Source organism: Soonwooa purpurea, from assembly GCF_053891095.1.
Map to the genome: position 1 here is coordinate 346,028 of NZ_JBSSMA010000001.1, position 57,671 is coordinate 403,698.

General features: G+C 35.0%; 42 protein-coding genes and 2 tRNA genes (2 of these 44 running past the window's edge). 18 read left to right on the plus strand and 26 right to left on the minus strand.

Annotated features, from left to right (window positions below):
- Both ACVFVN_RS01525 and ACVFVN_RS01530 read right to left on the minus strand, forming a co-directional pair.
- Positions 1-191, minus strand: the beginning of a protein-coding gene (locus tag ACVFVN_RS01525; RefSeq protein WP_456233880.1) for a calcium:proton antiporter. It extends 907 nt beyond the left edge of the window; the window shows 191 of its 1,098 coding nt (coding positions 1-191); the start codon lies at positions 189-191; its stop codon lies beyond the left edge, outside the window.
- 75 nt (positions 192-266) lie between these two features.
- Positions 267-1,778: an acyl-CoA dehydrogenase family protein gene (locus tag ACVFVN_RS01530; protein ID WP_456233881.1), complete on the minus strand. Its 1,512-nt coding sequence runs from the start codon at positions 1,776-1,778 to the stop codon at positions 267-269.
- 437 nt (positions 1,779-2,215) lie between these two features.
- Between ACVFVN_RS01530 and ACVFVN_RS01535 the strand changes: the two genes are divergently transcribed.
- Positions 2,216-3,424: a T9SS type A sorting domain-containing protein gene (locus ACVFVN_RS01535; RefSeq protein WP_456233882.1), complete on the plus strand. Its 1,209-nt coding sequence runs from the start codon at positions 2,216-2,218 to the stop codon at positions 3,422-3,424.
- A 414-nt stretch (positions 3,425-3,838) separates the two neighbouring features.
- Here ACVFVN_RS01535 and ACVFVN_RS01540 read toward each other — a convergent pair whose 3' ends face one another.
- From ACVFVN_RS01540 to ACVFVN_RS01590, 11 genes are all read right to left on the minus strand, one after another.
- Positions 3,839-4,006 carry a hypothetical protein gene (locus ACVFVN_RS01540; RefSeq protein WP_456233883.1) on the minus strand — a complete coding sequence of 56 codons (168 nt, stop codon included), beginning with the start codon at positions 4,004-4,006 and terminating at the stop codon, positions 3,839-3,841.
- A gap of 696 nt (positions 4,007-4,702) precedes the next feature.
- Positions 4,703-5,401, minus strand: coding sequence for an IS982 family transposase (locus ACVFVN_RS01545; RefSeq protein ID WP_456233884.1), 699 nt, complete (start codon positions 5,399-5,401; stop codon positions 4,703-4,705).
- Positions 5,402-5,654: 253 nt separating this feature from the next.
- Positions 5,655-6,326: a hypothetical protein gene (locus tag ACVFVN_RS01550; protein ID WP_456233885.1), complete on the minus strand. Its 672-nt coding sequence runs from the start codon at positions 6,324-6,326 to the stop codon at positions 5,655-5,657.
- 69 nt (positions 6,327-6,395) lie between these two features.
- The gene (locus ACVFVN_RS01555) at positions 6,396-10,937 is read right to left on the minus strand and encodes a beta strand repeat-containing protein (protein ID WP_456233886.1); all 4,542 of its coding nucleotides are present in this window, start codon (positions 10,935-10,937) and stop codon (positions 6,396-6,398) included.
- Positions 10,938-11,019: 82 nt separating this feature from the next.
- Positions 11,020-11,661, minus strand: coding sequence for a hypothetical protein (locus ACVFVN_RS01560; RefSeq protein ID WP_456233887.1), 642 nt, complete (start codon positions 11,659-11,661; stop codon positions 11,020-11,022).
- 326 nt (positions 11,662-11,987) lie between these two features.
- Positions 11,988-13,418, minus strand: coding sequence for a helix-turn-helix transcriptional regulator (locus ACVFVN_RS01565; protein ID WP_456233888.1), 1,431 nt, complete (start codon positions 13,416-13,418; stop codon positions 11,988-11,990).
- Between the two features lie 29 nt (positions 13,419-13,447).
- Entirely contained in the window at positions 13,448-14,863 is a 1,416-nt protein-coding gene (locus ACVFVN_RS01570; RefSeq protein WP_456233889.1) for a helix-turn-helix transcriptional regulator, read from the minus strand.
- A gap of 576 nt (positions 14,864-15,439) precedes the next feature.
- Positions 15,440-15,512, minus strand: a tRNA-Phe gene (locus tag ACVFVN_RS01575).
- 44 nt (positions 15,513-15,556) lie between these two features.
- Positions 15,557-15,629: transfer RNA gene (locus tag ACVFVN_RS01580), tRNA-Phe, on the minus strand.
- A gap of 97 nt (positions 15,630-15,726) precedes the next feature.
- A complete protein-coding gene (locus ACVFVN_RS01585) occupies positions 15,727-17,577 on the minus strand; it encodes a lysophospholipid acyltransferase family protein (RefSeq protein ID WP_456233890.1) in 1,851 nt (616 codons plus the stop codon).
- 1 nt (position 17,578) lies between these two features.
- Positions 17,579-18,817, minus strand: a complete 1,239-nt coding sequence (locus tag ACVFVN_RS01590) for an aspartate kinase (RefSeq protein ID WP_456233891.1) — start codon at positions 18,815-18,817, stop codon at positions 17,579-17,581.
- Positions 18,818-19,173: 356 nt separating this feature from the next.
- Here ACVFVN_RS01590 and fbp point away from each other — a divergent pair, with 356 nt between their 5' ends.
- Together fbp and ACVFVN_RS01600 are read left to right on the plus strand one after the other, a co-directional pair.
- Positions 19,174-20,193, plus strand: a complete 1,020-nt coding sequence (gene fbp, locus ACVFVN_RS01595; protein WP_165133208.1) for a class 1 fructose-bisphosphatase — start codon at positions 19,174-19,176, stop codon at positions 20,191-20,193.
- A 4-nt stretch (positions 20,194-20,197) separates the two neighbouring features.
- Positions 20,198-21,205, plus strand: coding sequence for an o-succinylbenzoate synthase (locus tag ACVFVN_RS01600; RefSeq protein WP_456233892.1), 1,008 nt, complete (start codon positions 20,198-20,200; stop codon positions 21,203-21,205).
- Here ACVFVN_RS01600 and ACVFVN_RS01605 read toward each other — a convergent pair.
- Positions 21,202-21,666: a DUF6702 family protein gene (locus ACVFVN_RS01605; RefSeq protein WP_456233893.1), complete on the minus strand. Its 465-nt coding sequence runs from the start codon at positions 21,664-21,666 to the stop codon at positions 21,202-21,204. The genes ACVFVN_RS01600 and ACVFVN_RS01605 overlap by 4 nt on opposite strands.
- A 139-nt stretch (positions 21,667-21,805) precedes the next feature.
- Here ACVFVN_RS01605 and ACVFVN_RS01610 point away from each other — a divergent pair, with 139 nt between their 5' ends.
- From ACVFVN_RS01610 to ACVFVN_RS01650, 9 genes are all read left to right on the plus strand, one after another.
- Complete coding sequence (locus ACVFVN_RS01610) at positions 21,806-22,384, plus strand: HupE/UreJ family protein (RefSeq protein ID WP_456233894.1); 579 nt, start codon at positions 21,806-21,808, stop codon at positions 22,382-22,384.
- A gap of 65 nt (positions 22,385-22,449) precedes the next feature.
- Positions 22,450-24,828, plus strand: a complete 2,379-nt coding sequence (locus ACVFVN_RS01615; RefSeq protein WP_456233895.1) for a M1 family metallopeptidase — start codon at positions 22,450-22,452, stop codon at positions 24,826-24,828.
- 297 nt (positions 24,829-25,125) lie between these two features.
- Positions 25,126-25,404 carry a co-chaperone GroES gene (locus tag ACVFVN_RS01620; RefSeq protein WP_165133220.1) on the plus strand — a complete coding sequence of 93 codons (279 nt, stop codon included), beginning with the start codon at positions 25,126-25,128 and terminating at the stop codon, positions 25,402-25,404.
- 47 nt (positions 25,405-25,451) lie between these two features.
- Complete coding sequence (locus ACVFVN_RS01625; RefSeq protein WP_456233896.1) at positions 25,452-25,784, plus strand: four helix bundle protein; 333 nt, start codon at positions 25,452-25,454, stop codon at positions 25,782-25,784.
- A gap of 69 nt (positions 25,785-25,853) precedes the next feature.
- Positions 25,854-27,479: a chaperonin GroEL gene (gene groL, locus ACVFVN_RS01630; RefSeq protein WP_456233897.1), complete on the plus strand. Its 1,626-nt coding sequence runs from the start codon at positions 25,854-25,856 to the stop codon at positions 27,477-27,479.
- A gap of 254 nt (positions 27,480-27,733) precedes the next feature.
- Complete coding sequence (locus ACVFVN_RS01635; protein ID WP_165133229.1) at positions 27,734-28,366, plus strand: response regulator; 633 nt, start codon at positions 27,734-27,736, stop codon at positions 28,364-28,366.
- A 14-nt stretch (positions 28,367-28,380) separates the two neighbouring features.
- Positions 28,381-28,992, plus strand: coding sequence for a hypothetical protein (locus tag ACVFVN_RS01640; RefSeq protein ID WP_456233898.1), 612 nt, complete (start codon positions 28,381-28,383; stop codon positions 28,990-28,992).
- 581 nt (positions 28,993-29,573) lie between these two features.
- Positions 29,574-30,377, plus strand: coding sequence for a sensor histidine kinase (locus tag ACVFVN_RS01645; RefSeq protein WP_456233899.1), 804 nt, complete (start codon positions 29,574-29,576; stop codon positions 30,375-30,377).
- A 204-nt stretch (positions 30,378-30,581) separates the two neighbouring features.
- Positions 30,582-32,021, plus strand: a complete 1,440-nt coding sequence (locus ACVFVN_RS01650) for a M20/M25/M40 family metallo-hydrolase (protein WP_456233900.1) — start codon at positions 30,582-30,584, stop codon at positions 32,019-32,021.
- Between the two features lie 17 nt (positions 32,022-32,038).
- Here ACVFVN_RS01650 and ACVFVN_RS01655 read toward each other — a convergent pair whose 3' ends face one another.
- From ACVFVN_RS01655 to ACVFVN_RS01670, 4 genes are all read right to left on the minus strand, one after another.
- On the minus strand, positions 32,039-32,371 hold the full coding sequence (locus ACVFVN_RS01655; RefSeq protein ID WP_165133241.1) for a 2Fe-2S iron-sulfur cluster-binding protein: 333 nt from the start codon (positions 32,369-32,371) through the stop codon (positions 32,039-32,041).
- Positions 32,372-32,636: 265 nt separating this feature from the next.
- A complete protein-coding gene (locus ACVFVN_RS01660) occupies positions 32,637-33,689 on the minus strand; it encodes an NAD(P)/FAD-dependent oxidoreductase (RefSeq protein WP_456233901.1) in 1,053 nt (350 codons plus the stop codon).
- Positions 33,690-33,781: 92 nt separating this feature from the next.
- A complete protein-coding gene (locus ACVFVN_RS01665) occupies positions 33,782-34,987 on the minus strand; it encodes an RsmB/NOP family class I SAM-dependent RNA methyltransferase (RefSeq protein ID WP_165133247.1) in 1,206 nt (401 codons plus the stop codon).
- Positions 34,988-35,049: 62 nt separating this feature from the next.
- Positions 35,050-35,889 (minus strand): HNH endonuclease, encoded by an 840-nt coding sequence (locus tag ACVFVN_RS01670; protein WP_456233902.1) that lies wholly within the window; start codon positions 35,887-35,889, stop codon positions 35,050-35,052.
- A 314-nt stretch (positions 35,890-36,203) separates the two neighbouring features.
- Here ACVFVN_RS01670 and ACVFVN_RS01675 point away from each other — a divergent pair, with 314 nt between their 5' ends.
- The 4 genes from ACVFVN_RS01675 to ACVFVN_RS01690 are packed head-to-tail and all read left to right on the plus strand — an operon-like array spanning position 36,204 to position 42,448.
- Positions 36,204-36,800 (plus strand): TetR/AcrR family transcriptional regulator, encoded by a 597-nt coding sequence (locus tag ACVFVN_RS01675; protein WP_165133251.1) that lies wholly within the window; start codon positions 36,204-36,206, stop codon positions 36,798-36,800.
- Positions 36,801-36,823: 23 nt separating this feature from the next.
- Entirely contained in the window at positions 36,824-38,170 is a 1,347-nt protein-coding gene (locus ACVFVN_RS01680; protein WP_165133253.1) for a TolC family protein, read from the plus strand.
- A gap of 19 nt (positions 38,171-38,189) precedes the next feature.
- The gene (locus ACVFVN_RS01685) at positions 38,190-39,251 is read left to right on the plus strand and encodes an efflux RND transporter periplasmic adaptor subunit (protein ID WP_456233903.1); all 1,062 of its coding nucleotides are present in this window, start codon (positions 38,190-38,192) and stop codon (positions 39,249-39,251) included.
- A gap of 8 nt (positions 39,252-39,259) precedes the next feature.
- The gene (locus ACVFVN_RS01690; RefSeq protein ID WP_456233904.1) at positions 39,260-42,448 is read left to right on the plus strand and encodes an efflux RND transporter permease subunit; all 3,189 of its coding nucleotides are present in this window, start codon (positions 39,260-39,262) and stop codon (positions 42,446-42,448) included.
- Positions 42,449-43,088: 640 nt separating this feature from the next.
- On the opposite strand, the gene ACVFVN_RS01695 is transcribed toward ACVFVN_RS01690, so the two are convergent.
- The 3 genes from ACVFVN_RS01695 to dnaE form a co-directional block, all read right to left on the minus strand.
- On the minus strand, positions 43,089-44,666 hold the full coding sequence (locus ACVFVN_RS01695; RefSeq protein WP_456233905.1) for a T9SS type A sorting domain-containing protein: 1,578 nt from the start codon (positions 44,664-44,666) through the stop codon (positions 43,089-43,091).
- Between the two features lie 226 nt (positions 44,667-44,892).
- Entirely contained in the window at positions 44,893-46,386 is a 1,494-nt protein-coding gene (locus tag ACVFVN_RS01700) for a GEVED domain-containing protein (RefSeq protein WP_456233906.1), read from the minus strand.
- A 457-nt stretch (positions 46,387-46,843) separates the two neighbouring features.
- Positions 46,844-51,490, minus strand: a complete 4,647-nt coding sequence (dnaE, locus tag ACVFVN_RS01705) for a DNA polymerase III subunit alpha (protein WP_456233907.1) — start codon at positions 51,488-51,490, stop codon at positions 46,844-46,846.
- A gap of 207 nt (positions 51,491-51,697) precedes the next feature.
- On the opposite strand from dnaE, the gene ACVFVN_RS01710 reads away from it, so the two are divergent.
- On the plus strand, positions 51,698-52,384 hold the full coding sequence (locus ACVFVN_RS01710) for a hypothetical protein (RefSeq protein WP_456233908.1): 687 nt from the start codon (positions 51,698-51,700) through the stop codon (positions 52,382-52,384).
- A 37-nt stretch (positions 52,385-52,421) separates the two neighbouring features.
- Here the strand turns inward: ACVFVN_RS01710 and ACVFVN_RS01715 are convergent, their stop codons facing one another.
- The 4 genes from ACVFVN_RS01715 to ACVFVN_RS01730 form a co-directional block, all read right to left on the minus strand.
- Complete coding sequence (locus ACVFVN_RS01715) at positions 52,422-53,447, minus strand: L,D-transpeptidase (RefSeq protein ID WP_456233909.1); 1,026 nt, start codon at positions 53,445-53,447, stop codon at positions 52,422-52,424.
- A gap of 64 nt (positions 53,448-53,511) precedes the next feature.
- Positions 53,512-54,465, minus strand: a complete 954-nt coding sequence (locus ACVFVN_RS01720; protein ID WP_456233910.1) for a YpdA family putative bacillithiol disulfide reductase — start codon at positions 54,463-54,465, stop codon at positions 53,512-53,514.
- A 32-nt stretch (positions 54,466-54,497) separates the two neighbouring features.
- Entirely contained in the window at positions 54,498-54,812 is a 315-nt protein-coding gene (locus ACVFVN_RS01725; protein WP_165133273.1) for a chaperone modulator CbpM, read from the minus strand.
- A 2-nt stretch (positions 54,813-54,814) separates the two neighbouring features.
- Positions 54,815-55,729 (minus strand): DnaJ C-terminal domain-containing protein, encoded by a 915-nt coding sequence (locus ACVFVN_RS01730; RefSeq protein WP_456233911.1) that lies wholly within the window; start codon positions 55,727-55,729, stop codon positions 54,815-54,817.
- 187 nt (positions 55,730-55,916) lie between these two features.
- Between ACVFVN_RS01730 and ACVFVN_RS01735 the strand changes: the two genes are divergently transcribed.
- Positions 55,917-57,161: a dicarboxylate/amino acid:cation symporter gene (locus ACVFVN_RS01735; RefSeq protein ID WP_456233912.1), complete on the plus strand. Its 1,245-nt coding sequence runs from the start codon at positions 55,917-55,919 to the stop codon at positions 57,159-57,161.
- A 66-nt stretch (positions 57,162-57,227) separates the two neighbouring features.
- On the opposite strand, the gene ACVFVN_RS01740 is transcribed toward ACVFVN_RS01735, so the two are convergent.
- Positions 57,228-57,671, minus strand: the 3' portion of a protein-coding gene (locus tag ACVFVN_RS01740; RefSeq protein ID WP_456233913.1) for a GNAT family N-acetyltransferase. Its footprint extends 84 nt past the window's final position; the window shows 444 of its 528 coding nt (coding positions 85-528); the start codon falls outside the window, past its right edge; it ends in the stop codon at positions 57,228-57,230.

A 57,671-nucleotide genomic window follows, 5' to 3' on the forward strand; every position in this document is an offset into this window, starting at 1 on the left:
CCGAAAGGTTCGCCAACCCTATAAGCAATTACTTCAGAATGATGGACTGCTGCTAAAACGCTTCCTACGAGAAACAGAGAAAGTAGTATAGAATAAATTGTTCCAGAAAAATAATGATTACCCCAATAAGCCAGCCCACTCAATACTGGAATCAGAATAGTCCATACCAAAAGATATATTTTTTTCTTCATAAAAAATGACATGATATAATTTGCTACTTTAATAATTAAAGAAACATGGGACAAAATCAGATAGAAAAATCAAGTTTAAGAAAAGTCCATCCAATCACTTTTCGGACAGATATCTTCAATTGAATTGATATTTTTATGATGGTGCATCGAAGCCAATAACGAAACAATCTCCTGTTTCACCATTATTACAGATGTATCCGTAAGTTCCTGATTGAATCCAGAATTGTTGAGTTCCACCAAATCGTTCACGGTAATAATTCTTGCAATAATTTTCCCTAAATCAATCATTTTTCTTTGCGAGATTGGTGCATCAATAGAAAAATTTAATTCGTCGGAAAACAATTTTGCTGCATCTTTAGTACTATCATTCTGAGAAAGATACGCCGATAAATTCAGAATTTTCTTCTTTTTCATATCTTTCAGAATTCCTTCAGAAATCTGGGTGTAGAGCATTTCGTTGGAACCTTCAAAAATCTGAAAAGGACGACTGTCCATAATCCCACGACCCCCAATGTGAGAAATACGATAGCCTTTTGCTCCAGAAAGCTGAACTAATATTTGAGCAGATTCCTGCATCATATCCGTTACCAAAGCTTTTATACTGTTAGCGTGGATTCCGCTGGAAGAAACATCATGTTCGATTCCACTTACTTTGCAACTTTTAGCACACATTGCCGAAGAAAGTGCGAAGAAAGACTGCAATTTCGCCAATTGATATTGAATTTGATCCAATGAAAAAAGAGGTAAATTACCTACAATCCTTTCTTTACAGTGTTTTGTAGCTTCATCCAGCATTCTTTTCATAAACCCTATTCCCATTCCCGGAAACTGAAATCGACTTCTATGCAAAATATCAAGCATCATTTTTAATCCTGTTGTTTCAGGGATCAATTTATTCCAAGCAGGCACTTTGATGTCAATTTTATTTAGCCCGTAAGGAATCATATAAAGCCCGGCATTGTCATAATATTCTTCAACTGTAATATTTTGGTCCTTTTTATGTGTGTTAGCAATGAAAAAATCAACATCACGGGAAAGGTTGCCTTCATTGCTTTTACTCCTGGAGGTAATGAGCCAATAATCCGCCATTCCTGTAAGTCCCTGCCAATGTTTTTTTCCTTGTATATGATAGTAATTTTCCTGCAAAATATTTTGGGTACGCATATTCAGTGCATCACTCCCAAAATCAGGTTCTGTAATCATGAGTCCGCCCATGGCACCATATTCTAAAAACTGTCTGAAAATATCTCCTTTTACGAGTTCGTTTCCATATTTTGCTAAGGGTTCCAGAAAAAGTGCTATGTTAATACCAAAAGTAAGTGACAACGGAAGTGATTCATAGGAAGCTGCTGATAAAACGCCCAAACATTCTTTCACTTTAGTACCTCTACCGCCAAATTCTTTAGGAATCGTTACAGATAAAGGTTTAAGATTCATGATTTCTTTCCAGACGTTGGCAGGCAAACCCCTGGAAAGGCTTAATTGATTAATATCTTCTCTTTGAAATATTTGTGAAAGTGAAGTTTTGAATTGTTGTAAAAAATCAGGGTAACATATACCAGATACATCAAGCGCAGATCCGTTCATAATAATTTTGAATGTGCCGCACGCCATCTGTACAACAATAGATAAAGTGAAGCGAATGGCAACAAAACTTTAGAAAAATAAAATCAGCAGCTCCACATAGTGATTTACCAAAATTAGCGTTAATTTGTGAGAACAGTACTATTATTTTAAAAAAGACTAAACAATTTTAAAAGTATTCCATATTTAATAATATTCCTTTTAGCAATGCTGGTGCGTTCAGAAATATTCCTAAAACAATTTCGTTATCATTATTATTTTTTCATCAATAATCAAAAATTAGAGATTATAAGCCGATTGTATTACAAAATCAAGAATTTCATTTTCAAACTTTTTATTTTTTAAAATCATAGCGCACAAAGGGTTTATATATATGTATTTTTAAAAAAAACAATCAAAATGGTTTTTTTATTACATTTATTTAAAATAAACTTTATAATATGAAAACAATTTTATCTGCTATTTTATTATGGATTTGCTATTGCAATAGCCCTGCACAATGGGTTGAGCTTAACATTGGTAATTTGAATACATATTCCTTTTCCGATGTTTATGCCATAACACCAGATACTGTAGTTGTAGTAGGCTCCAACGGGGCTATATTGAAAACTACTGATGGTGGTACAACCTGGCAAAAGAAAGATTCTGGCACAACCCAATTACTAAAAAAAGTTCGTTTTTCCAATGCTAATATTGGTTATACCTCGGGGAATTTAGGCGCACTTTTAAAAACAACTGATGGAGGAGAAACTTGGAATGCTCTAAATACAGGAATTGGTGATCAAGCTGAAGGCATATCTTGTTTAGGAGATAATTTTGTTGCCATTGCTGTTCCTTTTTCAGACCAGATATTAAAAAGTATAGATGGAGGCAACACGTGGCAGAGTTATCCCATGGATGACTTTTATAGTGGAAATATTCAATTTTTTACAGAAAAAATTGCATATTCTACTAAAAGTAGTGGAACCTTGTCTAAAACAATAGATGGCGGATTGATATGGAATAATTTAGACGGATATGGTGAGTTTAATTTTATTAATGAACAGTTAGGCTTTGTTTACCATGATGGTCTCAAAAAAACCATTAATGGAGGAAATAGTTTTGAAAGGTTGGGATATGGTAATGCTGGAGTATTATCACAACTTTTTGCTATTAATGAAAATACGGTTTGGGGAGTTCTTGGCATATTATTAAATGGAGATGGTACTACCCAGGGTACAGTGAAAATGACCTACACTCCAGAAGAAGGCTATAAGGAAGTTTTTGATTATGATGGTCCAACTATAAATGTATCGTCTTTGTATTTCAGTAATGAAAAATTAGGTTATGCAGTAGGTTATAAAAATGGAAAAGGTGCTATATGGAAGAATACAACAGGTAATATTTTATCCACTAATAATGCAAAAAATATAGAACTAAAAATCTACCCCAATCCTGCATCCAATGAAATTAATATTGATTTGGGAACTTTGAAAGTTGAAGAAGCTACTGTTTCTATTGTGGATTTAGCAGGGAAGCCTGTTTATTCTCAATCCCATAAAATAAGTAAATCTCTCAAGATTAATACTTCTCATTTTACAAAAGGCAATTATCTCGTGACGGTAGCGCAAGCAGGTAAAAGAATTTCTCAAAAGCTAATCATCCAATAAACACTTAATTTCCACAAAAAAAAAGTTATTCTATATATATACTATCATCTACTTTTCTATTGTCCAATTCATCACATAGAATAAACCTATTCTGTAGGTCGTGTGTTGATAAATTAATAGTATTTGCAAGACATCATCTTTATATTTAATTATATGCTTGTTTTTATCTTAGAATGCTCAGGATGCCAGATTGGCCGGTTACTATTGTGCCATTGTCTATTTTAAAATGGTGATTACTTATTAATACGGCCATGCTAAAAGTGTACTGGATTTTTGCCACATGATCCACAAATCCCAAGCATCAAAATATCTTTGCTCTACTGCCTTGCCTTCTTCATCACTTATCGTCAAGACACTTCCTAAAGTAATCCTTTTGCAAAAATTTATAAGAAGCCGAAGTTTTCTGATAATTCTTTAATTAAATAACATTACTTTCATAAGGTGTATCACCAATATAAAGGATATGTTTTCTTGTCTTATTCGGTTGTTGCCGATGACTTCTTCGTAGCCAGCCTCTTCAGCATAGCATTTGGTAAACTTGCCTTCAGCCTTTTCATAAAAACTATCAGCATAGGTCGCCATTTGGCGCACATCGCTAAGGCCATAATCCCCCTTTTTCTTTTGGCAAGATTACATCATTCGCACGGATGCGCATCCGTAGGTTATCCTCTGCGCACAGGACAAGGCACGGGTGCGCATCGGTCGTATTACGGATGCGCACCCATTAACCCAGCTTTATATTTGCAGTATTTATAAGGCTTTACAGGGATGAATTATTTATACAAATTTTTGAAAAGATCAACCTTATAATATTTCTTTTACTTTTCTTTAATCAATTCCAAGGTAATTACAGAACTCTTAAACCTTTAGGAACCGATGTTCTATTTTATTCAAGGCAAGCATTATTCTACGAATGAGGTTACGACCGTAGCACTCTCTTTTCTATGTAATTTTTACGATATCTTTCAGGTAAATGCAGAGTCTCAGCATTCTCTTTTTCATACTCTATCCATGCTTTTGGTTGGGAGTAACTATACTTATTATGTAGTAATCAATCCAATATAAAATATTTTTTTTCTCCAAAGTAGTAAAGGATTCTATTTTGTTGTAATTGGTCTTGTTTCTGTAATTCAGCAACAGATGACATCCGTGATCCAGCACCAGGTATGATAATTTATATTAATAAGGCAGATGTAAAAAGACTAGCTGTATATAACTGTAAGTCATGGATTTACTGGGAGTAAGTTATAAAATCAATCTTAATAACCCGTTGTGCATTTAGCACAAATTAATTTTTATTTTGTTTAAACTTCTTTTGAAAACGAAAAAATTTAGATACTGAATCATTGTAAAGGAAGCAATTTTAGATGCGATTCTTGTTGCTAAACCTTGGAAGCTTTTTGCTAAATTAATATAAATTAAAAATTGTCCGTTTAATTGAGAAATTGCGGTTTCAATTCTTTTTCTAATTCGTGATTTTGTTCTTGAAAATGCCACAAAATCATGTTGGTTTTTCCTCATTGGAACAGAGAGTCTAATGTTTGAATAATTGAATAAATCTACCTGAATTTTTTTACTAATATAGCCTCTATCATCTATTAACAGACAGTTTTCAAAGTCATGTTTTATATCATTCAGATAATTTACATCGTGAACATTTGCAGGTGAAAAATCATAAGAATGAAATATTCCGTTTTTGTCGCAAACCGCATGAAGTTTATACCCAAAATACCGTGTTTTTTGTGTAGCACAATAGCCAAAAGCAGGTTTAATTTCTTCTGTAGAGCAAATTCCAGAACGATTAGCTCTACTTATTCTACAGATTTCAATTGGCGTGGAGTCTACAATGAAAACATCCGTTCTAATATGGCCACAAATATTTGTCAATTCTTTTAAAATAATTTTGTAGTTTTGAACGAGATTGTTCATGCATTTAAACGATTGGTAATCAAATAAATATACGGTTTTTCTAACCAAATGAGCAATCTTTTCTTATTTAGTCACTAAATGCACAACAGGTTGTTAATAATTAAGATACATCTCTTTTATTTCTTTTCTAGTACACTTTATAAAATTACAGATGCGGGATATTTCTATCCCGCATCTGTCAATCCTTATTCAATCATATGCCCTATATGAATGTTTATCAAATTCATTAATTGCAATTTTAAAATAGTTATGGGAAACCTATAGCTGCAACCCAAGAATCATTAATATGCAAAATTTTCTTTTAAGGCTTCCAAAAGCTCCAGACAGTACCATTATAAACAGCAAGTTGTTTCTTCACTGTATCATAAGCCATCATTCCTGGTGTAGGATTTTTGATATTAAGATGTGGACTTGCTACTTTGGGTAATACTATCGCTTTGTTGGTATCGGTAAGAACCAGAATGCCAGCTGTTGTATCTGTTGCACCATTAGCCCCAATTGCCGCTTTTGCATCAGAACTCTCTTTTACATTATCCTGCAATGAACTGTTGATTGATACAAAATCTGCAGGACTGTTTACGGTAATAGAAGTATTAGAAGTATTAGTATAGGTTAACGGAAAACTAGAAGCGGTAAGGCTAAACCAAGCGCCGTCTTTACGGTATTTGACTTGCTTATCCGACAAGTCAAAAATAATTGTTCCATTTGCTATCGTGCCTTGCATTCCTCGATAACCAGCGCCCGTTGTTGCATTATATGCTATAGGTTGGTTATTAACTGTAGAAGTCCAAGGTAAGACCAAGCCTTTTTTGTTATCGGCCTTATCATAAAATTCTAATGCAATACTAGGGTTGGTAATTGTATTAGCGGGTTGGATTTTGCTCAGTTCAGATTTACCTATTGCCACTTGAGCAACCGCTGAAAATGATAAACCTAATAAGCCTATTGCGAGTATATTTTTTATATTTTTCATGTAGATTGTTATTTAATCCTTCAAGGTTTTGAAGCCCTTGAAGGATGGTTAAATAATTTTAAAAATGTATTAATCTGGACAAGCTGGTGTTATCATACAATGCCAAGCCATAGCTGCATCGCCTTCTTTCAATGTATAAATCTTGAGACATTTAGCCTCTGTATCATACACGATCATACCTTCTATCGGGTTGGTAATATTTGCTAAACCAGCCGTAGTAGCCACTCTGTTCACGACAAAGCCTTTTTCTTTGGATTCTAAAACTGTCCAAGCGCTCTCTCTAAGCATTGGCCAGTTGCCGTTGTTAGCTCCTGCTCTACCCAAAGCTGTAATACCTTGCTGTGAAGGATAGGTGTTCTCTGCATCCATAATACCGGGTTTGTAGCACTGATTTTTCACAATAATTGCCGTCGTGGGACTAAAGCAAATTGCTAACCCATCATAATAAGCCACATAATAAGTTGAACCTGATACAACTGCAGTATTATTTGTCAATTTATTAGCATCTGTAGCAGGAGTTCCTGAGTGAATAGTAATGACAGTACCTGTTGGTTGATTACTAGCAGATAATAACGAAATTAAATTTCCTATTGTAGAAACATTTGCATTAATAGTAGTGTTTGCTAATATAGGAGCATCTGTACCTGATTGGCAAACCATACAACCCCAGTATACATTGTTAGGGAACTGAAGCCCAATGTCTCTTCCATCTGTATTAAACTGTAACAATGAACCAACATTACTTGGAGGTGTATTTGCGTTGGTATTCAAGTAAAATAATCTTCTATTATTACTTACATAACCGATTTTGTATAATCTGCCATCGGGAGCTATTTTCAACCCATTCATACCAGCTGATGTGGCTTCAAGAGATGTTGTAAGCCCAGATTGAATATCATAATATTTTAGAATTCCAGTATTATTAGTGGCATTATATTCGTTATAATATATATACCTACCATTTGGCGATATAGCAGCGCTATAACCAGTTGTGGAATTTTGATCTACAGTATTAACTGCCGAGTTAACAGTAACTTTTACCTCCCAAGTACCTAATGCACCTGTGGATGGATTAAAATTAGCCAACCCCACTTTATTATGTCGTGCAATCAATAACTTCCCTGCTATTCTTGGGTCCCAAGATATAAATGAATTTACAGCAATTGCAGATGAACTTGCTCCTGCAAGGTTGCTAACATCGGTCGATGAGACAGCAGTAGAATTAAAACCACTTGCTTTGGAATAAAGGTATGATTTTACTTTCTGGTCAACTGTGTTTACCAAAATCCAATAATCTGTACCATTAGTATGAGGAATTACTTCTAATGATTCATAAATTGTATTGAAAGGCAAAACACTAGTAACTCCAGAAATAACGTTCGTATCAAGATTGTATTTAGCACTCAGTAATCCTCCAGGTGAATTTGCCGCGCTATTACCAAAAATAATAAAATCTCTTCCCAACACCCCTTGTGGATCAGGGATTACAGCAGCAGCTTCTTCAGTAGTATTAGTACCTCCCACTGCTGGCCCAGTCGCTTGTGCTCCAGTTGCGCCTTTGTAAACCACATTACCATCTGTAACAAAAAGTAATTCTCCAGTTACAGGGTGCGTTACGGTTGTATTACCCTCAAATCCATTAAAAGTCCCCTGTCCTAAAAAGCCAGATGCTGGATTATTGAGAACCGCTGACCCTGTTTGAAAGTCTATTCTTACTTTATTAGTACCAGAAGGCAACCACCAAGTCTGTTGGGCTGCATAAGGGTCTGGCGGACAAACAAAAGCAATACAATCATTAAGCATAGTATTCTGCGCATTACCAACTCCTTGTCCTGCAACCCCAGCAATTATCGGAACACCATTAGCATCCACTGTATTTCCTAAGTTTTGGTTAGGTGTTTGGCTGGCAATTATTCCTGTGGCTGTATGTAGATCAGCATTGGTAAAGTTAGCGCCACCTTCGATAGCATCGGGACAGCCATCACCATCAGAGTCGAGATCTAATCGGTTGGGAATTCCATCCCCATCGGTATCGCATTCAACACTACCAAGTAATTTGAAATCGTCATGGAAAATAGGAGTTGTATTATTCCCTGAAACATTATAAAAATAAACTCTAAATTTATATGTTATACCCGCTTCTAAATAAAGTACTCCATTGTTAACAGCAACTTCAAAATCTTGTTTGATAGTAGGGTTAAAGAGTTTATCGCCATGTACCAGAACATTTGTGGCAAAATTATCTTTAGACATTCTTACTGAATAATGATAATTGGTTGTAGAAACTCCAGTATTTTGATAATATCCTATGTTTTTTATTCCAATATTTTCAATTGTATGGATTGTATATTCCACATATTCATTATTGACTATTGCACTAGATTCGTTTAAAGCATCTATTCCTGATATTATCTGATAATTATCAACGGCATGTATAGTTCTGGTTAATCCCGCACCAACTGTACTAGGTTGTCCAGTTAGCACTTCTGGATCTGGGTCTGCATTGTAATTTCCAGTATTAAACCAAGTTACTATATTGTAAACAGGTTCTGAACATTCATTAGAGTCTAAAATACCGTCATTGTCATTATCCAGATCCTTCCAATCTGGCACACCATCACCATCAGAATCTATACAATCATTTTTGGAAAAATCTTGAGATTGTCCAATTGTTTGCCCAGTTCCTGCAATAGTTGGCACCCCGAGTGTAGTGGTAGTCATTCCTACTGTATTACCTAGGTTTTGGTTTGGTGTTTGAGTTGCAATTGTACCTGTGGCAGTATGTAGATCGGCATTGGTAAAATTAGCACCACCTTCTATTGCATCAACGCAACCATCACCATCAGAATCTAAATCTAAATAGTTAGGAATCCCATCTCCGTCAGTATCACAGATCATAGCTTTAATTGATATATCATCCAATGCCCAATCATCATTGGCAGAGGTCATTTCAAAAGAAAGCGTTGCTGAAGTAGGTCCTGTGTACGGTATATAAATAGTGAAATTTTGCCAATTAAAACCGTTTACTCCATTAGTACCATAAGTCACAAAATTACTTGTAGCACCATTTGCCATTGTAATAGTAATATTAGAATTATCTCGAAGTGTACTATTGTTTAGTGTGGCATAAATAACACCATTTAGTTTTATATTTAGCGAAGCTGTACTCCCAGCTGCTTGAGTTCCGTCTTGTGCTCCTAGGTTAAGATTTAGAGCAACAACGCTGCCTTTTACTTTGTCCAGATTGTTCAAAGTTTGTGTTAAGGCATAGTTATTACTACCATTGTTTTGGTTATTTATATAGTTGTTTATATAGGTCCATCCTGTTCCCAAAGTCCATCCATTAGCATTTCCGGTAAATGTCCCGTTGGTTACCAATTCCGTTGTGGGGCATTCTACCGTATCCAAAATACCATCGTTGTCCGAGTCTAGGTCTTGCCAATCTGGCACGCCATCTCCATCTGAATCTTTTCCGGCAATTGTAACAGGAATAACACAAGATGTTGAAGAACCGTTTAGTGAAAATGTAACATTTCTAGTACCAATGTTTCCTGAACCAGTATAGTTAATTGGCACATCAATATATGTAGAACTAGCCGCCACAATTAAAGTAGCTACTGATGTTGTAAAATCTGCTCCAGATACATTAATATTATAAGTACCTGGTGTAATGACATTACTAATAGGTATTCTCATCGTTTTTGTAGAAGATGTCCCTTGGATAAAACTCCCTCCTTGTAAAGTTGCTCCTGCACAATTAAAATTAAAAGGAACATAATACGGGACCGATGCAAGATCAAGATTACCACCACCTATAGTTGATCCTGCCACTGTTGTTGTTGCAATATGTGAAGATACACCATCATTAATATTGACTTTATAAAAATTAATATTAGTATTTGTCTCAGTACCTGAAACCAAATATATAAATCCATTTAAATAGGCAGCACCTCTTGCATTTCCAATACTAGTAGCGTTACTTGCATTGGCTGTAGCATTGACAGTACCTACGGGACCCGAAATTTTTGAAACTTGAGTTGCTACTGTGGGTGTAGCTAAATTTATTTTGTATAAATATCTTTCACTACCATTTGTAATGATACAATAAAAATTATTTTGATAATCAAAGAAGACATCCGTCGCAAAAGTTGTCCCATTAGTCCAAGTAGTATCCCCAGTAATGGCACCAAGGTCTGCACTGGTAGGGTATGCTCTATACATTCGTTTTCCATCCATACCATATACAAAACCATAATAATTCCCTGGTACATTATTAGTTGTTAAACCTCCTAATGCTCCAAGTAAATTAAGACCTGTACCTGTGTTCTGGCCATTTTTATATAAAGTACTTGCAGATGCTGTATTAGCATGCATAAAAACCAAAGGATTAGGAGTTACCGTGTCATAACCTAAAGCTAAGCTACTTACCGCTGTTCCATTATTAGCATTAAAATAAGATGGTGTTGTTATCGCTGTTACAGCACCATTAGTGGTATTAACCTCGTACACACGGCCCGTACTTCCAGACGAAAGATACAATTTACTCGCATCTTGCGAGAAAATTACTACCACGAAAAACAGCACAAGAAAAGCTGATAAATATTTTTTCATATTTCTCATTTAATAAATTTTTTAAAATTATAATAGGCCAAGAAAAAGAATAATCTCAGCAAAATTGTTTCTAAAAATTAAATTAAATGGATGTAGGCGGTCTGGTAAAGTATTGTCCTCCAAAATAATGTAAGGACAGCAGAGGATTTTTGTAATTCTTATTGAATTCTTTTAGTACCAATATTTTACCAATATTAATACTAAAAATTTTGTATGTCGCGAGATTAAAAGAATGGCTGCTACTAAACATCTCCGACTTCCTTGCTAGAATATTTTTAAATACTTCAGAGGAAGTAGGTGCTGTAAGTTGTAGATGAAGAGCTTTAGGCGTTTGTGGCAGGTTCTTTTTAACTAGTCTTTTAGCAACTAAGACTTTACTTTTAGTTTTCTGTGGATGCTGTTTATTTTTTTCTAAATAAACAATCTTTACATTTGAGAGGTTCTCAGCACCATAAATAATTGTACTATTAGAAACAGAAATTACAACTTTCTCAATATTAGACTTTCGATTTTCACTATGTTTTTGTTTAACTACATTTTTGTTAATAATAGTTATAGTTCTATCTTTTTTGTTTGTTATTCTAGAAGATAGATTATTAGTTTCTTCAAATCTTACTTGTCCATTAACAATAGAAATATTTAAAAAAAACAAGACAATAGCAAAAACTGTCTTATTCAAAACAATTTCTGATATCGGTTTAAAACTTGTAATTTTAAAATACATGAATAGAGCTATTGCGATTAATTTTATAACATATTGCAGTTCGCAAAATTAACCTTTCGATACTCTTTCTAACCTACATAAGCGTTTCAAATATACACGAGGTTATAAAAAAAAGCACTCAAAATCTACTCATTTGCCACAATTCAACTACTCAAAAGGCAAGACCCTCATATATCCTCCTAATATTTCGATTTTTATCGCCTCTAATTAAAACCACAAATACACGACTAAAAAATCCCACAAAAAAAGTAAATATTTAGATTTCTTTTTACATATCCTTAGTTTCCAATTCAGCTTGTTAATTGTTTTCTGAAATTTATACGGTTCTAAATATTTGCCATCCAATCATAAATACTTTCATTAGATGAAATATTTAATTTTTTTCGTAATCTATATTTTTTAGAATCTATTGCCCTTATCGACATTTTTTTAAAAACAGAAATCTGGTGGTTATTCAAATTACTCTTGATTAAAGCACAAAACTCAATATCGGACAATGTTAGGTTAGGATTAATATTTAATAAGGAATCTCTAAAATCAGGATGCAGCTCTAGAAAAAAGGATAAAAAAGCGACGTTGGATTCTGCTGTCAAATTCAAAAGCTGTTCTTTGCTTATTTTTATTTCTTCTTTAGATTCTAATGGATATTGTTGTTGACTATTAATTTCAACAAACTTTTTATTTTTCTTTAAAAAAAACATTTTGACAAGAAAAAAAGTTAACAGTATAAAAAGTCCAGCTAAAAAAACATACTTCCGCATCTTCCAATCATATACTTTTTTTTCGCTATTATATGATTTCTGTTTATCTTGATAAACAATATTGGCCACCGCGGTTGTGTTCTTTTTCTTAATAGAATCTGTCAGTTTCGTATATTTATTAAGATAATAAACTTGCTTATCAATTTCATTTTTATCTTCATATATACGTGCTATTTCGGGGTATAGCAATTCCAGCAGTTCTGGGTTTTTATATTGTTGTGCATACTTTTCAGCCTTTTTAAAATGATAAAGACTACGATCTAGATAATCTTTTGATTTTTTTTGATAATCGAAGATATACTCCGCTTTTCTCTTATGATAATGTATCAAATCAAAAAGATTATCTATTTTATCAATATATTTCTCTTGAACTTTCAGATAATAATCAATTTGTTTTGGATTTTTAGCATGAAAATAATAATGCGCTAAATATCCTGCTGAAGACACAATTATAATAGGCTTGGAGGCTTCCGTGTCAGGGAGAAGCAATGCTGTCTTTAATCTTTGATTTGAAAAATATTGTAAAGAGTCTTTATTATTTTGATATAAGTTGATATACCTTGCATAATAATAGGTTTCCATAAACCTTCTTTTTCCAATATCTTCGATTTTGGGTATTAGTTTAAAGTTTTCATCCAATTTTTTTTTTGCCTTTGTATGAAGCTGAAGATGGCTAAGCATTGACACTTCCATCGCATTCGCTTTTGTCAAATAAAAATAATCTTGAATGTCATTGGAAAGCTTTTTGGTTTCGTCCAGATATTGTTCTACATCATCATAATTTCTACTATTAATTTTAAAAGCTATCTTTCGTAACAAAGCTTCTATTTGTCCTTTTTTATAATTGATTTTTTTTGATTGATAATACAACTCTGTACTGACAGCTTCGATTTTGTCGACATTTTGAGCATTTGTTGTCGCAATTGTATTTTGAATGCTATCTATCTGTTTTTCTGACCATTGTTTTTGTGAATAAAAAACAATGCTGTAAAACACAAAAAAACCACATAAATTTTCCTCATAAATTATAGTTTAGAAATCCAAACATATATATTTTCGTTTTGATTTATCTCAAGTGCTTTTCGAATGCGATATTTTCTCCCCTCAACAGATCTTATGGAAACATTTTTAATAACCGCTATTTGCTTAGTTGTAAAATTAAGCTTCATCAAAGCACAGACTTCCAGATCCATAGGTTTTAAAAGTGGATTTACTTTCAGTAGTTTATCTTCAAAACAGGGAAATACATTTTTAAAATTGGCATAGAATAATGGATTATTATCATGTGCTAAACTTGTTAATTCTGTAATAGATATTGGCGTGACTATATCTAAAAGCTTTTTTTCGATTTCAATATGTATTGGTTTTGGTTTTCTAAAGGTTTTTCTTCGTTTAATCACAAAAATCAGCACAATCAATAAAATAACAACCATTAAAAAAACACTTTTACTTTGCAAAAAATTTTGGCTTTCGTGACTTTGAAATTGGCTAATTCTGTCAATTTGGGCATGGGTAAGATATATTAAACTATCACTTATCGTATTTCCATTTTTTAGATAATAGATGTGCTTTTTCAAATCATCTTTAGCCTTGTAATACACAGCTAAATCATTGTAAACCTTTATTTTTAAAATATCATAATTAATTTCTGATGCCAGAGAATCTACTTTTTTATATAATTCTAAAGATAGCGTTTCATTATTTTGTAGAAAAGCAATTTTTGCTTGGAGAAAAAGGTAATCCGCAGTTTGATATACACTTTTAATATTTTTTGAAATACTCATTAAATGCCTCTCTGCAGCTTCTGATTGCTTTTCAGACAAGTGAAATTCAGCTATATGCAAAATTCCATCTGTCTTATAAAAAGCTTTATTCTGCGAAGTTTCGTTAATCTCAGAAGCTGTTGCAATAGCTTTGTTTAAATAATAAAAAACCGAATCTTTCTTATGCTGAAATTGGTAATATTTGGCTAAATAAATACAATTATTATAATCTAATATTTTCCGTTGTTCTTTATCTTTTAAAAACTTACTAAACTCAATACTTTTGTTTATATTTTTTTTCGCTTCTTCGTGAAAACCTGAATAGATCAATGCGCCTGCGATATAATTTTTTAAATGTGCTAACGATTGATAATCATTTATTTTATAAGCTATTCTTTTAGCATCTTCAGCTTTTACAATTATTTGATAAAATTTTTTCTGCAAAACAAAGGAATTACTCAATAATAAGACAGCATCTATTTGGGCTTTTTCGTGACTTACTTCCTTAGCTAAATAATATAGATCCGTTAGCTCTGCATCTCTATTTGTAAAACTATTTCTTGAATATTCTTTTTTATACAAAGCAATGCCCTGATCAATTTGTTTGACCATGTCATAATCTGTAGAAAATAGATTGGCATAAATTAAAATAAAATTTAAGAAAATAAATTTCTTCATAAATTGGCAAATTTTATGACTACAAAGCTATTATTTTTATTTATTTAATTTAAATATTACATTATTAAATTAAATCTGCTAATATATATAGTTTTTTAACAAAAAAACATCATTAATAATACTTTAAAATTATTTATTAATAAAGTAAACACAACAGTCTTCTGATTCTGTTTGAGGGTATGCTGTCAAACACAAAGCGATTGGGATAAGCAGACCAACTTGGTAATTGTATTGTAAACTATTGCAACTTAACAGAATTTGAAAATCATACAAAAAAGTAAAAAAGAAAATTTCTGTAAGAGCTGATTTCCCAGATCAGGTTTGGCAGATGGATGTGAGTGTATACAAAACTTCAAATGGCATAAAATATTACATTTACAGTATTGTTGATAATTTTTCAAGAAAATATTGGCATTCGATTTTTCTACTGAACTTTCTGAAAAAACACGAATTGAAAGTTTAAAATCAGCTGTTGATTTTTTGCATCAGCAACAAAATATAGAATTAAGTGAGACTAAATAATTTCAAAAAAATAATCAAAAAAAAAAAAAAACCACTCAAAAAGAGTGGTTTTCGTGGTTTCTCCAGGAATCGAACCAGGGACACATGGATTTTCAATCCATTGCTCTACCAACTGAGCTAAGAAACCTTTTGGTTTAAAAAACAAGCCTCAATAAGAGGCTTTGAAATTTGTGGTTTCTCCAGGAATCGAACCAGGGACACATGGATTTTCAATCCATTGCTCTACCAACTGAGCTAAGAAACCGCCTTTCCAACAATAATATTTATTGTTTTTAGTGGTGCAAAAGTAGGAAGAATTAATATACAATACAAGACATTCTTTACTTTTTCTTAAAATATTTTTAAACTGATTGATTTTCAGACGAATTATTTTCTTGTTCTTTTCTTATCTGCTCACTCATTTCTTCTAATACTGGCCGAATAGTATCTTCGGGAAGGTCACTTATTCTGAGATACATCAATCCATCAATCGCATCATTGAAATTAGGATCAACATTGAAGGCAATAACTTTTGCGTTTTGTTTAATATACTTCTTAATTAAAACCGGCAGACGAAGTTCTGGTTCTAGGTCGTCAATAATTTTGTCTAATTTATTAACATCAGAATCCATATCGCTAAAGAACAAAGCTTTGTCACGTTCTTTCAGGATAACTTTATAATCATTTTTCGGATGAACGTATTGCGCGACAGCAGAATCATAATAATGCGAACGCATGAACTCAATCATCAAGGATTTTGAAAATTCTGAAAATTTGTTGCTAATACTAACGCCACCCATCAAAAATTTGTGTTCTGGATTTCTCAAACAAACATGGATAATGCCTCGCCAAAGCAAAAATAAAGGAAATGGCTTTTGCTGATATTCTGTCGAAATATAAGCGCGTCCCATCTCGATAACCTTTCGGAAGAATGGCTGCAACTCTTGGTCATACTCAAATAACGAACTGGTGTAGAAACCATCTATTCCGTACTTTTTCATCACCTCAACTCCCAAAGCCATACGATAAGCGCCGACTAATTTTTGGTTGGCATTATCCCATAAAAACAAGTGATGGTAATGTTTATCATACTCATCCAAGTCAAATGGCAGATTGGTCCCCTCACCTATTTTGCGGAAAGTCAACTCGCGTTGACGACCAATTTCGCGCATAATGTTAGGAATCTCCTCATATTTTGTAAAAAACATATCGTAATCGCTGTAAGAGAACAAATGTTTTTTATCGTCTTTTTTCAACAATTCGATTTCTGCCAAAATATCTTCTTTTGGCGTTTCTTCAATAATATTCTGAACGATATTTTGCTGCTTGCTCAAAGGTAACTTCAACGACAGATTCGGGATCATCAAAGTCTCTGCTATGCTTTTTCTTTTTTCATAATAAGATTTTAGCATGTAGACTTTTTTCTTCAGATAATCACCAAGTTCTTCAATATTTTCCTGCTCATCCATTTGTTTTACAGAAATAGCTTTACCGATTCTGATCCTTATTGGGTTATCTCGTTTTTTCATCATTTCGGAAGGCAACATCAACGTTTGCAGATCTGGATGAAGCTTCGCAAGATTGTAAAAAATTCGACTATTACGGGCATGGAAATACATGGGTACAACGGGTACTTTTGCTTTTTTGATAAGCTTTAGCGCTGGCGATTCCCAAACTTTGTCCATCACCTCATTATATTCATTATTCTTGTTAGAAACTTCGCCAGCCGGAAAGATTCCGATACAGCCACCGTCCTGCAAATGCTTCAAGGTTTCGCGCATACCAGAACTGCTGTTGTAGGCTTCTTTGCGACCTTCGAATGGATTAACAGAAACAACATAAGGCGCCATAGGCTTTATCTTCTCAAGAAGAAAATTTCCCATCACTTTAAAATCTGGACGAATTGCCGAAAGGATTTTGCACATCAAAACGCCATCTATCGCACCCAAAGGATGATTGGAAACCAAAATAAATGGTCCTGTTTTAGGAATTTTCGCCAAGTCTTCTTCGAAAACGACATATTTCAAATCCAATTCTTTAACAAATCCAGAAAAGAAATCTTGACCTTCTTTGTCTTTCAGTTTATCATACAGCTTATTAACCTCGTTGATTTTGGTCAAACGAAGTACAGACGAAGCAATAGGATTTTTTAAAAAACCAAATTTGTTAAGACCTGCGACTTTTATTAAATCTTCTTTCGATATTAAACTCATGTTATTGGATTACCATTTGTAAAGTATTCTTGGACAATTGTTCCAATAGCACTTTTTGATCTTTATAAAATTTTTCTACCTCTTCAATATTAACATTACGCACCGTGAAAAGCGATACGTTTTGTATTAATTGGGTTTGGAAATTAGCATGTAAGTCTTGGACAAACTCAGCAATATGCCCGAATTTATCTTCCAAACACAATTCTAGCGAGATGGCAGAATTTTGCATCAAGGATACTTTGATATTATATTTTAAAAGTAGCGAAAAAATTTCTTTCATGTGATCTTCTGCAATAAAAGAAAAATCTCTTGTATCTACCATTAAATAATTTTGATTTTTTTTCAGAATATACGATTCCAGATACTGGTTGTCATCAGCATTGCCAATTTTGGTTCCTGGCATCGAAGGATCCAAGAAAGATTTTACAAAAAAAGGAATATCTTTCTGCTTCAGCGGTTGCAAGGTTTTTGGGTGAATTACCGATGCGCCGTAATAAGCCATCTCAATCGCTTCTTCGTAAGAAATGCTGCTTAATAATTCAACATCATCAAAAATTCTTGGATCGCCCGTCATCACACCAGGTACGTCTTTCCAGATTGTCATTTCTGACGCATCAAAACCATAAGCGAAAATCGCCGCGGTATAATCCGAACCTTCGCGGCCTAAAGTCACTGTAAAGTTATGTTCGTCTGAAGCTATAAAACCTTGTGTCACATAATTCTTTGAAGCATCCAATTTTTTAATATTCTCTTGTGTACCTTTCCAGTTAACAACACCTTCCCGATAGGTATTATCGGTTTTGATATAATCTCGTGCGTCTAACCAAACATTTCCGAACTGCGACTCGTTAAGAAATTCGCTAACAATTTTTGAAGAAATCATTTCGCCACAACTTACCACCTGGTCATACACGAAGTTATAATTCGGCGATTTGTTTCTTCTTAAAAAAGAGTCGATATCGTCAAAAAACAAATTAATCTCAGCATAGACGGGATGTTCCTCTGGGAAAAGTCCTTTGGCAATATCGATATGAAACTGTTTTATTTCTTCTATTTCTTGTTGGTAGTCTTTCTTTGCGAAATAATCTGCCACCACCATTTCTAAGGCATTGGTGGTTTTTCCCATCGCCGAAACCACCATTAAACAATTTTTAAAACCCTGGTTATCAAGTACCAAAGCTACATTTTTTACACTCTCTGCATCTTTTACCGATGCGCCACCAAATTTGAATACTTTCACTTTACAAAGCTTTATTCTGAATATATTATTTTCAAACCCCAAAAATATTAATAATGACTGACTTAATAAAAAAACTTGTTAACAAATATTAACTTTATGAGAAATAAATTTTAAAATCCTATTATAATCATTTACCAAAGCGTATTACAAAAAATGAAAATTTTAATAACGCCAATGTCGGCATCTACATTTGGAATCATTAAAAACAAATCCAAAAAACATACTTATCATCAAAAAAAATTAAATTAATTTAAAATAAAATCAATAAAATCAACAAATTTCCTTAACTTTAAAAGAGTTTAGATTAATCAAAAAAAATCCATTAAATTTGGTCAATTTTCTAATAAATATTAAAAATGAGTAAAGAACCATTACAAACCCTAGGCGAATTTATCATTGAGAAACAAGATGACTTCAAATACTCTTCGGGTGAGTTATCGAGACTTTTGAGCTGTATCCGTATGGCTTCAAAATTGGTCAACAGAGAAGTTAACAAAGCCGGAATCGCTGATATTATCGGCATTGCAGGCAACGAAAATATACAAGGCGAACAACAACAAAAATTGGATGTTTTGGCTAATGAAATTTTCATTACAGCGCTTTCGCAACGCGAAGTGGTTTGTGGTATCGCATCGGAAGAGAACGATGATTTCATAGAAATCACTTGCAAAGGCAATGCCCACCTTAGCAAATATGTTGTATTAATTGATCCTTTGGACGGTTCTTCAAACATTGACGTTAACGTATCGGTAGGTACTATTTTTTCAATCTATAGAAGAATTACAAATCCTGGCGATCCTGTGGAACTGAAGGACTTTTTACAAAAAGGATCCAAACAAATTGCAGCAGGTTATGTTGTGTATGGCTCATCAACGATGATTGTCTATACAACAGGTAACGGCGTTAACGGATTTACACTAGACCCAGCAATCGGAACTTACTATTTGTCTCACAAAGATGTTAAGATTCCTACAAGCGGAAAAATATATTCTATTAACGAAGGTAACTATATCAAATTTCCACAAGGGGTAAAAGACTACATCAAATATTGCCAGGAAGAAGAAGCTGACAGACCTTATACATCGCGTTACATAGGATCTTTGGTATCAGACTTTCATAGAAATATGCTGAAAGGTGGCATCTACATCTACCCTTCTACATCGCAATCTCCAAAAGGAAAACTAAGATTATTGTACGAATGCAACCCAATGGCCATGTTGGCAGAACAAGCTGGCGGAAAAGCAAGCGACGGCTTCAAAAGAATTTTGGATATAGAACCGACAGAACTTCACCAGCGTGTGCCTTTCTTTTGTGGAAGCGCCGCTATGGTGACAAAAGCAGAAGAATTCATGTCTAAAGCAGTTGACAAAAATTAAGATATTGAAAACAGCAAGTTTCGAAAAATATACTTTAAACTTCAAACGCCCGAGTGGAACATCTCGCGGCGTTTTGAATATTAAAGAAACCTATTTCATTCGCATTTCCGAAGATGGAAAAACAGGAATCGGCGAAGCCAATCTTTTCAAAGGGTTAAGCTTTGACGATGACGACGATTACGAAGAAGCTTTAACATGGGCTTGTCAGAATGCACATCTTGGTTTGCCACATCTTCGCGAAGAAATGGTCAATCATCCTTCCATTATTTTCGGTTTAGAACAAGCCTTTCTCAATCTGGAACATGGCGACAATCTGTATTTTCCAAGCGATTTTACAGAAGCTAAAGATTCTATTCAAATTAATGGTTTAATCTGGATGGGCGGAATCGATTTCATGAAGGAGCAAATTGAGGAAAAGCTCAAACAAAATTTCCATTGTATCAAATTAAAAATCGGTGTCGATTGGGACCATGAAAAACAAGTCATTGCCGAACTCCGAAAAAAATACCCTAAGGATATTTTGGAACTCCGTGTTGATGCCAACGGTGCTTTCTCTCCGGAAAAGGCGAAATCTGTTTTGGAAGAATTAGCAGACTTACAAATTCACTCTATCGAACAACCAATCGAAGCTGGCAACTGGAAAGCGATGGCACAACTTTGTGCCGAAACACCTACGCCAATTGCTTTGGACGAAGAACTTATCGGCATGCTCAACCGTGATTCCAAAATCGAATTATTAAAAGAAATTCAGCCGCAGTACATCATCTTAAAACCAACTTTGGTTGGTGGATTTTCTGGAAGCGACGAATGGATAGAACTGGCCGAACAACAACATATCGGTTGGTGGATTACCTCAGCTTTAGAAAGCAATATCGGGCTCAATGCCATTGCACAATATACTTATCCAAAACACAATCCGATGCCACAAGGTCTTGGCACAGGTGGACTTTTCACCAATAACACAGCGTCTTGTCTGGAACTAAAAGGCGAACAACTTTGGTTTAAAAACTAAAATTGCTGATACAAATAACGATTCGGGAAAGTGAGTTTTTCACTTTTCCGTTTTCCGTTTACGATGATGTGGACAATGTTCATCTGGTCATCAAACAAATTATACAACATGCTAATCGAGGTTTCCACTTTTTTGGGATGTTCCACAACGGCCGATTCCAGATACACATCAACACTTTCGCTATCTTCTTCAAAACCTAGATAATTAATTTTCACAAATTGGTTATTGACTTTCAGTTTGACATATTCGGCGCAATAATTTTTCATTGCCTCATCTATTGCAGCCTTCACTTTTGCATCTTGAAATTTCAGATTTTTAGGGTATTTTTTATTAAGCGCATTTTCCATATCGTCTAAAAAGAATTTTCCCGAAATCTCAAAGGTTTGGGTTTTTTGATTATAATTAAATTCCAACGAGCCAACATGATAAGGGTGTACATTTTCTTTGAACGAAGAAAACATAAAAAAAACAAACAGCAAAAAGAACATCACCTTTCTCAAAAGTCTTAGTATTAAAGTGTTTATACAGATCTTTTAGTTTCAAAAAACTTTTCAAATTTAATTAAAATTTGTATTATCGCATTTGCTAAAAATTAAGACTATGCAGGATTTTTTATTTTATCTAAAACTCGGCTGGGAACACATTATTTCTCTCGACGCTTTGGACCATCAACTTTTTATACTAGCCTTGGTTGCAGTATATTCTTTTAATGATTGGAAAAAAATATTAATTCTTGTAACAGCCTTTACAATAGGCCATTCGGTGACATTAGCATTAAGTGTTTTCAATATGTTAAAAATCCCTTCCAATTGGGTGGAATTTTTAATTCCGTTGACCATCACGATTACGGCCTTGGATAATATTCTGATGAGAAACAAACAAAAAAGCCTTATGACGATGAATTATTATCTGGCTTTATTTTTTGGATTAATCCACGGAATGGGTTTTGCAAACACCGCCCGAATGATGATGGCTAAAGAGCAAAATATTTTCGCGCCGCTTTTAGGCTTTAATATTGGTTTAGAACTTGGTCAAATTGTCGTTGTTTTTGCAATTTTAATCATTCTTTTTATATTATTAAACATCTTTAAAGTCAACAGAAAAGATTGGATTATGTTTGTTTCTTCAGGCGTTTTTGCTTTGGCTTTAAAAATGACTTTAGAAAGAATTCCGCTTTAGACTAATAAAAATGTAACTTTTTAATAACTTCGTTACACTAATCTTATTCATAATCTTCATTCGAAATGAAATTAAAAATATCAGCAATCGCTATTAGCTGTTCTGCATTAGTATTTGCGCAGAACATTCAAAACAATCCAGGAAGCAATCATGGAAACAAATTCGAACAATTAGGCACCATTCTTCCAACACCTAATTCTTATAGAGCAGCTTCTGGAGCGCCTGGACATGCCTACTGGCAGAACCGTGCAGATTATGACATTTCGGCATATTTGGATGAAGACAAACGCAATCTACGTGGTGTAGAAACTGTAACTTATTACAACTATTCGCCAGATACTTTGGATTACATCTGGTTGCAATTGGATGAAAATCAACAATCAAGCGTTAAAAATGCGAATTATCAATTTTCATCAAACCTTCCAACAACGATAACAAGCGACAACTTAAAAACCACCGACCTTCCTACCAAAGACAATTCTTACGGGGTTAATTTAACGAAAGTTACAGATGCATCAGGCAAAAACCTCAGTTATGTGGTTAACAAAACCATGATGCGAATTGACCTTCCAAAAGCTATAAAAAAAGGCGAAACATTTACATTTAAAATCGAATGGAATTATAATATCCCCAACCGAATCCAACTTGGCGGGCGTGGAGGTTATGAGTTTTTCCCAGAAGATGGCAACGACCTTTATACCATTACACAATGGTTCCCACGACTTTGCGTCTATAGCGATTTCCAAGGTTGGCAGAACCACCAATTCACCGGGCGTGGAGAATTTGCTTTGGTATTCGGGAATTATAAAGTAAGTATTAATGTTCCTGCGGATCATATTGTTGGCGCAACTGGCGAAGGAAAAAACTTTGACAAAGTCCTAACATCTGCACAATTTGCAAGATATCAACAAGCGAAAACCGCGAAAGAACCTATTGAGATTGTCACTTTAGAGGAAGCTAAAAAAGCTGAAAAATCTAAATCCAAAGAACGTAAAACTTGGATTTTTGAGGCCAAAGATGTGCGTGATTTTGCTTGGACATCGTCAAGAAAATTTGTTTGGGATGGGATGAATGTCAACATTCCAGAAAACAACAACAATGTAATGGCCATGAGTCTTTATGGCAAAGAAGCCTATGGACTTTACCGAAAATATTCGACAAAAGCGGTAGCGCATACCATCAAAACTTATTCAGAATTTACGGTGCCATATCCGTATCCTGTAGCGCAATCTGTAGAAGCTGCCAATGGTATGGAATATCCGATGATTTGTTTCAATTACGGAAGAACCGAGAAAGACGGCACGTATTCTGAAGCGATAAAAAACGGAATGATTGGCGTAATTATCCATGAAGTGGGGCACAATTTTTTTCCAATGATTATCAACTCCGACGAAAGACAATGGAGCTGGATGGATGAAGGGCTGAACACTTTTGTACAGTTTTTAACTGAGACAAAATGGGATAACAAGTTCCCTTCTAGACGTGGTCCAGCAGACAAAATTGTTGATTATATGAAATTGCCAAAAGATCAACTAGAACCGATTATGAGCAACTCCGAAAACATTGTTCAGTTTGGCCCAAATGCGTATTCTAAACCAGCGACAGGACTTAATATTCTTCGCGAAACTGTTATGGGACGCGATTTATTCGATCAAGCTTTCAAAACTTACTCCAAGCGTTGGGCATTTCGTCATCCAGAACCTGCAGATTTTTTCAGAACCATGGAAGATGCTAGTGGAGAAGATTTGGATTGGTTTTGGAGAGGTTGGTTTTACAGCACAGATCCTGTTGACATTGCTTTATCAAAAGTTTCTTTAGCGAAACCAAATTTCGATGCAAAACCAAATTCTAGACAAATTAATTATAAAATAGATCCACCCGCAGAAGATGACATTAATGACATTTCTAAAGTAAGAGCGCGTGAGCAAAAAACAAAATTTTATGTTGATGAGGACAAAGATCTGCAAGATTTCTATTACCGCTATGCAAGAGGTCAGGAAAAAATAGACACCAACAAAACCTATTCTTTCACCGAAGATTATTTTGACAGCTTATCAAAAGATGAACAAAATAAATTCAAAAACATACAAGCCTACCAATTGGATTTTGAAAATAAAGGAGGTATGGTGATGCCTATTATTTTAGAATTTACTTTTGAAGATGGATCAAAACTAGAGGACCATATCCCAGCACAAATCTGGCGACATAACGAACAGAAGGTTTCTAAAATCTATTATTTTGATAAAAAATTAAAATCTGTACAACTAGATCCACGCAAACAAACTGCCGATATCGACATCTCAAACAATTATTGGTCAACAACGAATAATGCTTTGCCAGAAAGCAAGTTCCAAGTTTTCAAACAAAAACAACAAGGGGCCGTGCGCGGTGCTTCTAATGGACAGCTTAATCCAATGCAGGCATCCGGAAAAGGTAAAAAGTAAGTTTAGCACAAAATCTCTTTTTTCGGCCTTGTTAATAAACATTAATTTTTAATAACAATTTTATTATCAATAGCTTTCCCCATGTCAAACCCATTTGCCCCACTATAAAATCCGAATTAATTCGTGAAAATTAGATAAAAACAGCTTCCCTCATTATTCTTTTTCTGCCAAAATTTCACATTTTTATTTTTCTTCTGCCAATATTTATCCAAGAACCCTAGACAAAGCTCCAAGAACCAAGATGGCACATTCTTGGAGAATAAGAGAATAGATAAAAATTAAAAAATAAATATAATTATGTCAGTTAATTTCAAACCACTTTCAGATAGAGTTCTTGTTGAGCCTATCGCTGCAGAAACTAAGACTGCTTCAGGAATCATTATCCCAGACACAGCTAAAGAAAAACCACAAGAAGGTACAGTAGTTGCTGTTGGAGCTGGAAAAAAAGACGAACCTATGACGGTAAAAGTTGGAGACAAAGTACTTTATGGAAAATATTCTGGTCAAGAATTAAAATTAGATGGCAAAGATTTCTTAATCGTTAGAGAAGCTGACCTTTTAGGAATTATTGGGTAATTGCTATAGACAATAGGCAATAGGCATTAAGCTATAAGCAATGAGCAATGAGAGATTTTAGAAAATATGATGTTTGGCAACTAAGTCATGAGTTTGTTTTAGAAATTTACAAAATCACCAATGACTTTCCCAAAGAAGAATTATATAATCTTACATCTCAATTACGAAGAGCTAGTGCTTCAATTCCAACAAATATAAGTGAAGGTTGTGGACGAAATTCAGATAAAGAATTTAATCATTTCCTAAACATTGCTTTAGGTTCAACTTCTGAAACTGAATATTTAATTATTCTTTCAAAAGATTTAGACTTAATTGATAATTCAACAACTTCAAATCTTTTAGAAAATCAAATCATTTCAAAAGAAAATTATATAAATTAAAAGAAAAATTAAACTCGCATTAAGAATATAGCCGAAAGCTTATCGCTTAATGCTTAACGCATAAAAATTATGGCAAAAGAAATAAAATTCGATATTGAATCAAGAGACGCTCTAAAAAGAGGGGTTGATGCATTGGCTAATGCAGTAAAAGTAACTTTAGGACCAAAAGGTAGAAACGTAGTTATTGAAAAAGCTTTCGGTGCTCCACACGTAACTAAAGACGGGGTTTCTGTAGCAAAAGAAATTGAGCTAGAAGACAGAGTAGAAAATATGGGTGCTCAAATGGTGAAAGAAGTAGCTTCTAAAACCAATGACATCGCGGGTGACGGTACTACAACGGCTACAGTTTTGGCTCAGGCTATCGTAAGAGAAGGTCTTAAAAACGTAGCTGCAGGCGCTAACCCAATGGATTTGAAAAGAGGTATCGACAAAGCAGTAACGGCTGTTGTTGAAAACTTAAAATCTCAATCTCAAGCGGTTGGAGATTCTTCAGAAAAAATTAAACAAGTGGCTTCTGTTTCAGCTAATAATGATGAAACAATTGGCTCTCTAATAGCTGAAGCTTTCGGAAAAGTAGGTAAAGAAGGAGTTATCACTGTTGAAGAAGCTAAAGGCATCGATACAACAGTAGATGTTGTTGAAGGTATGCAATTCGATAGAGGTTACCAATCTCCATACTTCGTTACTAACCCAGAGAAAATGATCGCTGAGTTAGACAATCCTTATATCCTTTTAGTAGAGAAAAAAATCTCTTCAATGAAGGAATTATTACCAGTTCTTGAGCCAGTTGCACAAGGTGGAAAATCATTATTAATCATCTCTGAAGAAGTTGAAGGTGAAGCTTTGGCTACTTTAGTGGTAAATAAACTTAGAGGTTCTCTTAAAATTGCTGCTGTAAAAGCACCTGGATTTGGTGACAGAAGAAAAGCAATGTTAGAAGATATCGCAATTTTAACTGGTGGACAAGTAGTTTCTGAAGAAAGAGGAATTACTATGGAAAACCTTACTTTAGACATGCTAGGAACTGCTGAAAAAGTAGTTATCGATAAAGACAATACAACTATTGTAAACGGTGCTGGTGACGAAGCTCAAATTAAAGGAAGAGTTTCTCAAATTAAAGCTCAAATAGAGTCTTCTACATCTGATTATGATAAAGAAAAACTTCAGGAAAGATTGGCTAAACTAGCTGGTGGTGTGGCTGTACTTTACGTAGGTGCTGCTTCTGAAGTGGAAATGAAAGAGAAAAAAGACAGAGTAGATGACGCTTTACACGCTACAAGAGCAGCTGTGGAAGAAGGTATCGTAGCTGGTGGTGGTGTTGCTTTAGTAAGAGCGATTTCTGCATTAACAAACCTTACTGGTGAAAATGCTGACGAAACTACAGGTATGAAAATCGTAAAAAGAGCTATTGAAGAGCCATTAAGACAAATTGTAAGCAATGCAGGTGAAGAAGGTTCTGTAGTTGTTGCTAAAGTTGCTGATGGTTCTGGAGATTTCGGATACAATGCTAAAACTGGTGATTATGTAAACATGCTTGAAGCAGGTATTATAGACCCAACTAAAGTAACAAGAGTTGCTCTAGAAAATGCAGCTTCAGTTTCTGGAATGCTTTTAACTACGGAATGCGTAATTACAGAAGTAAAAAAAGATGATCCAGCAATGCCTCCAATGGGTGGTATGCCAGGAATGATGTAAGCATCTTTGACACTCAAAATAAAAACCGTTCAGAAATTCTGAACGGTTTTTTTATTATTCCTAATTCAAAAGCAAGTAAAACAAAATACAATTTCAACAACAACTAAAGCTTACATTTAAAAAAATCATAACATATTCAAACTTAGTTAACAAATTATTTATAAATATTCTTAACTTTATAAAATAATTACATACCCCAAATTCGGTATTTTATATGTCATAATTTTTTATAATTTTTGTATAAACTAATAACCATGAAAATTCAAGTTGCTATTGTCGAAGACGATAAGAACTATAACAACACGCTTAAAAAGCTCATTAATTATAATGAGCAAATGTGTTGTGTCGGGCAGTTTTTTTCGGGCAAAGCAGCTTTGGATAATTTGGTAACACTCAAGCCTGAAATCGTACTCATGGATCTTCAACTCTATGATTCTTGGGGGACCGACATTATTAGGGATTTAAAAATTCAAGATTCCAAAATACAATTTATCATTTGTACCAATTATGAAGACGACGAAAAGGTTTTTGACGCGCTTCGTTCTGGCGCTGTTGGTTATTTAATAAAAGGCGAAAGTTTAGAAAATATAACCCAAGCTATTATTACGGCATACAATGGCGGCAGTCCTATGAGTAACAATATTGCCAAAAAAGTATTGCTCCATTTTCAACATCAGGAACAAGATCAACAATTGGTAGACGAATTAACACCTACCGAAAAATACACTCTCAATGGCTTGGCAGAAGGGCTTCAGTACAAAGAAATTGCCGCTAACAAAGGTATTTCTCCTGAAACCGTAAAAAAACACGTTGCCAGTATCTATCGTAAACTAAATGTCAACAACAAAGTTGAAGCACTTAATAAACTGAATTATAACAAATATTAAAAACATAACAAACCATGAATCAGGATCAAGAACCACCAAACATATCAGGACCGATTCCTCAGGATAAAGCCTTTGAAATGATGAAAAATTTCGAAGATGCTTTTGGTGGGGACATTCTTATTGGCAAAACTTTTAAAATAAGTTATACTTTATTACAAGGTTTAATTAGCCAAAGAAAAGATTTGGTTTTACGATTTGCACAAGTTGACAAAGAACTCAATCTACTTTTTATTGATGAAAATACAAAAACCAAATTACTAATCGATCCCCATGTTGCAGCAGAAGTTGACAGTACTGTAACCGATGCGATGCGAAATAACTTCAACAATGCTAGCAAAGGATTAAGACCGAAGTTTGATAACTACATCACAAGAATGTTTGACGACGGCACAACGCACGAGAACACGCGACAAATCACCATAACTTATGAAAATAATTTTGACGCCTTTGATCCTCAAAAATATACAGGAATAATTTTGCAAATGGCTATTGACAGCAATACAACTGATAGAGATAGATTACACAAATTGACTTTTGTAATGCATTTTGAACCCAAAGCGGCTTCTCCTACAAAAGTAGTCTATTACGATTTCATGCAATTATGTCCGCCTGGTCAGTGTTTCTAAATGATTGTACTATATATTTATTTAGCTATTGTTGTATTATGTTTTGCTTCTTCTATTATCAACAAAGAAGCAAAACATAATTTTCTATGGCTTTATTTTGCTTCGGTTTTTACATGTGAGATACTCAATATATTAAAGATTTTACCTTACATGATATATGTCCTTACAATGCCTATTTATATATTATTCTTTATTTATTATTTTAGTTCAGAAGAAAAAAACAAAATAATAAGTTGGATACTCGCGATAGGAACACTTATCACAAGTACACTCTACTATAAAAAAGATGTCAATTATCAAATCATACTAAGCGTTAATATGAGCTTTGTCTATATTTTTCTAAGCTTACGATGGTTTTTTCTACAACTGCAACATACAGATCTGATTCCTATTTTTAAAAAACAAAAATTTTGGGTGTCAACCAGTCTTCTTTTTTTCGGAATCGTCTTTATATTCCGGATGGTTCCTGTCAATATTTTTGATGTCGTTGATAAAGATTTTTTAATGGCGATCAATAAAAGTTTTCATTATGCCGTAATTATATCTTATCTTTTATTTTTAAAAGCAACAACTTGTAAAGCATGATTCTAGCAGTTCCTTATGAAGTAAAATTAACTTTTGCATTTGCTGTCGTGCTTTTGCTGCTTTTTATTGGCTTTCTCATCTTCGTCGTTTTACTTTATAACAAGAACCAAATCAATCATATCAAAGAAAACCAAATTAAAGATATTGAACATAAAAACCTTATTCTCCAAAAAGAAATAGAAAAACAAAAATCCTTACAATCCGAAAGAGAAAGGATTTCGCATGACATGCATGATGATATAGGCGCGGGACTTTCTGCCATTAAATTGCAATCCGAAATCCTCAAACACAACATCGATAACAAAAGTATTAGCAAAACAGAAATCGATGAACTTATCCGGATTTCTGAAGAGATTAATCTTTCTATGCGGGAAATATTATGGTCTCTTAATTCTTCAAACGATAATCTGCGCCGTATGATTGACTATTGCCAAAACTATGTGGACAGTTATTTATCCAAAACAGATATTCAGTTTTCATATTCCCAAAACATTGAAAATCCAGACAAAATAGTGAGTGCCGAGATACGTCGCAATGTGTTATTAATTATAAAAGAAGCGTGCCACAATATCGTAAAACACAGCCAGGCAACCCATGTTAGTTTTGATGTTAAAGAAAATCAAAATGACATTGCAATTACAATTCAAGACAATGGAATCGGCATACAGCAAGAACGCGTGGATGGCTACGGACTAACAACCATGAAATCTCGAGCAGAAAGTATCGGCGGTGATTTTGAAATCTGTAAAGAGTCCAAAGGCACCAAAATTAATATCAGCATAAAACTAGACTACGAATAATAAAGGCTAGAACTTCTAAAGCCTTTGGTTTTTCTTACATTCCTGCTTATATATAAATTCTACCATGCTTACATTATAACTTAAGTTGGGCACATCAACTTAAATTAACACTTGACAACTTCGTGTGTAAATATTTAAATAAGCTTAAATATGAATTGCTTTTAATTAAATTTTATATTTACAAAACCTAAACTTACTATTAAAATGAAAAAATGTTTACCATTATTAGCAGCATTCTTTTTTTCGAATGCTGTTGTAGCACAAGAAAGTCAGGCTTTCCATGCAACAATGGACGGAAAAAGTGCTATTGAACTTCAAAAACTATTTCCCTGCGAAGTTGAAATTTTAAAGACAACCGACAATCAATCGGCCGTTTTCTTAACCGAAAAAGCCGCGCAACATCTTCACAAAAATATTCTGACACATGGTCCTGGTTATGTTTATCAACAAGATGCAGAAACAGCCTCGGACGTTTTATCAAAAAAAACAGATAACAACCAAAAGCTTCTTAATCTTACAATAACTGAAAATGATTGGGTTAATCATAGTATTTCTAAAGTAAATGCCGAGAATATTAAAAATCATATCATGACTTTGCAGGCTTATGGCACACGTCGTCACGATAATCCCAAAGGGAAACAGGCGGCACTTGACCTAAAGACAAAATGGGAAAATATGATAACCGCTTCTGGACGCACAGACATTAGCGTTTCCATCTTTAACCACAATGCAACACCAATGCCTTCTGTAATTTTGAAAATTAACGGCGCCACAACGCCTAACCAATCGGTTATTATTGGTGGACATTTGGATTCGATTTCTTTTTCTGGACAAGCGCCTGGCGCAGACGATAATGCTTCTGGAATAGCCAGTATTACTGAAATGTTGCGCGTATTACTTGACATTAATTTCAAACCTCAAAGAACGATTGAAATCATGGCTTATTCTGCTGAAGAAGTTGGATTGGTGGGATCAAAAGATATTGCACAAAAATATGCTTCTGAAAACAAAGACGTGTTGGCGTATGTGCAATTCGACATGACCAATTATAAAGGATCGGCAAAAGACGTGTATTTAACAACCGATTCTTATAATAGCAATGATCTCAATTTGTTTTTAGTAGAGTTGATGGAACATTATAACAAAACGGGTGCACATACATTCACTTATGGCAATACGATTTGTAACTATGGTTGCTCGGACCATTTTAGCTGGGCACAAAAAGGCTACAATGCCGCGTTCCCTTTTGAAGCGAGTTTTGATGACTCTAATCCGTACATCCATTCTTCGCAAGATCTAATTTCTGTTAGCGGAAGCACAGCAACACATGCTGCAAAATTCGCAAAATTAGGTTTAGAATTTTTAATAGAAGCGGCAAAATCCAGCCAAGCCTATATGGCTGTACAAACTACTAAAACTAATGATTTTAAAGTTGTTGTTGATAAGAAAATTTTAAAACTTATCAATTTTAAAACCAACATTACATCTATTAAAATAATAGATGCTTCTGGGAAAATTGTAAAAGAGGTTGTTAATCCAAAATCAGATTTTATTTCTTTAGAACATTTAAAAGAAGCCTATTATCTCTGTGTTATCGAAGATAATAATGGAAAAATAAGTACTACAAAATTTATTAATCAATAAAAAAAAGTCCCAGAAAGTTAACTTTCTGGGGCTAATTCTATCACAAGACCTTCTAGTTCATCCGTTGCGGGAATTTGGCAACTAAGACGGCTATTTGGTTTTACATTGTAAGCTTCATCCAGCATCGCTTCTTCGTCCACTTGCATTTCTGGTAAAGCAAGGTTTTCGCTTAACACATAACATTGGCAAGATGCGCACATTGCTAGGCCACCACAGATACCGATTGTTCCTTCTGGAACCAACTCGTACGCGCGAATAACCTCCATAAGACTCATCGCCATATCGGTTGGTGCTGCAACATCATGAGAAACGCCTTCTCTATCTATGATTGTAATATTTACATCAGACATTTTTTAATCTTTTTACAAATTTAATAAATATTAGTGGTAAAGAAAATTTCGATTGAGAATAAAAATACCTAGAACTCGGTATATTTTATCATTTAATATAACTTAAATTTGATGTAAGAAAATGTTTGACAACATATTTTTATAGTCCTCAGTTAGAATAACCATGAATTCTTAAATCATATTTCACAGTTTTATTATTTAAATTTATCACTAAAAAAAGCCTAAGTCAAAAACTTAGGCTTTATGTATATATTTTAAAAACTGATTAATCTATTGATTTCACAACGGCTTTTTCAGCTTCTTTTCTTGTTCCATCAAAACCATCAATTCCTGATACTGTCGTATACTTAAGAACAAACTTCTTACCTGGATTAAGTCTGTTATAAACACTTTGACACATCAAGGTCGCCTCGTGGAAACCACAAAGAATCAACTTCAATTTCCCAGGATAGGTATTGATATCGCCGATGGCGTAGATACCATCAATATTGGTTTGGTAATCCAATGCGTTGTTAACTTTAATTGCATTTTTTTCAATGTCTAAGCCCCAACTTCCTAAAGGTCCCAACTTCGGCGTTAACCCGAACAATGGAATTAAATAATCGGTTTCAATAACGGATGTTTCACCATCTTTAGTAACTTCAATAGCGGTTAACTTCTCCTCACCTAGCAATCCTGTGACTTCGGCTGGAGTTATAAGATTAATTTTTCCTGCTTTTTTAAGTGCTGATACTTTTTCAACAGAATCTAAAGCACCACGGAATTCGTTTCTTCTGTGAATTAAAGTAACATCCGAAGCAACATCTGCCAAGAAGATCGACCAGTCCAATGCAGAATCTCCTCCTCCTGCGATAACGACTTTTTGGTCGCGGAACATTTCTGGATTTCTCACGAAATATTCAACGCCATTTTCTTCAAATTTATCAAGATTTTCCAACTCAGGTTTACGAGGATCGAAACTTCCAAGTCCTCCAGCAATAGCAATTGCTTTACCTTTGATCTTGGTTCCTCGATTGGTTGTTACAATAAAATCGCCTTCTTCCGTCTTCTCATAAGTCATTGCTTTTTCTGACAAAGAAAACTGGGGCTCGAATTGTTTGATTTGTTCCATCAAATTATCAACAAGAACGCCAGCATCTACACTAGGAAAACCAGGAATGTCGAAGATTGGTTTTTTGGGATAAAGTTCCGTTAATTGTCCGCCAGGTTGTGGCAAAGCATCAATAAGATGACATCTTAACTTTAATAATCCTGCTTCGAATACCGCAAATAATCCTGTTGGACCTGCGCCTATAATAATGATATCTGTTTCGAACATTGTATAAAAATTTCTGTATGCAAAGCTAAACATTTCAAGTACATTTAGCTTGATAGTCAATAATGATATTGATTAGTTTTATTTAATTTTAATTAATTATTACGCTGAATAAGAGCCATATAAAAGCCATCATAACCTTGGCTCGGCATTATCTTTTCTTCTTTTACCAAAGAATAATTCGGATTTTTTGTCAAGAATTTTTCAACCTGAAGATTATTTTCTGATGGCAAAATAGAACAGGTCGCATAGATTAACTGTCCTCCTACTTTTATCATTTTAGAATAATCTTGAAGAATTTGTTCTTGCTCACCTTTGATTCTATCGATAAAATCTTGGTCAATTTTCCATTTGGAATCTGGATTTCTTTTCAAAACCCCAAGTCCAGAACATGGCGCATCAATTAACAGACGATCCGCTTTATCGTGCAATCTTTTGATAACTTTAGAATCCGAAATAAAACGAGGTTCAATATTATGCGCACCAGCACGTTTTGCACGACGCTTAAGCTCTGCCAACTTCCATTCGAAAATATCAAGCGCAATAATTTGGCCTTTATTCTTCATCAAAGCGGCTAAATGCAGCGTTTTCCCTCCTGCGCCAGCACAAGCATCGACGACGCGCATACCTTCTTTAACGCCCAATAACTCACCAATTAACTGCGATGAAGCATCCTGAACTTCGAACAAGCCATCTTTAAAAGCAGATGTTAAAAATACATTTTTCTTCTCCTCCAACTGTACAGCATCTGGATAACCATTGATGGTGAATGCTTCGACCTGTTCGTCTTTAAGATCGGCAACCAATTCTTTAGGTGTTGTTTTCAACGTATTGGCACGCAAAACAGTTGGCGCTTGTTCGTTAAGTGCCAGCATTTCTTTTTCCCATTTTGGTCCCAACTCTTTCTCCAAAGTTTCTGCTAACCAATCTGGAATCGAATATTCTATTGCTTTTGTCGGCAAATAACCTTTTTTAAGTTTGGTTAAAATATCTGCAATTTTTACACCGTCAAATTCTTCAAACTTCTTATAATGGGTTTTGCTCCAAAGCAGATAAGCTAGGATTAGTTTGTAAACATTATTCGGTTTAACACCTTCTCCCATATAATATTCGAGGCGTTTTTTCCAACGGATAATGTTGTAGAAAATCTCCGATACAACTTGTCTGTCCTGGCTTCCCCATTTTCTATTGGCTTTCAAAAGTCTTTCGATAACTTTATCAGCATATTTTTTCTCCTGAAAAAATGTTTCTTGTAAAGCGTCGTGGATGCCGATAAGAAGATTGCGATGTATTAATTCCATAAAGTAAAGCTTCTAATAATAAAGAAGTGTGCAAATTTACGAAAAATAAAAAAGTTCAGAAATTAATTCTGAACTTTGGATATTTCGTTTTGCTTGGTTTGATTTTTGGGCAAAAGGCTCACTTCCACATCACTCCAATTTTCTCCCGTTTTGATGCGGTGTATTTGCATATCAGAAACGCCAAATCTTCTCGCCAATCTTGCCATAGGCTCGCCTTTTTGCAATTTCATTTTGATGAAAACAACATCGCTGTACGATAACTTGGCATGATCTCTATGTTTTTTTTCTTTACGTTCTAATTTGAGATTATGTTCTATCCATTTCGGGCTTTTCAAGCCATGTTCCACAACTTCTTCTTTTGTAGCCCAAGCGAGATTTTCTGCTCTATTGTCTTTTTTATCAAAATTTTTATGAATAACAAATTTCTTAGTTTCTGGTTGATCATTTTCCACAAACAATTCGGCAACAGCTTTGTGCACCAAAACATGAAAATATTTGGCGCGTTTCTTATTAATCTTTGCGCGTTCTTTGGAAAGTTTTTTTAACAATTTATCTAAAGCTTCTTTTTTAGAAAATAGTTTTCTCTCAATTTTTCGACTTTCATCGTAAGTGGTGGATTTTTTCTTTAGTGAAGCATTCAAAACTTTAATTTCTGCACGAAGCTCATCGACTTCTTTTTGAAAATCAGATAAAGCTGCAGCAGAAACTTCATCCATTTCTGCCAATCTTTTGAAACGGATAATTGGATAGCCTTCTTGTAAGCCGCCATTTATAATTCTGCCTTGGGGACAATTTACACTATAAGATTTGACTTCTCCATAAACAGAAAATTCGAGTTTTGTATTCTCATCCTGAGATTCATCGTTGGGATATACTTTCCAAATTACATTAGTTCTCTCCACATTAATTACATTTTGAACAAAAATAGGAATTCAGATTAGATAAAGTCCAAATAGAGACTTAAAAACATGATTTATTAACATATTTTATAGAATTCATTCGGTCTTGGCATGGTATTTAATAAAATTGATGCCTAACAACTTAGGCTAAGACAATCTACTAATCAAGCTAAACAAAAAATTAACGCAGAAGGTATTGGTGAGATTTTTTTACCAAAACAGCATTTACTGTTAATTTATTGTTAATTACGTTTTGACATTTTTGTTAAATATAATAATTTAATAATTTTGTCAAACTTTTTTGTTAAAACCTAGAAATGAGTCAAGAAATCAAAAAGGATGACACCGAAGCAATAATCCGAAGAACCGCTAAAAAATTATTTTTTGGTGAAGGAAAATTCAATGCTACAACGCAAGAAATAGCTGATGCTGCAGGTGTTAACCGTACTTTAATCAATTATTATTTCCGTTCAAGAGACAATTTGTTTAATTCAGTTTTTGAAGAAGCCCTTAAAAAGGAGAAGGAAAAATCAGAATTTATTCTTAACTCTGAGATGACTTTCAAAGAAAAATTAAGTTTTTTCATCGAAGATTCTATGAACAAAGCGATGCAGTATCCATATTTGGAAATCTATATTGTAACACAAATGAACCAAGGTTGTGTCTACAACAAGCCGGAAAACTATGACGAGATCATGTTAAAATTAGGCGATGAGTTGGAGAACGAAATAAAAATTGGGAATGTTAAACCAATTTCGGTGCAACAATTCTTACTCAATTTAGCATCTTTAGTTTCTTTTCCTACTTGCATGCGTCCTTTGCTAAAGGAAACCATGAAGTTAGATGATGAGGCGTTCGACAATCTTCTAAAAGAGCGAAAAGAAATCATCCTCAATACTTTATTTTTAAATTAAGAAAAACGTAGAATTTATATATTATGAAACATTACACTAATTACAAAGCGAAAGCCATATTATCTGGCGCGCTATTAGTGTTCGGTATGTTTTCTGGGATTGCACAAGAGTCGGTTTCCTTATCGGAAGCCATTCAGAAAGCTTTACAAAACAAAGCCGAAGCCAAGAAAGCTGCTTTGCAAGTGCAAAAAGCAGAGTACAAAATCGACGAAGCGAGAGCGGGCGCACTTCCACAAGTGAAAGTTGGCGGAAACCTCACCTACAACCCAGTCATCCAACAGTCTGTTTTACAGATGGGCGACCAAACTTTGGTTGTTAAAATGGGACAACCCTGGACTTCCAACATCGCAGCAACTGTTAACCAAGCGCTGTTTGACCAAAAAGTTTTTATTGGTCTAAAAGCAGCAAAATCAACTAGAGAATTTTATGTTCTTAATGCCCAGTTGACGAATGAGCAGATTATTGCCAATGTGGCTACCGCATACTACAACGTCTTTATTCAAGAAGAAAATCTTAGAACTCTAGAAGCCAGCTACAACAACACAGAAAAGGTACGAAACATTATAAAAAGTCTTGTTGATAATGGTCTGGCAAAACAGATCGACCTGGACAGAACCAATGTACAGTTAACCAACATCGCTTCTAACAAGCAAAGAGTAATTAATGGCGTTGAATTATCAAAAAACGCACTTAAATTCTACATGGGAGTTCCCATGGAAACCGCTATTGTTTTAGAAGAAAAATCAATTGAGCCAAAGCCCGAACTTATAGAAACATTAGCCAATATGGATAATCGTTCTGAAGTTAAAGTTTTGGAAAAACAAAAAGAGTTATTACAATATAATAAAAAAGCGACACAAGCGGCACTTTACCCAACGGTAGGACTACAAGGTCAATATGGCTGGTATGGTATGGGAACAAAATTTCCATTGACCAATGGTACATCAAACGGTGTTAACTGGAGCGACTTTGCATCTGTTGGGCTTAATGTCAACATCCCCATCTTCACAGGTGGAGCTACGAAAGCCAGAATACAGCAAGCTGAAATCGACATTCAGGATGTAGAACAGGATATCGAAAATACCAAACAAAGTTTAAATCTAGATTACAAAAACTCTGTTACTAATATCGAAAATGCTTTAATCAACCTTAATAGCATGAAAGATAATGTGGACTTAGCTGAGAAAGTTCAGAAAAATACACAGTCTAATTACCAATATGGTTTGGCAAATCTAACCGAGCTTTTGGACTCAGAAAATGCTTTAACACAAGCGAGACAAAACTATGCTAATGCATTATTGGATTACAAACAAGCCGAAATTCAGTTAATCAAAGCTAAAGGAGAACTTAATACCTTAACACAACCATAATAAATAAACGATTCAGAAAATGAAAAAAACTCTTATATATATCATTGTAGCAGCGGTTCTTGTAGGATTGTTCGTGTACAAAATTACCACCAACAAAGAAGAACAAACGGCTAAAGTAGCTGAAGTTGCTAAACAAGTTGATAAAATTAATGTAAATGTTATAACAGCATCTAGATCAGACATTAATACAGATTATTCTGCCAACGGAACTTTTATTCCTAAAGCTGAAACTAATCTTTCTTCGGAAATTGCTGGTCGTGTGGTAAGTGTTTTGGTAAAAGAAGGTTCTAGAGTTGGCGCTGGACAAGTGGTTGCAACCATCAAAAAAGATGCAATCGAAGTAGACATGACACAAGCGCAAAACAATTTGCAAAACGCTATTATTGATAATCAACGTTACGAAAATGCTTACAAAACAGGTGGTGTAACAAAACAACAAGTTGACAACTCTAGACTACAACTTAAAAATGCACAGGCTGCAGTACGTGCACAAGGCGTGCGAGTTAACGATGCGACAGTCCGTGCAGGTATCAGCGGAACAATTAACAAACGAATGATTGAGCCTGGTGCTGTAGTTTCTCCAGGAACACCAATGTTCGAAATCGTAAATATTAACACCCTTAAACTTTCTGTTTTAGTAGACGAAAGTCAGGTTGGAAAAATTCAGTTAGGGCAAATCGTAAATATTAATGTTAATGTTTTACCAGAAGAATCTTTCGCAGGTAAAATTACATTTATCGCACCAAAAAGTGATGCGTCGCTTAACTTCCCAGTAGAAATCGAAGTTGCAAATAATGGGCAGCTAAAAGCAGGTATGTACGCTACAGCTATCTTCAAAACCAACCACGGTGCCGCTACTCAAAATATGTTAACTGTGCCTGCTGAAGCTTTCGTAAATGGAGTAAGTTCTGGACAATTATTTATCGTGAACAATGGCGTTGCTAAAATGGTAAAAGTAACTACCGGAAAAGTGTACGGTGATAAAGTACAAATTCTTTCAGGTCTTAATGGTGGCGAACAAGTAATTACCAGCGGACAAATTAACCTAAACGAAGGTGCAAAAATCAATATTGTAAAGTAAGTTAGAACATGAAGTTAGCAGAAATATCGATCAAAAGACCAACTTTAGTAATTGTACTTTTTACATTACTAACCTTGGGCGGATTGCTGAGTTATTCCATGATGGGATACGAGCTTATTCCAAAATTTGAAACCAATATGGTAACCATTTCTACGGTTTATCCTGGAGCTTCACCAAGTGAGGTGGAAACTTCCGTAACCCGAAAAATTGAAGACGCCGTTGGTTCCCTAGAAAACGTAAAAAAAGTAGAAGCCTCTTCTTATGAAAGTTTATCGGTAATTATGGTTCAGCTGAATCCTGGTGCCGATGTAGATTTCGCGTTGAATGATGCTCAACGTAAAGTAAACGCCATCCTTTCTGAATTGCCAGATGATGCAGATGCGCCTTCACTCAACAAATTCTCGCTAGACGATATGCCAATTATGACATTGAGTATCTCCAGTGAAAAACTAAACTCGAAAGAACTTTACGATCTTTTAGATAAAAAAATTGAGCCTACCTTTTCTCGTGTAAATGGTGTGGCACAAATTGACCTTGTTGGTGGACAAGAAAGAGAAATTCAAGTCAATATTGATGAGAAAAAATTGCAAGGCTACGGACTGTCAATTGGACAAGTTCAGCAGGCTATTTTATCCTCCAATTTGGATTTTCCAACGGGTAATGTTAAAACAAGAACGTCAAAATCTACCATTAGATTAGCGGGTAAATACAAGTCTATTGAAGAAATGAGAAACTTAGTTATCGCGGATAACAATGGTGCTCAGGTTCGTTTGTCAGACATTGCAACTGTATTCGATACAACTCAGGATATAGAAAAATTGGCGCGTTACAACCAACTTTCAACCATATTAATTCAGGTTAAAAAACAATCTGATGCCAATGCGGTAGCGGTTTCGGAGAGTATTCAGAAAACCATGCAGGAAGTGGAAAAAAACTACGCAGCTCAAGGTATTAAACTAAATATTGTAAACGACTCAACAGAGTTTACATTAGCTGCAGCCGATCACGTTATTTTCGACTTGTTCTTGGCAATTATCTTGGTAGCAGTGGTGATGTTGTTATTCTTACACTCTATCCGTAACGCATTTATCGTAATGGTAGCCATTCCGATGTCGTTAATTGCAGCTTTCATTGGTATGAACTTAATGGGTTACACCCTAAACTTGATGTCGTTACTAGGACTTTCGCTCGTGGTAGGTATCTTGGTAGATGACGCGATTGTGGTATTAGAAAACATTTACCGTCATATGGAGATGGGTAAATCTAAAATTAGAGCCGCTTATGATGGTGCTTCAGAAATTGGATTTACAGTAACAGCAATTACATTGGTAATTGTGGTGGTATTCTTACCAATTGCGATGAGTACAGGTTTGGTAGCTAACATCTTGGCGCAATTCTGTGTTACAGTAGTTATTGCCACTTTATTATCCTTATTGGCTTCATTTACCATTATTCCTTGGTTGTCATCAAGATATGGTAAGCTAGAACATTTAACAGGTAAAAATGCTTTCCAAAAATTCATCCTTTGGTTCGAAAAACAATTGGACGTATTCACACACTGGATTTCTGGTATTTTGGAATGGTGTCTTAAAACCACTTTAAGAAGAGTAACTACAGTTATTGTAACATTCTTACTATTATTTTCATCGTTTAGTTTAGTAGGTTTAGGATTTATCGGTGGTGAATTCTTCCCGAAATTGGATAAAGGTGAATTCTTGGTTCAAATGGAATTGCCGAAAGATGCTTCTATTGAAAAAACCAACCAAGTCACTTTGGAAGTTGAAAGATTCTTGAGAGAATATCCAGAAGTGGTAAACATGATTACAACTGTTGGACAACAATCTGGAGGAATGGGTGCCGCTCAATCTACAGCCTATCAATCGGAAGTTCACGTTATATTAACCGACAAGTCTGAAAGATCCGAAAGTACAGATATCTTATCTGCAAAAATTAAAAGAGATCTTGAGGAGAAATTCACAGGAGTAGAATTTAAAACGGCACCAATGGGTATTATGGGTGCGGAAAGAGCGCCAATTGAAATGGTGGTAACCGCTCCAGATGTAGAAACAGCAACTAAAGAAGCGGAAAGAATTTTAGCTTTATTGAAAAAAGTTCCTGGCGCTATTGGTTCCGAACTTTCTACAGATACAGGTAACCCTGAAATCCGTGTGAACATGGATCGTGACAAAATGGCTTCGCTAGGTCTTAACCTTTCTAGTGTTGGGCAAGCGATGCAAACAGCTTTCAATGGTAATACAGATGGTAAATTCCGTGCTGGTGAATACGAATACGATATCAATATTAGATTTGCTGATGAAAGTAGAAAATCTATTGAGGATGTTAGAAATTTAATTTTCATTAATACAAAAGGAGAACAAGTAAGACTTAGTCAATTTGCTGATGTAGAAATGAGTTCTGGACCGAGTTTGTTACAACGTCGTGACAAATCTCCAGCGGTGAAAGTTCAGTCAAAAGTAGTAGGTCGTCCTTCGGGAGATGTTGCTAATGAATGGGCTGCTATGTTCATGGATAATGAGAAAACAAAACCTGCAGGTGTAGATTACATTTGGGGTGGAGATATGGAAAACCAATCCGAAGGTTTCGGTACTTTAGGGATTTCATTATTAGCAGCGATTATCTTGGTATACTTGGTAATGGTTTCTTTATACGACTCGTTTGTATATCCGTTCGTGGTATTATTCTCAATTCCATTGGCGTTAATTGGGGTAATGGTCATCCTTGCCCTAACAGGAAATTCTTTGAATATCTTCACCATGTTGGGTATGATTATGTTGATTGGTCTCGTTGCAAAAAACGCGATTATGATTGTCGATTTTGCTAATATGAGAAAAGCAGCCGGTGCTAACACACACGATGCCTTAATCCAAGCGAACCACGCACGTCTTCGTCCGATTTTGATGACGACTATTGCGATGATCTTCGGTATGATTCCTATTGCATTGGCAAAAGGTGCAGGTGCAGAGATGAACAATGGTCTTGCATGGGTAATCATCGGTGGTTTAACATCGTCGTTATTCCTTACTTTGATTATCGTACCAGTGGTGTATTCATTATTTGATTCTTTATTGAGAAGATTCGGAAAAGAAGAAAAAATCGATTACGAAGCCGAAATGAAAGCCGACTATGAACACAGAGAACTGAGTGATGATGGTTTTACACCAAAACATGTCAATTAAATTTATTAATCAATTATATTTTTAACCTTAGATCCCGCTGGCTTTTGTCAGTGGGATTTTTTATTGAGAAACTGTCGCGAAGTTTTTAATTAAATATGAAACCAAAGATTAAACATAAGCCGTTGTGCATTTTGAAGCAAAAAAAATTCACTGATAATCAGTAGTATTTCATTCTTTTAGTATTACTTATATAAACAAAGTGTCTTTGTTTATCTTTAAAAGGACTTTACTGAACAAAACTTTGTTTTCCATTACGATAATTTAAACACAAAGCAAGACAAGAATTATTCAATACCATAATGAAAATAATTATAAACAAAGGCATTACATATATTCACCAAATACAATGAGTTAAAATGTACAATAGGTTAAACATAATTAAATCTCTAATACCCATCATTTAGATTTCTCATTTCACTTTGTTTCATTCGAAATGGCAATCTTGAGACAAGCTGTTCTAAAGTCTAAAAGCATTAGGTTTTGTCATTCCGACAAAGCTAGTATTATTACTGATAGCGGATATTTGTAATAAGCAATCGAATATTATAAATGAGGCATATATAATGTTAATAATATACAAACACAAAAAAAGCCGATTTCGAAAGAAATCGGCTTCATTTTATTAAAATTAATTTAAATATTAATCTTTAATTACTTTTGTAGTGGATACTGAACCGTCGTTTGATTTAATAGTTACTAAATAAACGCCCTTCTTAAGATCACCTAATTGTAATTCTTCAGCAGCTGCTAAAGTTTTAACTGTTCTTCCTGAAATATCTGAAACAATAATAGAAGATACATTCTTAACATCTGAAAGTTTTAATACATCTTTGAATGGGTTAGGATATACAGATGCTTTCAGTTTGTTAACATCTGATACTGCTAATTCACCATAAGCAATCATATAATCTTCTGCCTGACCATTACCCATTTCGCTACAAGCTGTTGCTAGAGCCGGGTGCATAGTTGTAGAAGCACCTGACATGAAGTTATATTTAACTCTCATTGTTTTGTAACCAGGTGTTACTCCTGCAGGGATTGCAATATTACCATTTAATATAACAGGGTTATTGGTCGTACCTGAAGTTTGTACTTTTGTTGCGATCGTGTTGAAGTAAGATTCTCCAGCATCGTTAAAGTCACCATCGTTATTCCAGTCGATAAATACTGTAGTTGCCCATCCGTTAGCTGCGTTACCATTCGTTACACCTTGTACTTTGATAGGTAAAGTTGTAGCTGAAGTTGGTACAGGGATAACAATATTTCTGAAATCTTCATATGGTGTAACGGATCCTGGTGTAGCAGAAGACGTATTCGTAATACCAGAGAAAGTCATCGAAGAAATCGGGAATACATTCGTTGGTTGATTACTTGTTAATGGTCCACATACACCAACTGTTGCGTTAGTCATAAATGAAATTTCTTGACAACCTGTAGCTTCTCCAACTGGGTTAACAGGCACTACTTTAGCATAATATGTTGTATTAGCCGCCAAAGATACGTTAATAGACGTAGATGAAGCTGAAATAGTCTCGTTGTAAATATTTGATCCACCAGGTGTTGTCCCTACTGTAACTTTATAGCTTGCAGTATTTGTACTTGCGTTCCATTTGATAGTATTAGTTCCTGAAGAAACTGTAGATCCTGCAGTTGGTGAAATAAATGTTGTACAGTTAGGTACAGTAGTCGCTACCTCTTGAACAATTTTTATATCATCTACAAAGAAGTTTCCAGTTCCTGAAGTTCTTTGCACCCAAACTCCTACTGCGTTAACAGCATCTGGTGCTAAAACACCTGAAGGGATTGTTGCTGTTACAGTTGTACATGATGTTAATGCATCTGTCGTTAAAGTAATTGGATCCCCAACATAGTTGATATTCCAAAGACCACTATCTGGATCTTCAACAAAATAAGCCAAACGAGCTGTTCCTACTAGGCCTGCAGCTTTTTTGTATTTAATGCTCAATGTTGCGCCCATACCGTTACTGATCTGTCCTGTAGCATCTAACTGCACCATCCAACCCGTACTTGCTTGTGAAGCCGACAAAGCTAATTGTCCACCAAAACTACCAGCACAAGCCGCTGCACCTGTTACAGTACCACCACCGAATTGGCCATAGTAACCATCTTCTGTATCTTCAAAAGTTCCTGTAAAATTGTATTGAGCATTTGCCCCAATACCTAATGCCAAAAGGCAAGGGAATAGAATTTTCTTCATATTAATAATTTATTTTTCAGTTCAACAAATCTAAATATTTAATTCTATTTAAGCAAATTTTAAAAACAAATAGTTCCATAAACTTAAAACTAATCTTTTTTAAGTACCGATTTCACAATCGTATAAATAAAAAAATATATCAATCTTATCCATTTTAATTGAACTATTTGATAAAAAAAAACACCATACATTTCTGTATGGTGTTATCATTAATATGGATAAAAAGTTATTCTTTAATCACTTTAGTTGATTTAACTTCTCCGTTTGCATATTTAATCGTTACAATATATACGCCTTTGTTAAGTGTTGACAAGTTAAGCTCTGTTGCAGGCTTCATGTCAGCTACTGTTCTTCCTGAAAGATCAGAAACGATAACAGATGTAGCATCTTTAACATCCGAAATTCTTAATACATCTTTAAATGGATTAGGATATACAGATACATTAGACTTGTTGATATCAGACACTGCAGCCGTTGGTTCTTTTATTAAAATTGTATAATCCTCAACTTGCCCGTACTGTGTAGATCCACAAGCTGGTCCTTCTACACTAAAATTCATTCTTACACGCATACGTGTATTACCTAAAACTGCGTTAGTTGGGATAGTGATATTACCTGTAGCTGTCGCTGTACTTGATAATGATGTTTTTTCGTTGTCTGAGAAAACACCGTCATTATTATAATCAATCCACACAGCCGTTTTATCTGAATCAAACTGACTAATTGTTACAGAAATTGGGTAAGCCGCTCCTCTATTAACAGTTCCAAGAACGCCTGCCGTATTAGTAAAATCCTCATAACCAGCCGTTGATGTAGAACTATTATCAATACCTGCAAAAACTACTTTAGAAATCTTTTCATATTGTGTACTTGTTGCACCTGCAGCACAATAAGCTTTAGTAGAGTTAGTAGTGAATGTTACCTCTTGACATCCAACTGCATCTCCAACTGCATTCGAAGGAACTATTTTAGCATAATATGTCTTGTTAACTTCTAATGGTACATACTGGGAAGTTATAGAACCTGCAACAGTTTGGTTGTATGCGTCGTTACCTCCAGGAGTTGTTCCAATAGATATTTTAAAATTAGTAGCTCCAGATACTGCGTTCCATTTCATTTCATAACCTCCTGCATTAACTTCAGCTCCAGCTGTAGGCGCAGTAATTGTGGTACATGTCGGTACGCTAGTTACTACCTCTTGTTTAATATCTATATCGTCAACAAAAATATTACCACTACCCGAAGTTCTCACATAAAACGCTCCAAAGCCAACAATTTGTCCTGGCATAATTGTTCCTGCAGGAATTGTTCTTGTAGCAGTTGTACAAGTTGTTGTCGCCCCAGAAGTCAAAGAAATTGCTGCTCCCACAGGTACAACACTCCATTGATCAGAATCTTCATTATAAACGAAGTAAGCAACATACAAACTCCCAACAGCACCAGCCGCCTTTTTGTAACTGATTTTAAGATCAACTTTTTGACCGTTAGTAATTTGTCCTGTTTCCTCCATCATAACCATCCATCCCGTTTGCGATACTGATTCACTTGTTGCGAGCTGCCCTCCATACGTTCCTGTACAAGCAGCTGCAGTAGTAATAGTTCCTCCACCAAATTGTGCATAGTAACCATCTGCCGCATCTTCAAAAGTCCCGGTAAAATTAAATTGTGCATTTGCTACAAAACCTAATCCTAGCAATGCCGAAAATAAAATTTTCTTCATAATTATTAAATTGTTTAATGAACGCCAAAAATAGACAATAAGTAGCATTTTGCAAATTTTAACAATCAATAAATAAATAAAAAATAATAAAACCCCAATAACAACACTATAAACAGGCATTTTAATAAAAATTATAAAAATATTAAATATTATCAAATTCTTAATACTTTGAAATATATAGTTGATATATCTTAAAAATAGAGCTGTTACAGAAAAAAAATCTATCTCGGGTTTGTCTAGAAAAAACCACTTTTCCCTAAAAAAGACAACAAAACCAATGTCGCGTGAGGGATCGCCGTGGAAATCCTTATGCATGACGCGAGGCGGCGGAGCGTAGCGGAGCCGTCCGAGCGTCATGCATAAGATTGAAACAAAGAGCCCGACCACAAGATTTTCGACTTGGAAATAGCCTTGGAAAATCTTGTGGGCACGCCCAAAAAAATTTAGTTAAAAATATTTAGTTTAGGAAAACTTCGTAGTTGTTAACATCGTGTACTATGCTGAGCAATTCATCGTTGATCTTGATGCGATGTTGCATGGATACCAATTCGATAACGCTGTTATCTTCAGGGTTTTTGACAAAGAAGCTTAGTTTTTGATCACCATAATCGTGTCCCAAAAATGAGTTTTTGAAAAAGTTAATATCCGAAGGGCGCAAACTATCCAGACTAACCACCACCGACATACTTTTTGCAAACTTGTCAAAAGCTTCTTTAAGCTCAATAACATCGTTAACATTGACAAATACACGACCGTCTTTAACTTGCGCAAATTTGATTTTCAGAATGACAAATCGCTGAACTTCCAATTTTTCTTTCAGTTTCATATAATCGCGATCGCCCAACCGAAAAGAGTAAGAGCCTGTATAATCCTCCAAGGTTACAAACGCAACTTTTTCACCACTTTTGAAACCATCCTGCACACGATATTCTGTGATAAGTCCCGCCACAGAATATTCTTTCCCTGTGTCTTTATCACGGTTGCGCCAATCTTTCTTTTCTTCGGCTGGTTTTGCCAACTTTGGGAATACATTGTCTTTAAAATAATCTAATTCGTCGAGATTAAAGAAATTAAAACTGCCTTTTGGCTCTGCTTGTTTTTTAGAAGTTTCTACCAATTCTGAAGTACCGTCTGGATCTTCAACATCGATATCAAAACTAACATCATCTTCTATATCTTCTTCTAAACTTAATAAAGCATCCATTGTATCTTGAGGCACCTCATCGTTCTGACTTTCCAAAACTGCTTTTTTGGACAAAACCCCTTGTATAAACTGAAACTGATATTTGAATTCATCCAAAGGATGCGCCGAAAGGTAGAAACCGATACTTTCTTTTTCTTTATTCAGTTTGTACATGTTTGGCCATTCTGCACAAGGCAAAAGTTTGGGTTTTTCTATTTGGATTTCGTCAGCAAAATCAGCAAACAAAGAGTTTTCGACTTCATTTTTACCTTCATGGAAACTTTGTCCATAGCGGATTAGCCGTTCCACATTGGTTTTGCCAGAATTATCGATGTCAAAATATTGCGCACGATGATAATTATCCAAACCATCGAAAGCACCAGCGATTACCAAACTTTCGACAACACGTTTGTTAACCTGCGAACTTGGTACGCGCTCAAAAAACTCATATATATTTTTGAATTTTCCATTTTGTCGTTCTTCATAAATCGCCTCGCTTGGTCCTTCTCCAATACCTTTTATCGCTCCCAAACCAAATCGAATTTGACCTTTTTCGTTAACTGCAAATTTGTACTGCGATTCGTTAACATCTGGTCCCAAAACATCAACGCCCATACTTTTGCAATCTTCCATGAACATGGTAATCTGATCCGTATTGTTGATGTTATTACTCATCACACTCGCCATATATTCTGCGGGATAATTGGCTTTAAGATAAGCCGTTTGGTAAGCAATAAACGCATAACATGTAGAGTGCGACTTGTTAAAAGCATATTCTGCAAAGGCTTTCCAGTCGTTCCAAATTTTTTCTAAAGGTCCTTCATCGAGATTATTTTTTCTTCCGCCTTCTATGAATTTCGGATACATTTTATTAAGAACATCAATTTGCTTTTTACCCATTGCTTTTCTTAACGTATCGGCCTCCCCTTTTGTAAAGTTTGCCAACTTCTGCGACAGCAACATTACCTGCTCTTGATACACCGTAATACCGTAGGTTTCCTTAAGATATTCTTCGGTTTCTGGTAAATCATAAACGATTTCCTCAATCCCATGTTTACGATTAATAAAGTTCGGGATATACTTGATAGGGCCTGGACGGTAAAGTGCATTCATGGCAATAAGGTCAGCAAAAACCGTTGGTTTCAGCTCACGCATATATTTTTGCATTCCGGGACTTTCGTATTGGAAAATTCCAACCGTTCTTCCTTCTTTAAATAATTGATAGGTTTTGGCATCATCCAAGGGAATAAGATCGGGATCAATATCAATATCGTGTCGTTGTTTTACCAACTTCAAAGCATCTTTAATAATCGTAAGCGTTCTTAATCCTAGGAAGTCCATCTTCAAAAGACCAGCACTTTCCGCCACCGAGTTATCAAATTGTGACACCAAAATATCAGCGTCTTTTGCAGCAATAGTTACAGGAACAAGATTGCTAACATCTTCTGGCGTAATAATAACCCCACAAGCATGAATCCCTGTATTTCTTACGCAACCTTCCATTTTTTTTGCACTAGCCAAAACCTGGTGACGATGATCATTGGGATCATCTAGCACCATTTTCATTTCATCCACCAAAAGCTGTTCTTCTGGTTTTAGTTTATCATACTTTGCTAAAGCTTTAGCGATGTTCATTCCTGGTGTAGAAGGAATCAATTTGGCGATATTGTTGGTATCGGGAATTGGAAGGTCCAAAACCCTTCCAGCGTCTTTAATCGCCGACTTACCCCCAAGAATTGAATACGTAATGATCTGTGCAACCTGCGTTTTACCATATTTTTCAACCACCCATTTGATAATTTTGTCACGGCCTTCATCATCAAAGTCGATATCAATATCTGGCATCGATACACGCTCTGGATTAAGAAAACGCTCAAATAGCAAATCATATTTAATGGGATCAACATTGGTAATTCCGATGCAATATGCCACCGCCGAACCTGCTGCCGACCCACGTCCTGGACCAACCCAAACGCCCATATTTCTAGCTTCGTTACAGAAATCCTGTACAATCAAAAAGTAACCCGGATAACCTGTATTCGCGATAACATCGAGCTCAAAATCAAGACGTTCTTTGATCTCATCGGTAATGCCCGTTTCTACATATCTTTTCTTAGCTCCTTCATAAGTCAAATGGGTCAAATATGCCATTTCGCCACGCTTTCCGCCATCAACATCATCTTCTGGATGGACAAACTGTTCTGGAATATCGAACTTCGGAAGCAAAACATCACGTTTCAAACGATAAGGTTTAAACTTTCCTACAAATTCTTCATAAGCATCAAAAGCATCGGGATAATCCTGAAAAGCACGTTTGAGCTCATCTCCCGTTTTTATATAATATTCTTGCGTGTTAAGACCTTTACGTTTCCCAAAACCCTTCCCAACAGGCGTTGACAATTTTTCACCATCTTTTATACATACCAAAATATCTTGGATATTGGCATCTTCTTTATGGGTATAAAAAGTTTCGTTTTGTGCTAAAATTTTAACTTCATATTTCTCAGCAAATTGCAAAAGTACGTCGTTGAGGTGTTCTTCTTCTGGCAAATTATGATTCTGAATCTGAACATAAAAATCATCCCCAAACTCCTCTTTCCACCATTTGAAACGCTCCTCTCCTTTTTGCTCCCCTATGTTAAGAATCGCATCTGGAATATCACCATAAATACTTGATGTTAAAGCAATCAATCCTTCTTTGTATTGGGAAATAACTTCTCGACTAATTCTCGGAACACCAAAATAAAATCCCTTAACAAAACCGATACTAGACAGTTTTGCTAAATTTTTATAGCCTTCAAAATCCTTGGCAAGAAGCACCATTTGTGTTCTTTTATCTGGATCATCTTTGGTAAATTGTTTTTGCTCGTACCGATCTGATATAAAAAACTCGCAACCGATAATCGGAATCAATGGTTCTTTGTTAGGCTCTTCTTCCTTAAAATCTTCTGATTTTTCTTCCGCTTCTTGTTTCTTTTCGAGGTAAGTTTTATAAGCTTTTTCGCGATCGCTATTAACAGCTTCCACAGCAGAAACAAATTTGAAAGCGCCCATCATATTCCCAATATCCACCATCCCAACTGCAGGATAATTTTCTGTGGTTGCGATTTTAATCAAATCACCAATACTAGACGACGCTTGCAATGTGGAATAAACACTGTGACTATTAAAGTTGAAATATTTACCAAGATCAATCTCGTCAATACTTCCAAAATCTTGCTTTTTCTTTTTGTTATTAAACCCAGCTACCTGCCGACGAATAACAATATCAAAAGGCTGGATCGGCTCTGGATGTAATTTTTGATAAAGCTTAAGTTGATCTTCCGAAATCTTTAATAGATCTGCTGGGATAAGACCAATTCTCATCATCTCAAAAAAGACCTGTGCCGTCGCATTAACATCGGCTGCGGCATTGTGCGCTTCATCGAAATCGGTTCCATAGAGTTTTTCGTAAAGCTCACCCAATTTCGGCGATTTGTATCTTCCATTTCTACCGCCACCTAATTTACAAAAGTCGGTCCCCAAATGCATGGTATCCGCTTTTGGTTTTTCTTGCAAATTATCGGTAATTTCTTTTCGGAAAAATTCTGCGCCAACAATATTGTAATCGAATTCTACATTATGCCCAGACACAACTTTAGAACGACTCAAAACTTCAGAAAACTCTAACAAAACCTCCCGAAGATCACGACCTTCTTCCTGCGCCATTTTCGTGGAAATACCATGAATTCTTGTTGCATTAAACGGAATATCATAAGCCTCAGGCTTTATGATATAATCCTGATTTTCTACAAGATTACCTTCTTCATCGTGTAATTGCCAAGCAATCTGAACCATGCGCGGCCAGTTGTCCGAGTCTGATAAAGGAGCGTTAAAATTCTTTGGTAAACCAGTTGTTTCGGTATCGAAAACTAAATACATTGAGGCGTCTTTTTATTCTAATGAGATGTAAAGTTAAGATATAATTTGTCAGAAAAAAAGTGACAGAAATTTGATTTTATAAAAAAAACACAAAAGTGTTAATCTCGGTTAAATATCACTGAAGTTTTAGTTTTAAATTTAATTTTAAGAAAAAATAACGTGAGGATAATTTTACTATTATTTCTATTTGTATTCGTTCAATTGGCAATGGCTCAAAACATTTCGGGAAGGCTTTTCTACAATCAAGTTCCGGTAAATTCGGCTTTAATAATTAATTTAAAAACGGATCAAAAAGTTTTGTCAAACGACAAAGGTGAATTTTTAATTCCTGCAAAATCTGATGACAAAATCAGGATTACGAAAAAAGGTTTTGAGATTATAGAATTCCGAATTACTGAAAATACAGTCGACCAAGATTATTATTTAAAACCTTTGCCCACCGAAATTGAAGAGGTAAAAGTCGTCTATACCCCAACTGGCAATCTCAAAAAAGACAGCGAATATTATGGTGCAAATCTTAGAGAACGACGTGTTAATACTGGTTTGCGCAAATATTTCAAAAAACCTTCCGACTTATCGGTTTTACAACCAAAACCTGGCGAATTTATCCAACCTGTTGGTTCTGGATTTAGCTTTGGAAAAATTGATGATAAGTGGGCGCTTAGCGATTTTGTCATGTGGTTACATGCAGAACTATCTGACGAATACTTTGCTGAATTTGAGATTGCTCCCAATGATATCGATCGTTTTATATATTTTTCTTTAAGCAGTTTTAATCAAAAAGAAAAACAGAATATTTTGAAATACGGCTATTGCAGTAATTTTAATATTGGCCAACTAAAACTTCTTTTTGAAAAAACGATTTTAAATTTCAAAAAAAATGATTCCAAATAAACCTAGAATCAGCTTCCTGTTATATGTCAGCTTCAAACTAAATGGCAATATCCAAAGAGTCTTGTCTTTTCTTTTCGGCTTTTTCAATAAGAACTTGTGCCGCAACTTGATCGCGATTCTCTTGTTCTTTTAAGATTTTTTGTAGCTCAGGTTCAATAATTTTGGTCATATCATTCACCGAAATATCATTAGCTTTTGGATCTTCCATAAGATTGTACCACGGTTTTCTGCCGCCCCATTTGTAATCTCCATAGACATAAACTGGTGTTCCGTTCGCGCGCACCGTTGCCCCACCTGGGTTAAGAATCCATGTATCCGCAAAAGTGTACATCCATTTGGCATCTTTTTCCAAAAGGCGCAGGCAAGAATGTGACGCTGGATAACCTGGCATTTCATATTGATGCCAGCCAATTCCTCTGAAATTGCTGATATTAAAATTCCATCTCAGTTTCCATTCGTCGCTAACCGTTGAGATGGAAACTTCTTTTTTCCAATTCGCAAAATGTAAACCGCGATCCGTTTGCGTTGACTTTTTCCCCATAGAGGTTGGTCCCCATTTAATCAAATTTCCATATTCATAAACCCCAAAAGCCTGAATAGGATATGAGAAAAATACAAATTTCTTAACATCTTTCAACACAGGCAAATTGCCAGGAAATGGCGAATAACGGAGAAAATCTTTCTCAACTACGCTTGGCACGACCAAAGTGTCTGCACGATAAAGATTTTTTTTATCCAAACGATTGATTGCCAAAATCGTGTAAAGTTCTTCTGCGGAATATTTCTTTTTGAAGTCTTTGGCTAAAGAATCATTTTTTTTGTAAGGCAAAGCTGTGTAATGAAAATCTTTGTTAGGGATAATTTTCTTCTCGATTTCTTTTTTAAGCTCAACCTGTTTGCCTTTAATAACAGTGTCAATCTTCACAACATGTATGTTGGGATTGGTTTGCAAAGTTGCGGAAGGCCTAGAGATATTGTCAGCCAAAGCCTCTTCTTTTTTACATTGAATAAAGACGAAAACTGAAGAAAGAAGCCAAAACACTGGTTTAAAATAGGTTTTCATACGCGTTTTTTAACAATTCTTTAACATTCAAAAACCAGACCAAGTTCAGTTGGACAAGCCGCTATTAAGAATTTGTAATATGCTTAATAATCTTCTTCGCGTGAATTCTGGAATTCTCTATAAACCACAAATGCGTGTTGCGTCCACCACAAACCACGCCTGCAAGATACAAAGATTTAACATTGGTCTCCATTGTGTTATCATCATGTACGGGAATATCGACATCACCTTCCAAAATAATTCCGGCGTTTTTTAAAAATTGAAAATCTGGTAAATAACCTGTCAACGCGAGTACAAAATCGTTTTCAATATCTTGTTCTCCATTTTCGTTTTTAAATTTAACAGCAGATTCAGTAATTTCTGTCAACTCAGAATTGAAATAAGCTTTAATACTTCCTTCTGCTATTCGGTTTTCAATATCTGGTTTCACCCAATATTTCACGCGATTCCCTATTTCGGCCCCTCGAATAATCATTGACACCTCGCCTCCTTTTCGATAAATTTCCAAAGCAGCATCCACTGCCGAATTGCTGGCGCCGACAACCACAACTTTTTGTTGCGCATAGGGATAAGGTTCGGTGTAATAATGATGGACTTTTTGTAAATCTTCGCCTTTCACGTGTAACAAATTCGGGATATCATAAAAACCCGTTGCAATGATGACATTTTTCGCTAAATATCCGGTTTTGGACGTTGTCACCTGAAAGTTGTTTTTATCTTTTTGAATCATTAAAACTTCTTCGTAAAGTTTAATATTCAGTTTTCTTTGACGTGTAATGCCTTGATAATATTCTAAAGCATCTTGTCTGCCAGGTTTTGGCGAGCTTGTAATAAATGGAATTTCGTCGATCTCCAATCGTTCAGCAGTTGAGAAAAACCGCATATACAAAGGATAATTGTACAAACTATTGGCAATGCTTCCTTTTTCTAAAATGAGATATGACAAGCCTTTTTTTTCGGCTTCTATCGCACATGCAATTCCAATTGGACCACCGCCTACAATGATAATATCAAGCATTTTTGTTTTAATTTAATTTAAATTTCAAAAACTTAAAAATTATCATCCGCATCTTCCCACTCTAGCTTTGTTATGCCTAAACGTTGTGTGAGATTTCTGTTTTCCTCTTGTAAATGTCTTAGTTTTTTTAACATTTCATGAATGATCTCAATGCCTTGCAAATTGACATCGAGGTCGTAATGCCAATTGATAAAACGCTCGAAATCCGACAATTCATCATGAACGATATAACGAATGCTGTTATCAATCTGGGGATGCAACAATTCTGAATCGATGAGATCATCTACAAAACTGTAATCAACTTTATAAATTCTAATAATTTCTTCTATGGATATTCTGTCAGACATGCTTAGCTATTTTTAAGTTGTTCTACTAATTCTTTTTGTTTTTCGTTGAGTTCTTTTGGGAAATCAATGCGGTAAGTCACGAACAAATCGCCATAATGACCTTCTTTTTTATAAACTGGAAAACCTTTGCCTTTGAGGCGTACATTGGTTCCGGGTTGTGTTACAGATTTCACTTTCAGTTTGACTTGCCCGTCCAAAGTCGGCACCATGACATCGCCACCCAACAAAGCTGTGTAAAGATCAATGTTAACATCAATTTTTAAATCGTCGCCATTTCTTTTGAAAACGGAATCTTCAGCGATATTAAAAGTAATATACAAATCACCATGTGGACCGCCGTTAACACCAGGATTTCCATGGCCTTTCAGTTTTATCTGTTGACCATCGTAAATCCCCGCAGGAATGGTAATTCTAACTTTTTTACCATTGATTTCAAAAGTCTGTTGATGTGTGGTTGCTGCATCACGTAAACTTAAATTAAGTTCTGCGGCAATATCTTGGCCTTTGAATTTTCCAGACGCGCTACCTCGGCTACTACGTCCAAAACCGCCACCAGAAGCACCAAACATGGATTGGAAAAAATCCGAAAAATTGTCGTTCTCACCAAAGTTAGCCCCTTGAAAACTGCCACCGTCATAATTTTGAGAATATTGACGCTGTTGTTGCTTTTGCGCTTTTTCATATTCTTCGCCGTGTTTCCAATTTTCGCCGTATTTATCATATTTTGCACGGTTTTCTGGATTTGAAAGAACTTCGTTAGCTTCGTTAAGATCTTTGAATTTTTTTTCCGCTTCTTTGTTGTTAGGATTAAGATCGGGATGTAGCTTTCGCGCTAGCTTGCGGTAAGCTTTTTTGATGTCATCTTGGCTGGCATTTTTGTCAACACCAAGTATTTTGTAGTAATCTATAAATGCCATATTTCTAGGTTATTTTATTAATCATCGACCACAACAGACTTGCAATAACTGTTCCTTATAAGGCTTTTCTCATCATTAATTTTAAAAAGAAAAGTTATATCATTTTTTTTAATTTCTTTATAAATTAATTAGCATAGTTCAATAATCAAAAACATAATTAACTTTACTTATATAAAAAAATTAAAGAATGTCTTTTACCCAATCGACTTTTTGGCAAAGCTATTCCAATATCATTCTTTTGTTAATAGGGATTAGTTTCGGTAGTATTGTAGGAATCTTTTTTCCCAACATGGTTAATTATCTGAAACCAGTTGGTGATATTTTCCTGAATTTACTTTTTGTAACTGTCATACCCTTGGTATTTTTTGCAATTGTAACGTCTGTATCTTCTATCGAACAAGGTAACAAACTTGGCAAAATTCTTTTTGCAATGATGTTTACTTTTCTGGCTTTTGTATTGATTGCGGCTTTATTTAGTATTGTCGCTGTTTATCTTTTTCCTACCGTACGTCCTACTGGGAACATGGCAACTGTTGTTGTGGAAAATATTACCGATACAGAATCTTGGGGCGATCGCATTGTACGTTTCTTTAGTGTTGGTGAATTTTATATGTTGCTTTCTCGACAAAATATGTTAGCACTTTTGATTTTTTCTTTTTTAGTAGGAATTTCGATTCGACAATCCAATCCAGAAAAGGTGAAAACCTTTAAAAGCTTTATCGAAGGTGGCAACGAGATTATGAAAAATCTTCTTCTATTAATAATGAAAGCTGCACCCATTGGTCTAGGTGCTTATATTGCTTATCAAGTAGGCACTTTGGGACCACAACTGGTTGGTTTTTACGCCAAACCTTTGGCTGTATATTATGGTGCTGGGTTGGTATATTTTTTTGTGTTTTTTAGTCTTTATGCTTTTATTGGTCATGGTCCAAAAGGCGTCACCTTATTTTGGAGAAATAATATTTTACCGAGTTTTACAGCGATAAGTACTTGTAGTAGTCTTGCAACAATGCCTGTCAATCTGGATGCTGCAAGGAAAATAGGTATTCCTGCATCTGTAGCCAATGTTGTCATCCCCATCGGAACGACCATTCATAAAAACGGTTCTTCCATATCTTCAATTATAAAAATATATGTCGCTTTTCTTTTGTTGGGTTGGGAGTTTTTCACGTTCAACAACCTGATTATTGCATTAGGAATAACTGTTTTTGTTAGCGTGGTGGCTGGTGGAATCCCAAATGGCGGTTACATTGGAGAAATGTTGATGATTTCAGCCTATCAACTTCCGCAAGAAGCCATCCCAGCAGTAATGATTATTGGGACATTGGTTGACCCTTTAGCAACTGTTCTCAATGCTACAGGAGATACGGTAGCCGCGATGGTGACCGCAAGGCTTATCGGTGAAAAATACGATCCGCCCAACGAAGTTTAAAATTCAATTTTATTTTTTATAATTTTAATTAAAACGATTTTACATCAAGACAATTAAGATCAAAAGTCAAGGGATTTTCATTTCAAAAATTAAGTTATCGAGATTGTCGTCATCATGTCTTAATTGGTTCAAGACAAAATCATTATTCGTCAACAATTTTATTGAGGCCTCATTATATGTACTTGTAAAGGCTTCTATTAAATTAAGTTTTAATTCCTCCCGACCATATTTAATAATGGCATTAAGCGCTTCTGTCATATAGCCTTTTCCTTGATGTATAGGTTGAAGATCATAACCAATTTCTGCTGTTTTGCGATCTTCAGAAAAATTCCAAAAACAAATTGACCCCAACAAGTCGCCTTCTTCTTCGAAACGCAGCGCCCAAGTTATTGATAAATCATTTTCAAACTGGTGGCTTATCATTTTAATAAAATCTTCGGCTTGTTCAATACTTGTATAAGGATCTCGTTTGATGTATTTTGTAACTTCGGGACTAGAGCGAAGAAAAAA

Coding starts and splice junctions, on each gene's coding strand:
- ACVFVN_RS01530 (WP_456233881.1), bottom strand. CDS start 1,778: ATGAACGGATCTGCGCTTGATGTATCTGGTATATGTTACCCTGATTTT.
- ACVFVN_RS01535 (WP_456233882.1), top strand. CDS start 2,216: ATGAAAACAATTTTATCTGCTATTTTATTATGGATTTGCTATTGCAAT.
- ACVFVN_RS01540 (WP_456233883.1), bottom strand. CDS start 4,006: ATGGCGACCTATGCTGATAGTTTTTATGAAAAGGCTGAAGGCAAGTTT.
- ACVFVN_RS01550 (WP_456233885.1), bottom strand. CDS start 6,326: ATGAAAAATATAAAAAATATACTCGCAATAGGCTTATTAGGTTTATCA.
- ACVFVN_RS01555 (WP_456233886.1), bottom strand. CDS start 10,937: ATGAAAAAATATTTATCAGCTTTTCTTGTGCTGTTTTTCGTGGTAGTA.
- ACVFVN_RS01560 (WP_456233887.1), bottom strand. CDS start 11,661: ATGTATTTTAAAATTACAAGTTTTAAACCGATATCAGAAATTGTTTTG.
- ACVFVN_RS01570 (WP_456233889.1), bottom strand. CDS start 14,863: ATGAAGAAATTTATTTTCTTAAATTTTATTTTAATTTATGCCAATCTA.
- ACVFVN_RS01585 (WP_456233890.1), bottom strand. CDS start 17,577: ATGAGTTTAATATCGAAAGAAGATTTAATAAAAGTCGCAGGTCTTAAC.
- fbp (WP_165133208.1), top strand. CDS start 19,174: ATGAGTAAAGAACCATTACAAACCCTAGGCGAATTTATCATTGAGAAA.
- ACVFVN_RS01605 (WP_456233893.1), bottom strand. CDS start 21,666: ATGTTTTCTTCGTTCAAAGAAAATGTACACCCTTATCATGTTGGCTCG.
- ACVFVN_RS01610 (WP_456233894.1), top strand. CDS start 21,806: ATGCAGGATTTTTTATTTTATCTAAAACTCGGCTGGGAACACATTATT.
- ACVFVN_RS01615 (WP_456233895.1), top strand. CDS start 22,450: ATGAAATTAAAAATATCAGCAATCGCTATTAGCTGTTCTGCATTAGTA.
- ACVFVN_RS01620 (WP_165133220.1), top strand. CDS start 25,126: ATGTCAGTTAATTTCAAACCACTTTCAGATAGAGTTCTTGTTGAGCCT.
- ACVFVN_RS01625 (WP_456233896.1), top strand. CDS start 25,452: ATGAGAGATTTTAGAAAATATGATGTTTGGCAACTAAGTCATGAGTTT.
- groL (WP_456233897.1), top strand. CDS start 25,854: ATGGCAAAAGAAATAAAATTCGATATTGAATCAAGAGACGCTCTAAAA.
- ACVFVN_RS01635 (WP_165133229.1), top strand. CDS start 27,734: ATGAAAATTCAAGTTGCTATTGTCGAAGACGATAAGAACTATAACAAC.
- ACVFVN_RS01640 (WP_456233898.1), top strand. CDS start 28,381: ATGAATCAGGATCAAGAACCACCAAACATATCAGGACCGATTCCTCAG.
- ACVFVN_RS01645 (WP_456233899.1), top strand. CDS start 29,574: ATGATTCTAGCAGTTCCTTATGAAGTAAAATTAACTTTTGCATTTGCT.
- ACVFVN_RS01650 (WP_456233900.1), top strand. CDS start 30,582: ATGAAAAAATGTTTACCATTATTAGCAGCATTCTTTTTTTCGAATGCT.
- ACVFVN_RS01655 (WP_165133241.1), bottom strand. CDS start 32,371: ATGTCTGATGTAAATATTACAATCATAGATAGAGAAGGCGTTTCTCAT.
- ACVFVN_RS01660 (WP_456233901.1), bottom strand. CDS start 33,689: ATGTTCGAAACAGATATCATTATTATAGGCGCAGGTCCAACAGGATTA.
- ACVFVN_RS01665 (WP_165133247.1), bottom strand. CDS start 34,987: ATGGAATTAATACATCGCAATCTTCTTATCGGCATCCACGACGCTTTA.
- ACVFVN_RS01675 (WP_165133251.1), top strand. CDS start 36,204: ATGAGTCAAGAAATCAAAAAGGATGACACCGAAGCAATAATCCGAAGA.
- ACVFVN_RS01680 (WP_165133253.1), top strand. CDS start 36,824: ATGAAACATTACACTAATTACAAAGCGAAAGCCATATTATCTGGCGCG.
- ACVFVN_RS01685 (WP_456233903.1), top strand. CDS start 38,190: ATGAAAAAAACTCTTATATATATCATTGTAGCAGCGGTTCTTGTAGGA.
- ACVFVN_RS01690 (WP_456233904.1), top strand. CDS start 39,260: ATGAAGTTAGCAGAAATATCGATCAAAAGACCAACTTTAGTAATTGTA.
- ACVFVN_RS01695 (WP_456233905.1), bottom strand. CDS start 44,666: ATGAAGAAAATTCTATTCCCTTGCCTTTTGGCATTAGGTATTGGGGCA.
- ACVFVN_RS01700 (WP_456233906.1), bottom strand. CDS start 46,386: ATGAAGAAAATTTTATTTTCGGCATTGCTAGGATTAGGTTTTGTAGCA.
- dnaE (WP_456233907.1), bottom strand. CDS start 51,490: ATGTATTTAGTTTTCGATACCGAAACAACTGGTTTACCAAAGAATTTT.
- ACVFVN_RS01710 (WP_456233908.1), top strand. CDS start 51,698: ATGGCTCAAAACATTTCGGGAAGGCTTTTCTACAATCAAGTTCCGGTA.
- ACVFVN_RS01715 (WP_456233909.1), bottom strand. CDS start 53,447: ATGAAAACCTATTTTAAACCAGTGTTTTGGCTTCTTTCTTCAGTTTTC.
- ACVFVN_RS01720 (WP_456233910.1), bottom strand. CDS start 54,465: ATGCTTGATATTATCATTGTAGGCGGTGGTCCAATTGGAATTGCATGT.
- ACVFVN_RS01725 (WP_165133273.1), bottom strand. CDS start 54,812: ATGTCTGACAGAATATCCATAGAAGAAATTATTAGAATTTATAAAGTT.
- ACVFVN_RS01730 (WP_456233911.1), bottom strand. CDS start 55,729: ATGGCATTTATAGATTACTACAAAATACTTGGTGTTGACAAAAATGCC.
- ACVFVN_RS01735 (WP_456233912.1), top strand. CDS start 55,917: ATGTCTTTTACCCAATCGACTTTTTGGCAAAGCTATTCCAATATCATT.